A 55,482-nucleotide genomic window follows, 5' to 3' on the forward strand; every position below is an offset into this window, starting at 1 on the left:
CGGCCGCTGGTGTTCGGGGGAGTGGCGACCGTGCTGCTGCTGGTGCTCGCCTCGCCGTTCCTGGGCCTGCGCTTCGGCGTGGCCGATGACCGCATCCTGCCGCTGGAGGCACCCTCCCGGCAGACCCAGGAGGTCATCCGCCAGGAGTTCCCCGCCGAGGAGACCGACGCCATCCAGCTGGTCTCGCGCGAGGCCGCGGCGGGCGAGCTCACCGCGTACGCGGCGAGCCTGTCCAGGCTGCCCGGCGTGGCCCAGGTCGACTCCGCGGCCGGGTCGTTCGCGAACGGGCAGCGGGTGGGCGACGGGGACCCGTCCAGGTTCCAGGGGGAGGGCACGTGGCTGTCGGTGGTCCCGTCCGCCGCGGCGCTGGCCGACGACCCCGTACGGCTCGTCGAGGCCGTCCGCGCGGTGGAAGCGCCCTTCGGCGTGCTGGTCGGCGGCTACCCCGCCGAGCTGTCCGACTACCGGGCCTCAGTCGTGGACCGGCTGCCGCTGGTGCTGGCGCTCATGCTGGGCGTGACGTTCGTCGTCCTGCTCCTGATGACGCGCAGCCTGATCCTTCCGATCAAGGCGACCCTGCTGAACGTCCTCAGCCTCGGCGTCATGTTCGGCGCCATCGTCTGGATCTTCCAGGACGGCAACCTGTCAGGCCTGCTCGGCTTCACCCCGACGGGCACGCTCGACCCGAGCATCCCCATCCTCATGCTCTGCGTGGCCTACGGCCTGTCCATGGACTATGAGGTGTTCCTGCTGTCACGCATCAAGGAGGAGTACGACAGGACCGGCGACACCGAGGAGGCCGTGGCCACCGGCCTGCAGCGGGGCGCGCCCCTGATCACGGCGGCCGGCGGCATCCTGGCGCTCACCTTCGCCGCGTACGCCACCGCGCAGGTGACGTTCGTGCAGATGCTGGGCGTCGGCATGGCCGTGGCCGTGCTGGTGGACGCGACCGTGATCAGGGCGGTGCTCGTGCCGGCTCTCATGCGCCTGGCCGGGCCGCTCAACTGGTGGCCCGAGAGGTCCCGGCGAAGGGAAAGCAGGGTGGCCGGCTAGAGCGTGTATTCCTGGATCGAGTCGGCGAGCTGCACGCAGAGCTCCTCGGCGTCGAGTCGCTTCTCGATCTGCTTCAGGTCCTCGATCTTGGCCCGCGTCTCGGCACGCTTGGGAGCCAGCAACGAGCAGCAGTCCTCATCGGGCAGCTCGGAGATCTCCAGCGTGCCGATGCGCCGGGCCTCGGCCATGATCTCGGTCTTGTCCCAGCCCACCAGCGGCCGCAGGATCGGCAGGTCCACCGCGTTGTCCTGGGCGGTGATGTTGGTCAGGGTCTGCGAGGAGACCTGGCCGAGCGCGTCGCCGGTGATCAGCGCGGCGGCGTGGATGCGGTGGGCGACCTCCTCGGCCGTTTTGAGCATGAGCCGCCGCTGCGCGATCACGGCCAGCCGGTCCTGGCCGGAGGTGCGGATCGACTGTTGCGCCTTGCCGAACGGCACCACCCACAGCCGCGACTTGCCCTGGAACCTGTCGAGCTTCCTGACCAGCGCGTACGCCTTGTAGATCGACTCGGACGTGGTGAACGGGATGCCGGAGAAGTGCAGGAAGTCGACGTGCAGGCCGCGCCGCATCATCCGGTAGGCCGCCACCGGCGAGTCGATGCCGCCCGACATGAGCACCAGCGCCCTGCCGCTGCTGCCGACCGGCAGGCCGCCCTGGCCGGGGATGCCGCCGGTGAAGACGAACACCTCGTCCCTGTCGACCTCGATGAAGACGGTCAGCTCGGGGTTCTTCAGATCGACCGGCAGGCCGTATTCGTCGTTGATCGCGCCGCCGACGAGCCGGTCGAGCTCGTTGGAGCGCAGGGGGAAGCGCTTGTCGCGGCGGCGGGAGCGGACCGCGAAACGGGCGCCCCGCTTGACCTCCTCGCTCTCGCCCACCAGCTCCAGGCCGGCCTTGAGCACGGCGTCGGGGTCCTTGGCGACCCGCCAGGCGCGGTGGATCCAGACCAGCCCGGGCACGTCGGCGACCCGCTGGGCCACGGCCTCGGCCTGCTCGGCGGTGGCGCCCTGGGGCAGGAAGATCGCGAAGACGCCGTGCCGCTTGCGCACGTCGACCTTGATGTCGAGGCTCTGCAGCGCGTCGCGGATGTTGGCGATCAAGCGCCGCTCGAACACCTCGCGGTTCTTGCCCTTGAGGACGATCTCGCCCAGCTTGAGCAGAACGCACGGCTCGCCCAGGGCGGACATCGTCATGGTGGAACCTCCGGGAAGACGGGGAACGGGCACGTGTTGAAGGCAACGCCGAGCCCTCTTGAGTTTAGTCCGCGTCCAGTCCTTGCTCGATCGCATATCGCACCAGCTCCACACGGTTGTGGAGCTGGAGCTTGCGGAGGGTGTTCTGCACGTGGTTCTGCACGGTGCGGTGGGAGAGCACCAGGCGGTCGGCGATCTGCCTGTACGACAACCCCTTGGCGACCAGCCTCAGGACCTCGGTCTCCCGGTCCGTCAGGCGCGGCCCCTCGGCCGACCCGTCATCCGGCACGTCCTGCGCGGCCAGCCGCCGGTATTCGCCGAGCACGAGTCCGGCGAGGCCGGGGGTGAAGACGGCGTCGCCCTCGGCGGTACGGCGGACCGCGTCGAGGAACTCCTCCCTGCTGGCCGACTTCACCAGATATCCGGACGCACCCGCCTTGACCGCCTCCAGCACGTCGTCCTGCTCGGCGCTGGCCGACAACACCAGCACGCGAGGCGGCGGCTCCACCTCGGCCAGCCCGGCGGCCACCACCGCACCCGGCATGTCGGGCAGCCGCAGGTCGAGCACGACGACGTCGGGCCGCACCGCCGCGGCCGCGCGTATCGCCTGCCGGCCCTCCCCGACGGCGGCCACGACCTCGTAGCCCGCCTCGGCGAGGTCTCTGGCGACCCCGTCGCGCCACATGGGATGGTCGTCCACCACCATGACCCGCACCATGCCGCAACTCTAAACCGCCACCGCCCGCCGACCGACCCGTACCGGCCCTATGGCTGCGCCGCCCGATGGCGCCGCGCGGCGCCGGGGGATGGCTGCGCCGGGGGATGGCTGCGTCGCCCGTCCCGCACTGGCCCGATGGCGGGGCCGTCCGATGGCTGCGTCGGCCGGCCCGTACCGGCCCGATGGGGGCCGGCTGAGGGCAGCGCGTCTGGTGACAGCACACATCCCCGTGGCAGCGGGCCCTGCTGGCCGCTAGGCCGATCCGGCGGGCTGGTGGCGCGCTAGGTGGCAGCCACCTGACAGGCAAGCGCCCGGGCGGCCGCGATGCGGACGTGCAGACGTCGCAGGCTGACGCCGCCGAGCCCGGTCGCCGGGATGCTGTCCGGCTGCGTCGCGCGAGGGCTGCGTTGCGTCGCGTGATGGTTGCGTCGCGTGATGGTTGCGTCGCGTGATGGCTGCGTCGCGTGATGGCTGCGCCGCCCGATGGGAGCGCCGCACGACCCGCACGGGCCCGATGGCGGGGCCGGCTGATGCCAGCGCGTCTGGTGACGGCACACACTCCGTGACAGCGGGCCCTGGTGGCCGCCCGGCCGGTATGGCGGGCCGGTGGCGCGCTCGGTCGCCGTTCACTCGTTGGCCGGGCGGCTGGGGGCGCGGGCGGTGTCGGGTGCAGGCGGCGCCGGGGCGCGGGCGGGGCGCCGTGACGGCGGATGTCAGGACGGGAGGGTGATTTCGACCTCGGTGCCCTGCCCGGGGACGCTGACGATCGAGACCTGGCCTCCCAACTCCGCCACCCGCCCCCGGATGGATTCCGCCACCCCCAGGCGGCCGTCGGCGCGGGCCTGGTCGAGGCGGCCGTCCGGGATGCCGGGCCCGTCGTCTCGGATGCTGACCGTCACCGTCCCCTCGCCCGACTCGGCCAGCACCCAGGCGCGTGCCTGCGGCCCGCAGTGCGCGCGCACGTTGTCAAGGGCGGCCTTGACAGCCGCGGCCGCTCCTCTGGCCGTCTCGGCCGGCAGGATCAACGGGGTCGCGGGGGTGGAGACCGTCACCTCGGGCGAGCCGTACCGCAGCAGCAGGGAGCGTAGGTCGGTCGTGCCCCTGGGGGCTGCGGGCCGGGTGGCGATGAGCTCGCGCAGCGCGGCCTCCTGCTCGCCGGCCAGGCGCCCCAACTCGGCGGCCTCCCCGCCGATCTGCCGCCCGCGCCGCTGGACCAGCGCCAGGACCTGCAGGACCGAGTCGTGGATGTCGCGCGCCAGGCGGTCACGCTCGCGCTGGGCGGCCTCCATCTCGATGGCCCGCTGCATGCGCTCCTCGGCCTGCTTGGCCAGCCGGGCCACGTGGCCGACCACGACGCCCGCGAGGAACAGCAGGACCGCCCCGTTGATCACAACAGACTCGTCGGGCGTGCGGACGAACCACAGGTCGCCGGCCGCCACCACGGCGGCCGCCACCGCCCCCGCGCGCCGCCCGCCGTAGACGGCCCAGGCGAGTACGGGCCCGGCCACCCAGGTCGCGGGGACCGGCATCATCCCCGCCACCCAGGTCGCGGGGAGCGGCGTCGTGCCGGCGGCGCCCGGTAAGGAGCCCTGCACGTACGGCGAGGACAGCAGGCACGCCAACGTCACCAGCAGGTCCATGACCAGCAGCGGCCACCGCCGCAGCACCGGGACCGAATAGGCGTACGTCGCGCCCGCCGTCCACAGCGCCATCACGCCGATGACCAGCCAGCCCGCGACCGGCTGTCCGTAGCCGCGCTGCTGCGCCATGAGCACGGCCGCGTAGACCAGCGACGCCACGCGATAGACCGCGATCGCCCGCCAGAACGGGACCTCGATAGCCATGAGACCCTCTCATGTTTCCGACAGGGACCTTGACAGATAGTTCTGGTATCCATGCGAAAGGGACATCCCGGATGGCACAATCCGGGGACCCCTAACTCAAGGAACTCCGTCTATGACCTCCGCTGTAAATCATTTCACCCATGGCCTGCTCACGCCGGTGCTCGCCTACGTGATGTCCTGCATGGGGTCGATGCTTGGCCTGCGGCTCACCGCCCAGGCCCATGCCTCCCGGGGTGGCACCCGGGCGCGCTGGCTGCTCGGCGCGGCCGTGTCCATCGGCGGCACCGGCATTTGGGTCATGCACTTCATCGCCATGATGGGCTTCGATGTGGAGGGCACCCAGATCAAGTACGACGTGCCGCTCACCGTCGCCTCGGCGGTGGTGGCGATCGTGGTCGTGGGCACCGGCCTGTTCCTCGTCTCGTACGGCCGCGGCCGGATCCTGGCGCTCCTCGGCGGCGGCCTGCTCACCGGCCTCGGGGTGGCCTCCATGCACTACCTGGGCATGTACGCGATGAACATGTCCGCCCACGTCTCCTACGACCGCCTCGTCGTGGCGCTCTCGGTGGGCATCGCGGTGGTCGCCGCGACGGTGGCGCTCTGGTTCACGCTGCGCGTCAAGAAGCCCGTCTGGATCACCGCCGCCGCGCTCGTCATGGGCGTGGCCGTCGCGGGTATGCACTACACCGGCATGTACGCGATGCGCGTCACGGTCGACGCCGCGCCCGGTGTGGTCGCCGGAGCCGACGCGCTGGACTTCCTCGTCCCGCTCATGACCGTGATCAGCCTGATCACGCTGACCATGCTGCTCATGGTGATCCTGTCCCCGTCGGAAGAGGAACTGCACGAGGACGCCGAACTCGTCGCCAAACTCGAATTGCGCAGGCGCACCGCCCAGCAGCAACATCTGACTTATCCGGCGCCGCCCGTACCCCGTCAGCAGCCAATACAGCAAATGCCGCAAATGTCGCCGATGCGGGCACGCAGAAGGTAGTTGCGCGGACGGCGACACCCTGCTCATACTCCCTTATCGGTGCGTAAGGGGATGGGTGGGGGTATGTCGCCGATCGACCATTTCACTTTTGGGCTGTTAACGCCCGTGCTCGCGTACATCATGTCCAGCATCGGTTCGATGCTGGGCCTTCTGCTGACCTCGCGGGCCCGTCTCGTGGGCGGGCGCGAGGGCAAGTTCTGGCTGGTGGGCGCCGCGTTCGCGATCGGTGGCACGGGCATCTGGACCATGCACTTCATCGCGATGCTCGGCTTCTCGGTGAGCGGCTCTGTCATTCGCTACGACGTCCTGCTCACCGCCGCCTCCGCGTTTATCGCGGTCGTGGTCGTCGGCATGGGGCTGTTCCTCGCCTCGTACGGCGGCGAGCGTCTGGTGTTCCTGCTCGCCGGCGGCACCCTGACCGGGTGCGGCGTGGCCGGCATGCACTATCTCGGCATGGCCGCCATGAACATGTCCGGCCACGTCACCTATGACCCCGTCATCGTGTCGCTCTCGGTCCTGATCGCGATCGCGGCGGCGACGGTGGCGCTGTGGTTCACGCTGCGGGTCAGCGGCGCTCTCAAGATCGGCGCGGCGGCGCTGGTCATGGGCGTGGCGGTCTGCGGCATGCATTACACGGGCATGTACTCCATGGCAGTGCAGATGCACGGCGAGGCTGGGCCGTTGTCCGGCGCGAAAGCCCTCGACTTCCTGCTGCCGCTGATCGTCGGCATCAGTGTGATCACCGTGGGGCTGCTGCTCACCGTCATCCTGTCGCCATCGGAGAAGGAGCTGCGCAGCGAGGCTGAGTTCAGGGAGCGACTGCGCGACCGCGACGAGGGCGCGCCGGAAGTCGATCTCTTCGGCACGCCCCGGCGGTGACCGGCTAGGTGAGAGGGTACGGCTTGCGACGCGTGGTGGGCCGCCGACTCGCTGCGGCGCAAGCCGTACCCTTGAGCGGGTTGTAGCGGAAACCCCGCTGACTCAAAGGTACGGGCGCCGCTTGCAAATCGCTTTCAACTAACCGAAGAAGACCTCGGCCTCGGAATACCGCTCCACCGGCACGGTCTTCAGCTCGGCCGTGGCCTCGTCGAGGCCGACGCGGACGATGTCGGTGCCGCGCAGGGCGACCATCGTGCCGTAGTCGCCCTCGTGGGCCGCGTCGATGGCCTGCAGCCCGAACCTGGTGGCCAGCACCCGGTCGTAGGCCGACGGGGTGCCGCCGCGCTGGATGTGGCCGAGCACCGTGGTGCGCGCCTCCTTGCCGGTGCGCTTCTCGATCTCCTTGGCCAGCATCTCACCGATGCCGCCCAGCCGGACGTGGCCGAAGGCGTCGAGCTCGCCGGCCTGCAGCTCCATCTGGCCCTCGATCGGGTGCGCGCCCTCGGCGACCACGATGATCGGCGAGTAGCGGGTGCGGAAGCGGGACTCGACGTATTCGCAGACCTGGTCGATGTCGAACGGCTTCTCCGGGATGAGGATGACGTTGGCGCCGCCCGCCATGCCCGCGTGCAGCGCGATCCAGCCCGCGTGCCGGCCCATGACCTCGCAGATGAGGGCGCGGTGGTGGGACTCGGCGGTGGTGTGGAGGCGGTCGATGGCCTCCGTCGCGATGTTGACGGCGGTGTCGAAGCCGAAGGTGTAGTCGGTGCCCGACAGGTCGTTGTCGATGGTCTTGGGCACGCCCACGACGTGGACGCCGCGGTCGTAGAGCTGCTTGGCGACGCCGAGGGTGTCCTCGCCGCCGATGGCGATCAGCGCGTCCACGCCGGTGGCGGCCAGGTTGTCCTTGATCCGGTCGACTCCGCCCTCGATCTTGATGGGATTGGTCCGGGAGGAGCCCAGGATGGTCCCGCCGCGGGGCAGGATGCCGCGCACGGACTGGATGTCCAGCGGCATCGTGTCGCCTTCGAGGGGGCCGCGCCAGCCGTCGCGGAAGCCGACGAACTCGTGGCCGTAGACGCTCACCCCCTTACGCACCACTGCCCTGATCACGGCGTTGAGCCCGGGGCAGTCGCCGCCCCCTGTGAGCACTCCAATACGCATGGCGGGTTCCTCCCGATGGGGTTCACGAACCAAACCTCAGTATTCAGACTCGCATTCTGCCCGTCCGCGCGGGCAGTGGTCTAGACCAAACGCCAGGTCCGTAACGCAAACATCGCACAGAGGAAATTTCGCGAGTGTGTCGGCCACCGACGCCGGGGCAAAATGGGTCACTGCGCTCGTTGTCCCCGAAACGGGCATAGAGCGTCCAAGGGAATTCGCCCAGCATTTCCCCGAGCACGGCTGGGTTGTGTGGCGGCGGGGACGGTGGATTCGTACCTGATCGCCAGGTCGGCGTCCCCTACGCGATCAGCACGCAGGCCGGGCTCTCGACCTCGTACGCCTCGCCGGTCGGCTCCGGGACGCCGTCGCGCAGCGCGAAGACGGTCACGGCGTTCGAGCGCTGATTGGCCACGTACAGACGGTCGCCGTCGATGGCGAAGTGCCGGGGCCAGTCGCCTCCCGAGGGCACCTCGGCCACCAGGGACAGGTCGGCGGCGCGCAGCACCGAGATCGTGTTGGGCCCCCGGTTGCCCACATAGACCAGGTCGCCCTCGAGCTGCAGGTGGGACGGGTAGTTCTCGCCCTCGTGACGGGAGGCGGGCGCGACCGTGCGCCACTCGCCGTTGATGAGGGTGACGGCGCCGTCGAGCTCGCCTGCCACGTACAGGCGGGAGCCCGCGAAGGCGAAGTGCCGCGAGCCGGTGCCCGGGTACAGGACGATCGGCTCCACCGGCGTCCCGTCGTAGCGGTAGCGGCGGATCTCGTCCGTGCCGAGGTCGGAGACGTGCAGCAGGCCGTCGTGGAAGACGGCCTGGTGGGCGTGCGGACCTTCCTGGCGGCCGGCGACCGGGCCCGAGCCCTTGTGGCGCAGCACCATCGGGTCGCCGTCGAACGCGCCCCGCCCGTCCAGCCGCTGGATGATCGCCGTGCCGTCGCCGTAGTTGGCCGCCGCCAGCAGGCTCCCCGTGGGATCGACGGCCACGTGACAGGGCAGCGAGCCCTCGCTCGGCCGCTCGTCCAGCGGCGTCAGCCCGTCGCGGGCGTCGAAGGCGGTGAGCACGCCGCTGTCGAGCTCACTCGCCGCGTACAGCACCGGCAGCGAGGGGTGGGCGGCCAGGAACGACGGCGCCGCGACTTCGGTGAGACCCGGGCTGACACCCGCGGCGATGGTGACGATGCCTGGGCCGTATCCGCCAATGCGCAGCTGCTTCACAGCGGCGATCCTTCCATGGTTGACTATGACAGTGAGTTCGTTGACAGAAGCAAGGGTTTCTGAGATCAGAGCCTTCAATCGGTTCTATACGAAGGTGATCGGCGTTCTGCAGTCAGGGCTGCTCGACTCGCCGTACTCGTTGACCGAGGTGCGGGTGCTGTTCGAGCTCGCGCACGCCGAGCGACTGGAGACCGGTGAGCTGCGTGCCCTGCTCGACCTGGACGCGGGCTACCTCAGCAGGATCCTGACCCGGTTCGAGAGCGACGGGCTGGTCGAGCGCGAGCGGTCCGCCGCCGACGCGCGCAAGCAGCTCGTACGCCTCACGCCCGCGGGCGCGGCCACCTTCGCCGGGCTCGACAAGCGCTCGGCCGAGGAGATCGAGCGGCTGCTGTCCGGGCTGCCGGAGGAGGACCAGGAGCGGCTGGTGGCGAGCATGGCGACGATCAGGGGCCTGCTGGCGCCGGAGCCCGGCCGGGAGCCGTACGTGATCAGGCCGCCGCGAACCGGCGATCTGGGCTGGGTCGTCTACCGGCACGGCGAGCTCTACAGCCGCGAATACGGCTGGGGCACCGCGTTCGAGCAGACCGTCGCGAAGATCGTGGGCGATCTCGACTTCTCCAAGGACGCCGGATGGATCGCCGAGGCCGGCGGGGAACGCGCCGGGTGCGTGTTCTACGTGCGTCAGGACGACACGACGGCCAAGCTGCGGATGTTGCTGGTCGAGCCGTCCGCGCGCGGGATGGGCCTCGGCCGGCGGCTGGTGGAGGAGTGCCTGCGGCACGCCAAGGCGGAGGGCTGCCAGCGCATCACGCTGTGGACGCGCGACTGCCTGGTGAGCGCGCGGCGCATCTACCAGGCAGCCGGGTTCCAGCTGGAGAAGGAGGAGAAGGGGAGGGAGAACGGGATCGAGCTCACCGAGCAGTGGTGGACACGCGACCTCTGAGAGCCGTCCCTGCCCCGGATCCGCCCGCCGGCGATCGCCGTCGTCAGGTCAGGCGTCGACCTTGAACGGGTCGTGCTCGGTCAGCAGCTTGTCGAGCCTGGCCTGGTCGACGCGCTTGCTCACCTCGGCCAGCTCCTGCCGGTCGCGTACGACCTTGCAGAGCGTGACCGTGGAGGTGACCACGTACAGCAGCCCGAGCCCGAGGAACGCCCTGATCCACCCTTCGACGGGCAGGTAGACCAGGGCGATCACCACGGAGGTCAGCGAGACGGCGAACGACAGGATCGCCTGGACGTAGAACGCGGTGGTCTGCGTCGGTTGGATGGGCTTCGTCATGCGCCCATGGTGTGTTCCCGGGCCGGCGCGGCGCATCGGGCGAAATACTCAAGTTACCGCTGAGTACACCCAGCCGGCCCGGCCGTGCCGGCAGGTCAGACGGTGACCACGGTCGCGGCCGACTTGCCGAGCATAGCCGGGAAGTCGGTCATGACCTGGGCCAGCTCGCCCAGGTCGGAGTCGATCAGAGCCTGCGGGCCGTCGCAGAGCGCCTGCTCGGGCTGCGGGTGCACGTCGATGATCACACCGTCCGCGCCGACCGCGATGGCCGCCCGGGTCAGCGGCAGCACCAGGTCGCGCCGCCCGCCCGAGTGCGAAGGATCGACGATGACCGGCAGGTGGGACAGGCGCTGCGCCACCGGCACGGCCGACACGTCGAGCGTGTTGCGGGTCGCCTTCTCGAACGTCCTGATGCCCCGCTCGCACAGCACGATATCGAGGTTGCCGCGCTGGGCGATGTACTCGGCGGCCATGAGCCACTCCTCGATCGTGGAGCTCATGCCGCGCTTGAGCATCACCGGCTTCCCCGCGGCGCCGACGGCCTGCAGCAGCGCGAAGTTCTGCATGTTGCGGGTGCCGACCTGCAGCATGTCCGCGTAGGAGGCCACCAGCGCCACGTCCTGGGCGTCCACCACCTCGGTGACGATCGGCAGCCCGGTCTCCTCGCGCACGTCGGCCAGGATGCGCAGGCCCTTCTCGCCCAGTCCCTGGAAGGCGTACGGCGAGGTGCGCGGCTTGAACGCGCCGCCGCGCAGCAACGTCGCCCCGGCCGCCTGGGCCATCCTTGCCGCGTCGAGGGTCTGCTGATGCGTCTCCACGGCACACGGCCCCGCGATCAACGTCACAGTGTCGGGACCGATCGGCACGCCGCCCACGTGGATCGTGGAGCGTTCCGGATGATTCTCCCTGCTGACCAGCTTGTACGGCGTGGACACGCGCATGACCTCGCGCACGCCCCCCATGCCGCGCAGGCTCGCCTCGTCGAGCTGTGTCACGTCGCCGACCAGGCCGACGATCGTGCGCCGCACCCCCTTGCTGACGAACGCCTCCACCCCGGCCGCCTGGACGACCTCGACGATCGACGCCAGATCCGCGGGTGTGGCCTCGGGCCCCATCACGATCACCATCTGAAATCCTCCTGTGAAAACACAGAAGGCCCCGGGTCCTGTCGGACCCGGGGCCTTCGTTCGCCTGTCTGCTAGCGCAGCGTCAGGTGGCGAACGGACTCGGGTCCGTCGCCATACCAAAACACGTACGCGGTGCGCATAGCCCGTAATGGTAGCGCACGAGACCCGCGCGCGAGCCACAAGCGGTCCGATGGCAGGATGGCCCAAGACGCGAGACCGGTGAGGGGAGTGATCGTGGAGGAGTCGCGCCTGCCTCCAGGCCAGTACGTCCCGCGCGGCCGACCCGTGATCCACTACGGCAGAGTGCCGCTGTTCAAGCCGGAGAGCTGGGACTTCCGCGTCTTCGGGGCCACCGCCTCAGGAGCGGAGCACCGCTTCACCTGGGGCGAGTTCGAGGCGCTGCCCCGCACCACCCGCCTCGCCGACTTCCACTGCGTCACCAAGTTCTCGCTCATGGCCAACGAGTGGCGCGGGGTCGCCCCGGCCACGATCATGGCGGCCGCCCCGCCCGACCCCGGCGTCCGGCACGTGATGATCTGGGCCGAATACGGCTACAGCGCCAACCTGCGCATGTCCGATTTCTCCGCGCCCGACACGCTGTTCGCCATGGAGCTTGACGAAAAACCGCTCAGCCCCGACCGCGGCTATCCGCTGCGGATCGTGGTCCCTCACCTGTACGCGTGGAAGAGCGTCAAATGGGTGCGCGGCATCGAATACCTCCTCGAAGATCGCCGAGGCTTCTGGGAGGAGCGCGGCTACCACAACATCGCCGATCCCTGGCGCGAGCAGCGCTACTCCTACCAGGAAGAACCCGGCGAGGGACCACCCTGATTTCACTCTCCGTTTCGGCCCGGACACGATGCGTTCTTGGCTACGGTTACTCGCATGCTGACCACCGCGTGCGTGGCGCTGTCAAGCCTGGCCTTCGTCGCCGGCCACGTCCTCGCCCGGGCGCGCTCGCGCCGCGCCGCGCCACCACCGGCCGGCCGGTGTAAGGAAGAGGCGACGTTCGCCACGCTGCACATCGCCGCGATGGCCGCCCCGGCCCTGCGCACGGGGCTCAACCGCGACTCCGCTCGCAAGGCCGTACGCCATCTGCGCGCGTTGCTGGGCACCCGCGCCGTCGCGATCACCTCGACCGAGGCCGCGCTCGCCTGGGACGGGCCGTGCACGGACGACGTCGTCACCTACGCTCGCGCCGCGCTGGCCGCCGGGCGGCCAGAGGTGTTCGCGGGAGAGCCGCACGGGGCCGTCGTGGTGCCGCTGACCGTGGACGGCACGGTCGTCGGGGCGCTGGCGGCCTTCGACGACGAGATCAGCGCCGCGCTGGTCCGTACCGTGTCCGAGGTCGGCCGCTGGGTCTCCGGCCAGCTGGAGCTGGCCGAGCTCGACGCCTCGCGGCGGCACGCGCTCGAGGCGGAGATGCGCGCGCTGCGTGCGCAGATCTCGCCGCACTTCGTCTACAACGCGCTGACGACGATCGCCTCGTTCGTCCGCACGGACCCCAAGCGCGCCCGCGAGCTGCTGCTCGACTTCGCCGACTTCGCCCGGTACGCGTTGGGCCGGGCCCATGACTTCACCACCCTGGCCGACGAGCTGACCTGCGTCGACCGTTACCTGCTGCTGGAGCGTGCCCGGTTCGGCGACAGGCTGCGCTTCAGCATGCAGGTGGCGCCGGAGGTGCTGCCCGTGCCCGTGCCGTTCCTGTGCCTGCAACCGCTGGTCGAGAACGCCATCAAGCACGGCATGCGCGGCCGCCGCGGCGCCGGCGAGGTCCGCGTCGTGGTGCGCGACGCCGGCCCCGAGGCGCACATCACGGTCGAGGACGACGGCGCCGGGATGGACCCGGAGTGCGCCAGGCGCATCCTGGACGCCGACCCCGCCCGCGAGGGCAGCGGCATCGGGCTGGCCAACGTGCATCTGCGGATGCGCCAGATCTACGGCGACGGCTACGGACTTGTCGTCGAGACGGCGCTGGGCGCCGGCACCAAGGTGCGGCTGCGGGTGCCCAAGACGCAACTTAGCTCATTGTAGTCATTTCCTTACGTTATGTTGGCGTGTCGCTTGTGGCCTTTGCTCGCATGCGGCAGCGTGGGGGACATGCTGAGAGTTCTGGCCGTGGATGATGAGGTGCCCGCCCTGGAGGAGCTCGCCTATCTGCTGCGCCAGGACGACCGGATCGAGCACGTGATGACCGCGGCCGACGGCGTCACGGCACTGCAGGACATGGTCCAGATGATCGGCGGCGGCGAGCGGCTCGACGGGGTGTTCCTCGACATCCGGATGCCCGGGCTCGACGGGCTGGACCTGGCCAGGCTGGTCGGGGGCTTCCCGAGCCCGCCCCGGCTGGTGTTCGTCACGGCGCACGAGGAGTGCGCGGTGCAGGCGTTCGAGCTGGAGGCCGTGGACTATCTGCTGAAGCCGGTGCGGGCCGAGCGGCTGGCCGAGGCCGTGCGCCGGCTGGAGGCCGCCACCGCCCCCGCGCCCGAGCCCGGCCAGGACGACGTGATCCCGGTCGAGCTGGGCGGGCGGACCAGGTTCGTGCCGCAGCAGGCCGTCTGGTTCGCCGAGGCCAAGGGCGACTACGTGCGCCTGCACACCGTCGACGGCAGCTATCTGGTGCGCATGTCGCTGGCCGCGCTGGAGCGACGCTGGTCGGAGGATGGATTCCTGCGCATCCACCGCAGCACGCTGGTGTCGGCCAGGCACGTCAGCGAGCTGAGGTTCGAAGGCGGGCGGGTGACCCTCACCGTCGGCACGGAGACGCTCCAAGTCAGCAGGCGGCACAGCCGGCAGGTGCGCGAGCAGCTCGTGCGCCAGCACAGGGGTGTGATGTCGTGACGCTCCCGGCCGCCGCCCTGTAGCCGCCGTCGTCCGTCAGGAAGCTTCCTGGAGCCGTGGGATGGCGGCGGGGAACGTCTATGCGCCTGGGGCCTTGCGGCCCGTCATGGCCGCCTCTGGAGGCGTCCTGGTGGCGTCGCAGGCGCTTGGCTGTCGTGCCTGACGCGGGTGCCGCGGTCAGCCGGGGAGGTGCGTTCTGCGGCGCAAGGTGGGCGTGAAATGGGCGTGCACGGTTCGCGCCCCGCACCCGGTCGCCGTGCCGCTCGCCTTCGCCGCGATGGTCGTGATTCCCCTGGTCAAACCGGTCGGCTGCGGCGTGGGGCGAGTGGACGGGGGCCGGGTTGAATCCGCCGGAGCGCGTTGCGAGCCCCCGAATCGACCGTTCGTCGAACCGCGGTGACCGCTCATCGCAACAGTACTCTCCGTATATCGCTGGCTACGGACCGTTCAACGAGCTGCCTATAAACGGGGTTTCGCCCACAAGATCGCGACCGTAGTGTTTCGGCATCGGAAAGCCACCTCGGCGCATCGGGGGGGACGAGCCGAGAGGCTCACCGCAGTTTCTGATGCGCCGGACTCACCGGTGACCGCGCAGGTCGCCGCGGCTGTCGGGCCCTTGACCGGGGGGTAGGGCCCGCCAAGCCGGTTCGTGAAGGGGCGTCCGCCTGGGCCGTCACACCGGCCCGCGATCCGGCCTTCGGGGGCGGCCGGATCGCGAGAGCGGGCGTCCCTATCACGGTTTCCGGATCACCGTCCTCGGGGACGGCCCTCCGGGACGGCTCAGCCGTCACGCAGCTTCTTCAGCAGGGCGATGTCCTCGGCGTGCTTGGGAGCCTTGCCCGGCGTCTCGATGCAGATCGGGACGCCCGCCACCGCCGGATGCCGCATCAGGTCGGCGAACGGCTGGGCGCCGATGTGCCCGGCCCCGATGTTCTCGTGGCGGTCCCTCTTGGACCCGCACGGGTCCTTCGAGTCGTTGGCGTGGATCAGCTTGAGCCGCCCGGGCGCGATCTTGTGCAGCGCGTCGAACGTCTCCGCCACCCCGCCCTCGGCGCTGAGGTCGTGGCCGGCGGTGAAAGCGTGGCAGGTGTCGAGGCAGATGCCGGCCCGCGGATGCCAGTCCAGCGTCGCCAGGTAGGGCTCCAGATCCTGGACGGTGGCGCACAACATGGCGCCCTGCCCCGCCATCGGCTCCAGCAGCAGGTCCGGCCCGCCGTCGGGGATCTCCTCCAGCAGGGGAAGCAGGTTGTCGCGCAGCTGGCGCAGCGCGTCGTCGCGCGACTGTGTCACCGCCGAGCCGGTGTGCACCACGACGCCCTTGGCGCCGGTGTCCACGCCGCGCCGCAACGTGTGGCGGACGATCGCGATCGAGTTGGCCAGCGTCTCCGGGCTCGGCGAGCCGAAGTTGACCAGATAGGGCACGTGGATGAAGGTCTCGACACCCGACTCGGCCAGCTTGGCGTCCTCGTCGGGCCTGCCCTCGGTGAGCGCCCAGCCGCGGGGGTTGGTGACGAACACCTGGATCATCTCGGCGCCGATCTCGGTCATGTATTTCAGGCCGCCCGTCGCCAGGCCGCCCGCCACGGACACGTGTCCGCCGATCAGGGATGTTGGGCTCATGATGAGGCCAAGTTTAGGCTCACCCTCCGACATCCCGACCGGCCACGCCGCGCCGCGACTTGGAGCATGACACGAAAACCGGCGGTCAAGGTGCCCGCCGGTTCGGAGTTCTCGCGGATGGACCGGGCACGAAGCGCATGTGTGTACTTCTGACATGCCCGACACGCTGACCGCGCTCGACGCCTTCAACGCCCGCTCGCCCGCCGGGGCCGAGGAGGAGCTGCTCGCCTGCTGCGCCTCTCGCGCCTTCGCGGCCGAGGTGGCCTCCCGCAGGCCCTATGGCGACCTCGCGGCGCTGCTCACGGCCGCCGAGGAGACCGTCAGGGGGCTGGAGTGGCCGGACGTGCTGGAAGCCCTCGCCGCGCATCCGAGGATCGGGGAACGGGCGGGTGGCGCAGGACGGGAGGCGGCGTGGTCGCGGCAGGAGCAGTCCGGGGTCGAGGACGAGCTGCGTGCGGCACTCGCCGCGGGGAACCGGGACTACGAGGCCCGGTTCGGGCACGTCTACCTGGTCTGCGCCACCGGGCTGAGCGGGGCGCAGCTGCTCGCCAGGCTGCGCGAACGGCTGGGCAACGACGAGCAGAGGGAGCGGGCGGTCGTACGGGAGGAACTGGCGAAGATCACCAGGCTGCGGCTGGTCAAGCTCATGGAGGGGGAGCGATGAGTTTCTCCACGCACGTGCTCGACGCGGTCACCGGCCGCCCGGCCGCCGGCGTCCGCGTGCGGCTGGAGCGCGAGGGCGGGCTCGTCGCCGAAGGACACACCGACGACGACGGCCGGATCAGGGGGTGGAACCCGGGAGAAGGCGTGCACCGTGTCGTCTTCGACACCGGGGCGTACCTGCCGGAGACGTTCTATCCCGAGGTGGTCATCACCTTCACCGTGACCGACCCCGCGCAGCACTATCACGTGCCGCTGCTGCTCAGCCCGTACGCCTACTCCACCTACCGAGGGAGCTAGATGTCCGTCAAGCTCGGCCCCAACCGCTACGGCAAGGCGGAGACCAGGCTCGTCCGCGTCGTCAGGGACGGTCCCGTCCACCACATCAAGGACCTCAACGTCAGCACCGCGCTTTCCGGCGACATGGAGGCCGTGCACCTGACCGGCGACAACGCCGCCGTCCTGCCGACCGACTCGCAGAAGAACACCGTGTACGCGTTCGCCGCCGAGCATGGCGTCGGCCAGATCGAGGAGTTCGCGCTCCTGCTGGCCAGGCACTTCGTCGAAACGCAGCCCACGATCCACCACGCCAGGGTGGAGATCGACGAGTACGCGTGGAACCGGGGCGGCCCGCACTCGTTCGTCCGCGCCGGCGGTGAGGTGCGCACGTGCGTCGTCCACCACGACAGGGACGGCCGCACCACCGTCGTGTCCGGGCTGAAGGACCTGGTGCTGCTCAACACCACCGGGTCGGAGTTCCACGGCTACATCGTCGACCCGTACACGACGCTGCGGCCCACCACCGACCGCGTCCTGGCCACCGCCGTGGCCGCCCGGTGGCGGCACACCGGGGACACCGATGCGTACGGCAAGTCGTACGAGCAAGTGCGCGGCTGCCTGCTGGAGGCGTTCGCGGACACCCACAGCCTGTCGCTGCAGCAGACCCTGTACGCCATGGGCGAGCGCGCCCTGACCACCTGCGGCGAGATCTGCGAGGTCAGGCTCGCGATGCCGAACAAACACCACTTCCTCGTGGACCTGTCCCCGTTCGGCCTGGACAACGACAACGAGGTCTACTACGCGGCCGACCGCCCGTACGGCCTGATCGAGGGCAGTGTGCTGCGCGAGGACGCGCCCGACGCCGGATTCGCGTGGGAGTAGGCAGAGATGGACTTCTTGCGGCCCACGACGTGGGCGGAGGCGCTGGCCGCCAAGGCGGACCAGCCGGAGGCCGTGCCCATCCAGGGCGGCACCGACGTGATGGTCGAGATCAACTTCGACGTGCGAAGGCCGGTGGCGCTGCTCGACCTCAACCGGGTGGCCGAGTTGCGGGAATGGGACGTGGTGGACGGCGTGTGCCGGGTCGGGGCCGGCGTGCCGTACACGGCCGTCATCGAGGAGCTCGGCGGCACGCTGCCCGGGCTGGCGCAGGCCTCGCGCACGGTCGGCTCGCCGCAGATCCGCAACCGCGGCACCGTCGGCGGGAACCTCGGCGCGGCCTCGCCCGCCGGTGACAGCCATCCGCCGCTGCTGGCCGCGGACGCGGTGATCGAGGTGGAGTCGCGCGAGCGGGGCGTCAGGATGATCCCCGCGGCCGCCTTCTACCTCGGGGTCAAGCGCAGCGCGCTGGAGCCGGACGAGCTGATCAAGGCCGTGCACGTCAAGCCCGCGTCCGGTCCCCAATACTTCTCCAAGGTCGGCACCCGGAACGCCATGGTGATCGCGGTGTGCTCGTTCGCCGTCGCGCTGCACCCGGAGGAGCGGCGGGTCGGCACCGGGATCGGCTCCGCGGCGCCCACCCCGCGCCGGGCCCTGGAGGCCGAGGACCTGCTGGCCAGGGAGCTCGACTGGGACGCGCCGGCACTCGACCCGGCGCTGCTCAAGCGGTTCGGGCGGCTGTGCGCGAGCGCCGCCGCGCCGATCGACGATGTGCGCGGCACCGCCGAGTACCGCGTGCACGCCATCGACGTGATGGCCCGCCGCACGCTCACCTGGGCCTGGAACGACTACCTCGGAAGGAGGGCCGCCTGATGCGCGTCACCTTCACCGTCAACGGCCGCGAGGAGAGCGCCGACGGCGTGTGGGAGGGCGAGAGCCTCCTGTACGTGCTGCGCGAGCGCCTCGGCCTGCCCGGCTCCAAGAACGCCTGCGAGCAGGGCGAATGCGGCTCCTGCACCGTTTACCTCGACGGCGTCCCGGTCTGCTCCTGCCTGGTCGCCGCCGGGCAGGCGGAGGGACGTCACGTGCGCACCGTCGAGGGCCTGGCCGAGGGGGACAGGCTCGACCCGGTGCAGGAGGCGTTCGTGGAGTGCGGGGCCGTGCAATGCGGCTTCTGCACTCCCGGACTCATCGTGCAGGCCCACGACCTGCTGGAACGCGTCGAACGACCCGCCGACGCCGAGATCAGGGAAGCCCTGGCGGGCAACCTGTGCCGGTGCACGGGGTACGAGAAGATCCTCGACGCGGTACGGCTGGCGGCGGCGCGGAAGGCGGGGGCCGCGTGAGTCCACGCCTGCTGATCGAGAACGTGGCCGTCGCGCCGGTTGCCGGGCCCGAGATCGAGTCCGGATATATCTGGATCGAGGGAGATCGGATCGTCGCCCTGGGCTCCGGCCCGGCCCCAGACGCGACCGGCGGGTCCGGGGAGCCGGAGGTCGTCCGCGTCGACGGCACCGGGTGCCTGGCCACCCCAGGACTCGTCAACACCCACCACCACCTCTACCAGTGGGCCTCGCAGGGGCTCGCGCAGGACGCGACGCTGTTCGAGTGGCTGGTGGCGCTCTACCAGGTGTGGGCCGCCATGGACGCCGAAGTGGTCCAAGGCGCCGCTACGGCGGGGCTCGGCTGGCTGGCGTTGTCCGGCTGCACCACCTCCAGCGACCACCACTACATCTTTCCCAAGGGCAGGGGAGACCTGTTCGCGGCCGGCATCGAGGCGGCCCGCGAGATCGGCATCCGGTTCCATCCCGCGCGCGGCTCCATGGATAGGGGCGAGTCGCACGGCGGGCTGCCGCCGGACGCCGTGGTCGAGGAGCTCGACGACATCCTGGCCGCCACGGCCGAGGCCGTCGAGGCCTATCACGACCCGTCGTTCTCCTCGATGCTGCGGGTCGTGGTCGCGCCGTGCTCGCCGTTCTCGGCCAGCGCCGACCTCATGATCGAGTCCGCCGCCCTGGCCAGGGCCAAGGGTGTGCGCCTGCACACGCACCTGGCCGAGACCCTCGACGAGGACGAGCACTGCCTGGCGCAGTTCGGGCTGCGGCCGATCGACTACATGGAGAAGCTCGGCTGGCTGGGTCCTGACGTGTGGTTCGCGCACGCCGTGCACCTGAGCGACGCCGACATCGGCAAGCTCGCCGCCACCGGCACCGGCTCCGCGCACTGCCCCTCCTCGAACGGGCGGCTCGGCGCGGGCATCGCCCGCGTGTCCGAGATGCTGCGCCGCGGCGCGAACGTCGGGCTCGGCGTGGACGGCAGCGCCTCCTCCGAGCTGACGCCGCTGGCCGGGGAGATGCGGCAGACCCTGCTGTTCCAGCGGGCCCGGTACGGGCCGGACGCGCTCAGCGCCAGGCAGGCACTGGAGCTCGCCACCCTCGGTGGGGCACGCAACCTCGGCAGGGAGAACGAGATCGGGTCGCTGGAGCCGGGCAAGCTCGCCGACATCGCCCTGTGGCGGGTCGACGGGCCGTTCACGGCCGCGGTCGCCGACCCCGTCTGCGCGCTGGTCTTCGGGCCGCCGCCGCCACTGGCCAGGGTGCTGGTCGGTGGGCGGACCGTGGTCGCGGACGGCGAGCTGAAGACCGTCTCCCAGGACGCCGCCGGGCGCGCGGGCGCCGAGGCCCGCCGGAGGCTGCTGCGGCTGGCGGAGGAGCGGGGCTTCCGCGCCGTCAGGGAGGTCCATCGCGGATAAGGTGAGATGTCCGAAAACGAGCATCCGAAAGGCGGTCCCGTGGCGGCGGAACTCTCCGACGAGCGGCTGGTGCAGCTCAAGAGCACCTTCGCGTCGATCGACACCGACGGCGACGGCTACATCAGCGAGACCGAGCTGAAGCGGCACTTCCCCGACCTCCCGGCCGAGGCGCTGGGGGCGATGAGCGAGTCCGCCGACTCGGACCAGGACGGCCGCTACTCGCTGGAGGAGTTCATCCGCGCGGTGTCCTAGCGCGGTCCTGGCGCGGTCTTCGCGCGGTCCTAGAGCGGTCCTCGCGTGGTCCTAGAGCGGTCCTCGCGTGGTCCTAGAGCGGTCCTCGCGCGGTCCTAGAGCGCGGACAGCTCGCGCTCCAGCGGGGTGCGGAAGCGCGGGGTCACCTTGACGCCGCCGAGCCAGGCGGCCAGCCCGGCCGCCTGCTCATGAACGGCGGCCTCGACGGCGGCCGCGGCCTCGGCGCCCACGTCGGCCAGCAGGCGCCACACCACCTCGCCGTCCGCCCGCTGCGCCCAGCCGCCCACCACCCGGCCGTCCCACCACACGGTCGGCCCGACGTTGCCGCTGCGGTCGAACAATTCGGCGCGGTGCGCGGGCGGCAGGTACCAGTCGCGGGCCTGCCAGCCCATCGGCGTCGGGTCGAGCGCGGGCAGCAGCGCCGCCCACGGCTCGGGCTCGGGGACCTCATCGAGGTCGCCCGGCAGCACGTAGCCGACGCCCTCATCCAGCTCGACCTCGGCCGCTCCCACCGCGGCCAGGGCCCGGCGCACCTCCGTCAGCGTCCAGCCGGTCCACCACTTCAGATCCGTCTCGGTGCCCGGCCCGAACCCCGCCAGCCATCGGCGTACCAGCTCCGCCTGCGCTTCTGCCGCCGCCAGCTCGCGCATCTCCGGCGCCAGTCCCCAGCGGTGGATGGAACTGATCCACGTGGCCGACGCGCGGCCGCACCGGACCAGCAGGCCCTCCATCGCCATGAGCCCCAGCAGCCGCGACCCGACGCTGATCACTCCTTCGTAGGGCTTGCCCACCGACACCCTGACCTGCTCGCGCAGCCGCGGCTCCAGCGCGCTCAGCTCCTGCGTCGTCGCCTCGCCCACCTCCGCCAGGATCCGCAGCACGGACTCCTCGACGTCCTTGAGCCATGCCTCGTCCCAGCCGCCCGCGCCGAACGCCTTCAGCGTCGAGGCGCGCTCCCTGCGGGCGATGACCAGGTTGGAGGAGTAGTGGACGACCGGCACGAGCTCGGCCGGCACCACGAACACGGTCCGCCGCATGCCGTGCATCCGCACCAGGGTGCGGTCGGCGTACAGGGCCCGCTCGACCGGCTCCGGACCAGGCGCGGCCAGCCGCGCGCCCGCGGACAGGAACACCGTGGCCGGGTCGGTGCCGTGCAGCGCCACCACGGATGCCGCGGCCTCCTCCGGAGTGGCCGCCTTGACCGCGAGCCGATGCCTCGTAGCGAGCCTCGCCTGCCTCTGCCGCGCCGAAATCCGCACAATCGCCCCTCTCTCCGGTGTGAGCGTAGTTGGAGGATCACACACCTGGCGACGGGTGGAGCGGTCGGCGGTTGATGAGCATGTGCATAGGCTCGCGGGTCTGCGCATTGTTTCACTGGAGACCACCCCCCGAACCCCCTGGAGTGGCCGATGGTGACGAACGAGGTGCATCCGGTCGACGCGCGGCTGCCGGCGGCGCAGCTGGGCACGCTGGGACTGCAGCACGTGCTGGCGATGTACGCGGGAGCGGTGGCGGTGCCGCTCATCGTGGGCGGCGCGCTGAAGCTGCCTCCCGACCAGCTCGCGTACCTGATCAACGCCGACCTCCTCATCAGCGGCATCGCCACGCTCATCCAGTGCGTGGGCGTGTGGCGCTTCGGCGTGCGGCTGCCGATCATGCAAGGGTGCACGTTCGCGGCCGTCACGCCGATGGTGCTGATCGGCACCACGCAGGGCGGGCTGCCCGCCGTCTACGGCGCCGTCATCGTCTCGGGGCTGCTGGTGGTGGCGGTCGCGCCCTACTTCGCGAGGATCGTGCGGTTCTTCCCGCCGCTCGTCACCGGCACCATCATCACGATCATCGGGATGTCGCTGCTGCCCGTCGCCGCGAACTGGGCCGCCGGAGGCGTCGGCAGCCCGGCGTACGGGGAGCCGCGCAACATCGCCATGGCCGCGGCCGTGCTGCTGCTCATCCTGGCCGTCTACCGGCTGTCGAAGGGCTTCCTCGGCCGGGTGGCGGTGCTGGTGGGCATCGTGGCCGGCACGGTGGCCGCGATCCCGCTGGGCTTCACCGACTTCTCGCACGTCGGGTCGGCCGGGCTGTTCGGCATCAGCACGCCGTTCGCGTTCGGGCTGCCGACCTTCCACGTCACCGCGATCATCTCGATGTGCGTGGTCATGCTCGTGTCCATGACCGAGACCACCGGCGACTTCGTGGCCGTGGCGGAGATGACGGGGTCGGACCTCACGCCGCGCCGGCTGGCCGACGGGCTGCGGGCCGACGGATTCTCCACGGCGCTCGGCGGCGTGTTCAACACCTTTCCCTACACCGCCTACGCCCAGAACGTCGGCCTCGTCGGGCTGACCGGCGTACGCAGCCGCTGGGTCGTGGCGGCGGCCGGCGGCATCCTCGTGGTGCTCGGCCTCATCCCCGTGCTCGGCGCGGTGGTCGCGGCCATCCCGCAGCCGGTGCTCGGCGGGGCCGGGATCGCCATGTTCGGCACCGTGGCCGCCTCCGGCATCCGCACGCTGACCAAAGTGAGCTTCGAGGGCAACCACAACCTCGTCATCGTGGCCGTGTCCATCGGCGTGGCCGCCATCCCGGTGGGTGCCCCCGAGTTCTACGCCGAGTTCCCCGACTGGGCCCAGACCGTGCTCAACAGCGGCATCAGCACCGGCAGTCTCCTGGTGATCGTGCTGAACCTCGTCTTCAACCACCTGCGCACCGGCCAGCGCACAGGCTGAGCGCGGCCACTGCGATGCTGGATGTGATGATGAGTCGTCACGCCTTCCTGCCCGCTCGCACCGGGCAGGAAGGCGTGTCCGGCCATTGTTCATCATCGTGTGGGAGTTCGTAGTGGTTCAGCATGTTCTGGTGGCCCCCGACAAGTTCAAGGGGTCGCTGACGGCGGCGGAGGTGGCCCGGAGGGTGTCGGCGGGGCTCGGCGTTCCCACGGTGGAGCTGCCGGTGGCCGACGGCGGCGACGGGACCGTCGACGCCGCCGTGGCCTGCGGCTTCGACCGGATCACGATCGAGGTGACCGGGCCGACGGGCGAGCGCGTCCCCGCCTCATACGCCTGGCACACCGCTGACGACACGGCCGTGGTCGAGCTGGCCGAGGCGTCCGGGCTGCGCCGCCTGCCGGGGGAGCGCGAGCCGCTGACCGCCACCAGCTACGGCACGGGCGAGCTCGTCGCGGACGCCGTGCGGCGCGGGGCCAAGCGGGTGGTGCTGGGGCTGGGCGGCAGCGCGTGCACGGATGGGGGAGCGGGGATGGCGCAGGCGCTCGGCGCTCGGCTGCTGGACGCCGGCGGCAACGAGCTGCCGCGGGGCGGGGCGGCGCTGAAGAGCCTGGACCGCATCGACATGTCCGGATTTATGGATATTTCTGGGGTCGAGTTCGTGGTGGCGAGCGACGTGGACAACCCGCTGCTCGGCCCGCACGGGGCGGCCGCCGTGTACGGGCCCCAGAAGGGCGCCACCCCCGAAGACGTCAAGTCGCTGGAGGCGGCGCTGTCCCGGCTGGCGGCCGTGGCCACACAGACGCATGGGCTGCTGGGCGCGGTCGAGCACGACGATATGCCCCGGCCCATGGGCGTCGCCGGGGCGCCGGGGGCGGGGGCGGCCGGCGGGGTCGGGTTCGCTGCCCTGGCGTTCCTGCACGCCGACATCCGGCCCGGCATCGACTACCTGCTGGGGCTGCTCGGGTTCGGCACCCACGTCGAGGGCGCACGGCTGGTCGTCACCGGCGAGGGGTCGCTGGACGAGCAGTCGCTGCGCGGCAAGGCGCCGATCGGCGTGGCGCAGGCGGCGGCCAAGGCAGGTGTGCCGGTGGTGGCCGTCTGCGGGCGGCGTACGCTCGGCGACGAGGAGCTGAAGGCCGCGGGCATCCAGGCCGCGTACGCCCTCACGGACCTGGAGCCCGACCTCGACCGCTGCATGGCCGAGGCGGGGCCGCTGCTGGAGCGCCTCGCCGCCAGGATCGCCGCCGACCACCTCGAAGGGGAGTAGATGACGCAGCTGGACCTCGTGGTCCGGTCCCGCCGGACCGTCACGCCGGAAGGGGAGCGGGCGGCCGCGGTGGCCGTACGGGGAGAGAAGATCACGGCCCTGTACGACTACGCCGCGCCGCTCGACGCCGCCGAGGACATCGACCTGTGCGACCTGGCGCTGCTTCCCGGGCTGGTCGACACGCACGTCCACGTCAACGAGCCCGGGCGTACGCACTGGGAGGGGTTCGACTCGGCGACCAGGGCGGCGGCCGCGGGCGGCGTCACCACGATCGTCGACATGCCGCTCAACTCCCTCCCGCCCACGATCAGCGTGGCGGCTCTGGAGGCCAAGCTGGCGGCCGCGCGCGGGCAGTGCCACGTGGACGTCGGCTTCTGGGGCGGGGCCGTGCCGGGCAACGTCAAGGAGCTCGCGCCGCTGCACGAGCGCGGCGTGTACGGGTTCAAGTGCTTCATGTCGCCGTCGGGCGTCGACGAGTTCCCGCCCCTGGAGCACGCCGACCTGCGACGGGCGCTGGAGGAGATCGCCGGCTTCGCGGGCTCCGGCGGGCTGATGGTGGTGCACGCAGAGGACCCGGCCCTGCTACGCGATCCCGCAGGCCCCACATACCCGGAATTCCTGGAATCGCGGCCGGGAACGTCGGAGCGCAGCGCCGTTCAGCGAGTCGTCGAGCTGGCCAGGGAGACCGGCGCCCGCGTCCACATCCTCCACGTCTCCAGCGCCGACTGCCTCGACGTGCTGGAGGCCGCCCAGGCCGACGGCGTGGCGGTGACGGCCGAGACGTGCCCCCACTACCTGACGCTGACGGCCGAGCAGGTTCCGGAGGGGGCCACGGCGTACAAGTGCTGCCCGCCCATCCGCTCCGAGGCCAACCGGGACCGGCTGTGGGAGGGGCTGGCGAGGGGCGTGCTGAGCTGCGTCGTGTCCGACCACTCGCCGTCGCCCGCCGATCTGAAGGTCCCCGACTTCGCCGCGGCCTGGGGCGGGATCGCCTCGCTGCAGCTCGGGCTGCCCGCCGTATGGACGGAGGCGTCCCGCCGGGGGCACGGCCTGGGGGATGTGGTGCGCTGGATGTCCGCCAACCCGGCAGGACTGGCCGATATTTCTGGAAAGGGTGGCATAAAACCGGGCAATGATGCCGACCTGGTCGCCTTCGACCCCGCCGCCGACAACCCCGTGGACGCCGCCCGCCTCCACCACAAGAACGCGGTCACGCCCTACCACGGCCGCGTACTGAAGGGCGCCGTCCTGACCACCTGGCTGCGAGGTCGTCCGGTGGACGGCGAGCCGCACGGACGATTCCTGGCGGCCGGGCAGCGCACGATGGCGGGAGAGCCGGCCGAGCAGCACCTGATCTTGGGAGAAAAGTAGATGCCCCGCTTCACCACTCTGCCGGACCTCGCCCTGCGCACGCTGGGCGGCTCGGTCGTGGCCGCCAGCGACGAGTCGTTCGCCGAGAAGGAGAGCCTGGTCAGGCCGGGCCGGCCCGGCTTCCAAGCGGAGACGTTCGGTAACAAGGGCCAGGTCTACGACGGCTGGGAGACCCGGCGCCGCCGCGAACCCGGCCACGACTGGGCGCTGGTGCGTCTCGGGATCCCCGGCGTGATCCGCGGCGTGGTGATCGACACGGCCTGGTTCAAGGGCAACTACCCGCCGCACGCCTCCGTCGAGGCCGCCGCCGTCGACGGTTACCCCTCACCCGCCGAGCTGGCGGCCGCCGACTGGGTGGAGATCGTCCCGAGAGTCGACCTCAAGGGTGACGCTGAGCACCACTTCGACGTCGCCGACGAGGCCCGTTACACCCACGTACGGCTGAACATCTTCCCCGACGGGGGAGTCGCCCGCCTTCGCGTCCACGGCGAGCCCCGCCCCGACCTGTCCGTGTACGAGGGCCTCAGCCTCGACCTGGCCGCCCTCCAAAACGGCGCGCTGGTCACCTCCTGCTCCAACGAGTTCTACTCGGCGCCCAACAACGTCATCTTCCCCGGGCTGGCCCGCCACCAGGCGGAGGGCTGGGAGACCGCGCGGCGCAGGGGCGAGGGCAACGACTGGCTGGTGATCCGCCTGGCCGGCCGCGGCCTGATCCGGCTCGCCGAGATCGACACCACGAACCTGCTCTTCAACGCCCCCGGCTGGGTCTCCCTGACGGGCCTCGACGGCGAAGGCCCGGCCGCGCGCCAGGTGGACCTCCTGCCCCGGACCCGCCTCCAGCCCGACACCGCCCACCGCTTCAGACTCGACCACACGGACCCGATCACCCATGTACGCGTCGACATCTACCCCGACGGCGGCCTGGCCCGCGTCCGCCTCCACGGCCACCTGACCTGACGCCGCGCCGGCTCGGGGCCGCCGTGCGTCCAGCGCGCATCCGGCTGACAGAGGCGTCAGTGCCAGAGGAGCACCGTGGTGCCGGGCGGACGCTCACTGTTGGGGAGGGGGCGCTGGAACTGCACCACGCCCCTGTTCCCGAGCCGCTGCACCCGGACCTTGAACCCGAGCGTCTCCAACTCCGACTTCGCGTCCTTGACGTCCTTGCCGATCACGCCGGGCACCAGGCGGAACTCCTGATCGTCACGCGCCTCGTCGTCGCCTCCGCGCCCGAACCAGCTGAAGAAGTCCTGGCAGCGCGCCACCGTGACCGTGACCTGCGCGCCAGGATCGACCTCGGACTTGGCCTTGGGCGTCTGGGCGATCACCGTGCACGGCTCGGCGTCGTCGTCCACCTCCTGGACCTGCACCTGGAAGCCCTGCTGGCCGAGGTAGGCGGCGGCTTCGTCCTTCGGCATGCCCGAGACGTCCGGCATGACCAGCCCGGCGCTCACGAAGATGGCGATCTTCGCGCCTTCCTTCACCTTCTCGCCGTTCTGCGGAGAGCTGCGGATGACCTTGTCGCGCTCGACCTCAGTGTTGGCCACTCGCGTGACCGAGCCCACGGTCAGCCCGGCACTGGCGATCGCGGCGCGGGCTTCGTTGTCGGTCATGCCCTCGACGTCGGGCACGATCACGCGCTTGGGCCCGAGCGAGGGCACCAAGGTGATCGTGGCGCCCTGCTGCACCTCGGTCCCGGCCACCGGGTCGGTCCTGAGGACGAGCCCTTCGGCCACGTTCTCGTCGTATATGCCGTCCGCCGTCTTGATCTTGAAGTCGTCTCTGGCGGCGGTCTTCTCGGCCACGTCCAGGCTCTTGCCCACCAGATCGGGTACGGGGACGTAGTCGGGCTGGGCGAAGAACCACCCGGTCAGCGCGACGGCGACGACCATCACGCCCGCCAGCGTCACCAGGAACCAGTTGGGTCGGAAACCGCGCCGCTGCGGTATCTCGGCCCGCGGCTGGATCAGCGTGTGCGCGGGCGCCGCCTGCGGCGCCGACGGGGCGCCGTGCACACTCGTCCTGGCGTGCGGCTGGGACGGCGCGGGCTGGCGGAACGACCCATGAGGCTGGGAATGCGACAGCGGCGGAGTGGTCGTCCTGGGCAACATCCGGTGCGCGTCCACGGCCGCGACGAGCATGGCCGTCGCATCGGCGGGGCGGTCCCCCGGCTCGCGTGCCGTCGCGTGCGCCACGAGCGTGTCGAGCAGCGGCGGCACCTCGGGGACCAGCGACGACGGCGCCGGCACGGTGTCGTGGACATGCCGGTAGGCCACGGACATCGGCGTCTCGCCGTCGTACGGCTGCTGCCCCGTCACCAGCTCGAACAGCATGATGCCCGCGGCGTAGACGTCGCTGCGCACGTCGGCGGCGCCGGTCGTGACCTGCTCGGGCGCCATGTAGCCGATCGTGCCGATCATCACGCCGGTACGGGTCTGGTTCGTCGCCTCGATGGCCCTGGCCAGGCCGAAGTCGACGACCTTGACCCGGCCGTCGTCGGTCAGCAGGACGTTTTCCGGCTTCACGTCACGGTGCACCAACCCGGCCTGGTGGGCCGCGCCGAGGGCGGCGAGCACCGGGATCATGATCTCCAGCGCCTCGCGGGCCGGCAGCCGGCCGCGCTCGCGCAGGATGTCACGCAGCGTCCGGCCGGGCACGTATTCCATCGACAGATAGACGACGTCGTTGTCGGTGCCCTGGTCGAAGACGTGCACCACGTTGGGGTGAGAAAGACTCGCCACAGACTTCGCCTCACCGATGAACCTCCTGACGAACGCAGGGTCCTCGGCGAGCGAGCTGTGCATGACCTTCAACGCCACCGTCCGGTCGAGCCGGACGTCCAGCGCGAGGTAGACGGTCGCCATACCGCCCCGGGCGATCCGGCTTTCGATGCGATAACGCCCATCGAGGAGCCGCCCGACCAGGGGGTCCGCAGTCGTCGTGTCCACCCCGCTGAGTTTACGGGCGTTTTGCCACTCGCAGGGCCCGACCGCCCGAAACCGATGCGGAGCCGTGCCCGATGGAACGTGCCCAAGCTTCCCGAACCGGACACAGGCTCACCCGCGCCACCTCCCCGCCGCCGTTCACGCCTCGGCGGGGAGGACGGCGGAAGCGGGCCGTCGGCCGAGCCCGGTGTGGGCGGTGTCGCCTGGCTTGGGCGTTGGGCGTGTCAGGGGGTCATCGGGGAGGACGCCTCGGCATAGCGGCGGCGCGGGATGCGGCCCGCCTGCCGCGCCAGCCGCCCCGCCACCACCGCCGCCTTCATGGCCGCGGCCATGAGATCGGGCCGCTGCGCCCGGGTGACCGCCGTGGCGAGCAGGACGGCGTCGCAGCCCAGCTCCATCGCCAGCGCGGAGTCGCTGGCGGTGCCGATGCCGGCGTCGAGGATCACCGGCACCGAGGCGGCCTCCACGATCAGCTCGATGTTGTGCGGGTTGCGGATGCCCAGTCCTGAGCCGATCGGCGCTCCCAGGGGCATCACGGCCGCGCAGCCGGCCTGCTCAAGCCGCCGCGCCAGCGCCGGGTCGTCGCCGATGTACGGCAGGACCACGAATCCGTCCGCCACCAGCCGCTCGGCGGCGTCGAACGTCTCGATCGGGTCAGGCAGCAGCGTCCGCTCGTCGGCGATGACCTCGAGCTTGACCCAGTTCGTGCCGAGCGCCTCTCTGGCCAGCCGCGCCGTCAGCACGGCCTCGCCCGCCGTGAAGCAGCCGGCCGTGTTCGGGAGCACCTTGATGTCCCGTTTGCGCAGCACGTCCAGCACAGAGCCGCGGGCGGCCGGGTCGAGGCGCCGCATGGCGACCGTGGTCAGCTCGGTGCCGGACGCGGCCAGCGCCTGATCCAGCACCTCGAGGGAGGGCGCGCCGCCGGTCCCCATGATGAGCCGGGAGGAGAACTTCTCCCCGGCGATGATCAGATCATCCACCTTGCACCGCCGTCAGAACCTCCATGCGGTCCCGGTCGCTGAGCGCCGTGGTCTCCCAAGCGCTCCGCGTGACCACCTCGTCGTTCACGGCCACGGCCACCCCGGTGGTGGCCGTGGTCAACGTTCGTACGGCCTGCGCCACGGTCATGCCGTCGGCGACCTCGTGCGCGGCCCCGTTGATCATCACAATCATGAGATTTCCCGAAACCTCCCCGGCGAGCACAACGCCGCCAGCTCACCCTCATCGCCGCCCAAGCCACCAAAGCCTGCCGAGCCGCCCAAGCCTGCCGAGCCTGCCGAGGCGCTCGTGTCGCCCAAGCTTGCCGAGCCGCCCACGTCTCCCGAGTCGCCCGAGCCGCCTGAGCTGCTCGAGTCGGCCAGCACGAGCGCTGCCGTGAGCGGCGCGAGCAGCACGCCGCCCCGGTAATGCCCGGTGGCCAGGGTGAGCCCCGGCGTCCCGCTCGGGCCGATGATCGGCAGGTTGTCCGGTGTGCCCGGCCGTAGCCCGGCCACCACGTCGGCGACCTCCAGCTCGCTCACGCCCGGCACCAGCTCCCTGGCGTCCCGCAGCAGCTCGTAGAGCCCGCCCGCGGTCACTCTGGTGTCGAACCCCAGCTCCTCCTGGGTGGCGCCGACCACCAGCTCGCCATCGCCACGGGGGACCAGGTAGACGTAGGAGCCGTGCACGGTGCCGCGTACGCACCGGCTGAGCAGTGGCTGCGGGGAACGCAACCGCATGATCTGCCCCTTGATCGGCCGCACCGGCACGTCCGCCAGCTCGGCGCTCCAGGCCCCGGCCGCCAGGACGACCCGCTCCGCCCTGATCTCGGACGGCTCTCGTGACGGCTCCAGGTGTACCCCGACGACCTTGCCGTCCGCGTCCCGCAGGAGACCCGCGGCGCGTGCCCGCACCAGCGGCACCTGCAGCCGGTCCAGAGCCACGAGGAGGGCCGCCGTCACCCGCCGCGGGTCCACCCAGGCGTCCTCGGGAGCGAGCAGCCCGCCACGCACCGACGGGGCCAGCATGGGCTCCAGGCGCCGGCATTCGCGACCGGTCAGCCGCTCGACCGGCAGCCCGAGTTTGTCCATGTAGGCCGCCAGCTCGTCCAGCGCCGCCAGATCGTCGGCCCCGAACGCCACATCGAGCGTCCCGTCCGCCCGCAGGTCCAGCCCGCGCCGCGGCCCTTCGCCGATCTCCAGCCCGCCGAACGGCCCGACCCCGAGCCCGCCGGACGGCCCGACCCCGCCGGACGGCCCGGCCCCGGGCCCGCCGGAAGCGCCTGCGCGGGCACCCCGGCCTCCCGCATCCGCAGCCGGCGTTTCGCCGTCAGATGCCGCCGTGCGCTCGGCCCAGCCCGCGTCCTCGGCCAGTTCGGCGGCGAAGGAGGGCCAGCGGCGCAGCGACGCCATCCCCAGTCGCAGCAGCGGCGTCTCCGTGTAGGTCACCTCGCTGACCGGGGCCAGCATCCCCGCCGCCGCGTGGGAGGCCCCCGAGGCCGGGGCCGGATCCACCACCGTGACCGGCCGCCCCGACCGGGCCAGCCGCCACGCGATGGACAGTCCGACGATGCCGCCGCCTACGATCACATCCACATGCGCTCCCTTCGCCGGCATGATCCGGATCAGGTGTCTTGCGGTCGAAGGCCCGCTGCAGCCTTCCTCTCAGCCCGGTAACGGCCGGACTCCCGCGCGTCTTACGTCCCCAGCCTACGGCCTCGGTGCGACGCCGAAGCACGCCCCCCGTTAGGGTCTTGACCGTGGACCATGTCGTGGTGGTAGGAGCGGGCCTGGCAGGCGTGCGCACGGTGGAGACGCTGCGCGGTCGCGGGTTCGGCGGCAGGATCACCCTGATCGGGCAGGAGCGGCATCGCCCTTACGACCGCCCGCCGCTGTCCAAGAGCGTGCTGCTCGGCGAGGCCGAGTCCAGCTTCGTCGACACCGACCTGGCCGCACTCGACGTCGCCTTCCGCCCGGGTGTGGGCGCCAAGGCGCTGCGCGCGGGCGTCGTGGAGACGACCGAGGGCGAGATCGGCTACGACGGCCTGGTCATCGCCACCGGATCCGAGCCGATCATGCTGCCCGGCGACGGCCCTCAGCACGTGCTGCGCACTCTCGACGACGCCCACGAGCTCAGGGCCATGCTCGTGCCCGGCGCCCGCGTCGCGATCATCGGCGCCGGCTGGATCGGCGCCGAGGTGGCCACCGCCGCCCGCCGCGCCGGCTGCGCGGTCACGGTGATCGAGGCGGCGGCCACCCCGCTCGCCACCGCCGTCGGCACGGAGATCGGGGCCCGCACCCAGCGCTGGTACGAGGGCATCGACCTGCGCCTGAACACCATGGTCCGGTCCGTGGACGAGGGCGGCGTGCGGCTGGTGGACGGCGAGTTCGTCGAGGCCCACGTGGTCGTGACCGGCATCGGCGTGCGGCCCGCCGTCGAATGGCTGGCCGACGCCGACATCGACCTGCACAACGGCGTCGTCGTCGACGAGCACCTGCGGGCCTCCCTGCCGAACACGGTCGCCGTCGGGGACTGCGCCGCCTGGTGGTCGCGCCGCTTCCAGACCAGGCTCAGGATCGAGCACTGGGACACCGCGCTCAACGCCCCCGAGGTCGCCGCCGCCACGCTGCTGGGCGAGGACGAGGTGTACGACCCGGTGCCGTACTTCTGGTCGGAGCAGTTCGGGCACATGGTCCAATACGCCGGGCATCACCCGGCGGGGGAGCGGCTCATCTACCGCGGTGACCCGGAGGGCAAGTGGTCGGCCGTCTGGCTCGACGGCGACGGCGTTCTGGCCGCGGTGCTCGCCGTGGATCGGCCGCGAGATCTCGTCCAGGGACGCAGAATCATCGGCGCGGGACACCGTCTCGACGCGGAACGCCTGGTAGATCCAGAAGTGCCTCTACGAGATTGTGTTGTTTGAGCAAGCACGGCATGTGGTAGTTGTGGTTTCGTGACGCTTTCTGTTGCACAGATCGACCGGGAGACCGACCAGCTCGTGAACGAGTGGCTGACACTCCCTGAAGTGGCCCAGCGCCTTGAGCTTCCCATCGGGCGGGCCAAGCAACTCCTCAAGGACCACAAGCTCCTAGGCGTGCGCCGAGGGAGCGGCGGGCCGCAGGTGCCCGCGGTGTTCCTCGACGGCAAGGACGTGATGAAGGGCCTGCCCGGCACACTGACCGTGTTGCAGGACGCCGGCTACGACGATGTCGAGTCGCTGCGCTGGCTTTTCACCCCAGACGAGTCGCTGCCGGGGTCGCCCATCGAGGCGATCAAGGCCGGCCGTCACACCGAGGTCAAGCGGCGTGCCCAAGCCCTCGCTTTCTGAGGCCCGCCTCTATCTCTGCACCGATGGCCGCCGCGACCGCGGCGACCTCGCGGAGTTCCTCGACTCGGTGCTGGCCGGCGGCGTGGACATCATCCAGCTGCGGGAGAAGGGCCTGGAGGCACGCGACGAACTCGCCCTCCTCGAAGTCTTCCGCGACGCCTGCGACCGGCACGGCAAACTGCTGGCCGTCAACGACCGGGCGGACATCGCCTACGCCGCCCGGTCCGACGTGCTCCACCTGGGGCAGGACGATCTTCCCGTGACGGTCGCGCGAGAGATACTCGGCGACGACATCGTCATCGGACGGTCCACCCACTCCGCCGCCGAGGCTTCCGCCGCGGCGGTGGAGGAGGGCGTCGACTACTTCTGCTGCGGGCCCATCTGGCCGACGCCGACCAAGCCCGGCCGCCCGGCTCCGGGGCCGCCGCTGCTGCGGCACGCGGCGTCGCTGGGGACGGCGCGGCCGTGGTTCGGGATCGGCGGCATCGACCTCGCCAACCTGGACGAGGTCCTGTCGTTCGGGGTTCGCCGGGTGGTGGTGGTACGGGCGATCACCGACGCGGACGATCCGGGCGCGGCGGCGGCGGAATTCGCCAAGCGCCTGTCGGCGGCAGCCGCCACCTGACGGCTAGCGCCTATCGGCGGCACCCGCCGCCTGACGGCTGCGCACCGGCCCGTCGTGCGGCGGCTCAGCACGGTGGAGGAACGCCGCTGTCGGTGGCTCCGCGGTGTGCGGTTGCGGAGCGGTGTGCGGTTGCGGACGGTCAGGTTTTGCGGGAGGTGGCGGCGATGGCGAGCCCGGTCAGCGCTGCGCGGGCCTCGGCGGTGACCGGGGCCTGGTCGAGCGCGGCCAGAGCCTGGCCCAGGTAGTCGCCGATCAGGTCCTCGCACTCCTGCAGTGCCCCGGTGTCCTCGATGATCCGGCGCAGCGTGGCCACCCCGCCCGCATCCAGCCCCGGATCCCCGAGCAGGCGCCGGACCGTGGCCGCGTCGCCAGGGGAGGCGGCCGCCAGCGTGCGGGCCACGAGCATCGTCCGCTTGCCCTCACGCAAGTCGTCCCCCGCCGGCTTGCCGGTCTGCGCCGGGTCGCCGAACACCCCCAGGATGTCGTCGCGCAGCTGGAACGCGATCCCCACCCGCGTGCCGTACCCGGTGCACAGGTCGTCCATCCACGGCTCGAGCTTCTGCGTGGCGAGCACCAGGCCGAGCCTGAGCGGCTGCTCCACCGAATACTTGCCGCTCTTGAACAGCGCCACGCGCAGGGCCGAGTCGAACGTGTTCTCCCCGTGCGCCTGCTCCAGCAGGTCCAGGTATTGCCCGCACATCAGCTCGGTGCGCATGTGGTCGTGCACGGGCTGGGCCGCCTCCAGCGACGCGCGCGGCAGGCCGCTGGTGCGCCACATCTCGCCCGACCAGAGCAGCAGCAGGTTGCCCAGCAGGATCGCCGCGCCCTCGCCGAACTGCTCCGCCGAGCCGTGCCAGCCGGCCTTCTCGTGCAGCGCCTGGAACCGGCGATGCGCGGCCGGCATGCCCCTGCGCAGGTCGCTCTTGTCCATCACGTCGTCGTGCACCAGCGCGCTGGCCTGCAGCAACTCCAGCGAGGCGGCCGCGGTGAAGATCTCGGGCACGTCCGTGCCGCCCGCGCCGCGCCAGCCCCAGTAGCAGAACGCGGGACGCAGCCGCTTGCCCCCGGCCAGCAGCTCGTCGGCGGCCGTGCGCAGCGGCTCCAGATCGGGATCGCCGGGAGCGGGCAGCTGCCGTTCGACGAACTCGCCCAGGGCGCGTTCCACGTGCGTGCGCAGGATGGGCATGCGCGCGGCGTCAGTGGTCATGCCTTGAGACTAATGGCCGGGCGTACGCGCGCCGATCCCGGATCAGGTTCAGCGCTCGGCGATCGGTGCTTCCGGGCGGCTACCTGTAACCTTGGGCCATGGCGCTTGGTCGACCCTCTATCCGGCCCGATCGTGTCCCCACCGTCCGCGACATGCTCGCTTCCGGTGGCCGCACGTTCTCCTTCGAGTTCTTCCCTCCGAAGACCGACGAGGGCGAGCGGCAGTTGTGGCGGGCGATCAGGGAGCTGGAGTCGCTGCGGCCGACGTTCGTGTCGGTGACCTACGGCGCCGGCGGCTCCACCCGCGACCGCACGGTCGACATCGTCGAGCGGATCGCCCACGGCACCACGCTCACGCCCGTGGCGCACTTCACCGCGGTCAACCACTCGATCCGCGAGCTGCGCCACCTGGTCGGGCGCTTCGCCGACGCCGGCGTGCGCAACATCCTGGCGGTCCGCGGCGACCCCCCTGGCGACCCCACCGCCGAGTGGGTGCGGCACCCGGAGGGCGTGCTCTACGCCGAGGAGCTGGTGCGGCTGATCAGGCAGGCGGGCGATTTCTGCGTCGGCGTGGCGGCCTTCCCCTACAAGCACCCGCGTTCGCCGTCCATTGAGGCCGACACCGAATACTTCGTGCGCAAGTGCCGCGCCGGGGCCGACTACGCGATCACGCAGATGTTCTTCCAGGCGGAGGACTACCTGCGGCTGCGGGACCGGGTGGTGGCCAAGGGCTGCGACACGCCGATCATCCCGTGCATCATGCCGGTGACGCAGATGAGCACGATCGCGCGCTCCGAGCAGCTGTCCGGGGCGCCGTTCCCGCCGGACGTGGCGGCGCGCTTCGAGAAGGTCGCGGACGATCCGGCGGCGGTGCGGCGGCTGGGCATCGATCACGGTGCCGAGCTGTGCCAGCGGCTGCTGGACGAGGGCGCGCCGGGGATTCACTTCATCACGTTCAACCGCTCCAGCGCCACGCGCGAAGTCTTCCAGCGCATCGCGCCGATCTCCCTGTCCGCTTGATCCAACCCGTTCCTTGTTACGGTCGCCCAGCGTCACCCACCCGCCGACCAGGGCTGGGGGCCTCCAGGGAGACGCTGTCTGACCCCGCACGGGGCCGGCCGCCGATACGGCGTGATGTGGCCCTTGAAAGGGGTTCGACCAGTCGTCCGTTGCCCGCACGCGCTGCCGGGTGCCTTGAAAGTGGTGAGCCCGTCACCCGCCCGCAGGGGAACCGGGCGGGTGACGGGCGTGGGGCGATGGTCGACGAAATGTAAATGCCCCGTCACTTTCTGTCATGGATCGTGCCCTTGGGCATGCCGTGGTAAACCCATGAGTCACGGCTTCATCAGGGGCACCGTCAGGAGAGGGGCAGAGGGCGGCCGGCGATCGCGTACTCCTCGTAGCCGCCCGGGAAGACGAATCTCGTCAGCAGGTCCGTGAAGCCGAGGCTGGCGTAGAGGTGGCGGGCGGCGGTGGGCTGGTCGTGGGTGGACAGGACGGCCGTGCGCTCGTGGCGGCCCGCGCACAGCGTCCTGATCATGGCCCGGCCGATGCCTTTGCCCTGGTAGTCCGGGTGGACATGGATTTCGGCCAGCTCGAACGCGTGCCCCAGCCAGGCGTTGGCCACCTCCCTGCCCGCCTGTTCCGTGAGCGCTCTGAGCACCACGTCGTGCCACCACTGCCCGGGTGCGCCGCGGAAGCCGTACGCGAAGCCGAGGATCCGGGTTTCGGGCACATCCCCCGAAGGGGATGAATCACGCAATTCGGCGAAATAACACTGAAAATCGGGATATGTCGCATGATTTCGCATGATGGTCTTGCGGCCGGTGATCTGGTCCTGCGGCGGGTTCATCGCGGCCGTGTAAATGCCGATCACCGTCTCCAGCCGCTCGGTGAATCCGGCCGGGCCCGCCCCGCGAAACTCGATCACCTGTCGCACACTACTCGACGTCCACCGGAGTGCCCCCGGTGATGCGGACCAGCTCGTCGAAGGTGGTCGGGAACACCGTCAGCGGGTGCCCCCCGGCCGCCCACACCACCTCGTGCTTGCTCAGCCAGTTGTCCACCAGGGTCCGCACCGGCGCCGGGTGCCCGACCGGGGCGACGCCGCCGATGGGCTGGCCGGTGGCGGCGCGGACGAACTCAGGGGTCGCGCGGCGTACGCGCTGGACCCCTGCCGTGCGGGCGATGAGCTCCACGTTCACGCGGTGCGCCCCGCTGGTCAGCACAAGCAGTGGCGCGCCGTCGGCGTCGAAGATCAGGCTGTTGGCGATCGCCCCGACCTCGCACCCCACCTGGGCGGCGGCCGTGGCCGCCGTCGGCGCCTTCTCGGGCAGGACGATGATCTCGCCGCCCGCCCCCAGCTCACGCAAGGCGGACTGCACGACCACGGCATTCGCCGGCAACTTCTCAGGCATGGAGACACTCTAAACAGAATGAGCGCTTGATTACCTGTTCGTGGTGATTGGTGTAGGGTCCATTGATCTCTTCTTGACTGACGCGAGAGGTGGTACGCGTGGGGGCTCGACGGCTGCCCGGGATGGCTGCGCTGCTGACGGCTGGAGCCGTCGTACTCTCGGGTTGCGGGACGCAGACGACGCCCCAGACGGTCGCGTCGCGCCCGCTCGCGTCGTCCGCCGTCACGCCTGCGGTCCCTGTCGCGGCCGGCGCTCAGTCCGTCCCCGCCGCCGCCCCGGCCACCTCCGCGGTCACCGCGCCGCGCAAGACGCTCAAGCTGGGAGCCAAGGGCAAAGACGTCACCTGGCTGCAGAACCGCCTGGTCGAGCTGGGCTACCGGCCGGGCAAGGCCGACGGCCGGTACGGTGGCACGACGCTGGCGGCCGTGTGGGCGTTCCAGAAGGTCAACGGCATCAAGCCGACCAGCACGATCGCCAAGCGGACGTGGGAGGCGCTGGAGACCCCGAAGGCCCCCAAGGTGCTGGTGAAGAACGGCGAGCCGACCCGCGCCGAGGTCAACCTCACCAAGCAGATCATGGTCCTGTACATCGGCGGCGAGGCCAAGCTGATCACCCACATCTCGTCGGGCAGCGGCGTCCCGTACTGCGAGAGCGCCACGTGGCAGGGCAGGAAGCAGCGTTTCTGCGGCTCCGCGACGACCCCGACCGGCAACTACAGGACGACGTGGCGCAAGAGCGGCTGGCACAGGTCGTACCTGGGCCAGCTCTACAACCCGATCTTCTTCAACGGCGGGATCGCCTTCCACGGCGCGCTGTCGGTGCCGCTCTACCCGGCCTCGCACGGGTGCGTGCGCATGCCGATGAACGTGGCCGGGGTGGTGCCAGGGATGCTCGGCAAGGGCGTGCCCGTCCACGTGCGGGGCTCATTCAAGCGCCCGTGACCTAACCCGCTGACGGCCGGTGGCTTCACAGGTCGTCGGGGTGGGCGGTGTCCCAGCGGCCGCGGGCCTCGGTGATGGCGTCCTTGTGATCCCTGGACCAGTCGGCCAGCCGCTCGACCGCCTCGGCCAGGCTCCGGCCCATCGGCGTCAGCCGGTATTCGACCTGCGGCGGGATCGTCGGGTACGCCGTGCGCTCGACCAGCCCGTCCCGGCACAACCGCCGCGTCGTCAACGTCAGCATCCGCTGGGAGATGCCGGGGATCGCCCGCTGCAGCTCCCTGAACCGCCGCACCCCCTTGGCCAGCTCCACCATCACCAGCACCGTCCACTTGTCGCCGATCCGGTCGAGCACGTCGCGGATGCCGCAGTCGTCGTCCCCGCACGGCCCGCTGACCTGGAGGGTTACGTCCGTGTGCGCGACTGACATGAGAGTGCCTCCTTACGGCGGGCGCCCGAGCCCGCCCATGCTGGTGCCGGAAACACACACTAGGGGGTTCGATGATTCTCGTAACGGGCGTGTCCGGGGCTTTGGGCGGTTCGATTCTCGAAGGGCTGCGGGCCGACGGGCTTGCGGTGGCCGGGGCGAGCAGCTCCGGCGACGGCGCCGGGGTGCGGCACGCCGACTTCGACCGGCCGCAGACGCTGGAGGCCGCGCTGGCCGGCGTGGACGTGCTGGTGTTCGTGTCGGCTGGGTACGCCGAGGACGACGTCGTCCTGGCCCGCCACGGCGCTGTGGTGCGGGCGGCCGCCGCCGCGGGCGTCAAGCACGTGATCTACACCAGCCTGGCCGGATCCGGTGATCTGCTCACCATCGCGCTCGCGCACCGGTGGACGGAGGGGCGGCTGGCCGAGGCCCCGTTCGACGTGACCGTCCTGCGGAACGGCCTGTACGCCGAGCTGGCAGCCGGGATGGCGCTGACCGGCGCCGCGTCCGCGGCGGAGACCGGGGTGTTCGCGGCGCCGTTCGGCGACGGGCGGCTGCCGGTTGTGGCGCGCGAGGACCTGGCCGCCGTTGCCGTGCGCGTGGCCGCCGAGACCTGGGCCGACCTGGCGGCGGGCGCGCGGGGACGGCACGCGGGCAGGACGTATGAGCTGGAAGGGGTGAGCGCGGTCGGCGGACATGATCTCGCCGAGGTGCTGAGTGAGGCGCTCGGCCGGCCCGTCGAGTATCGGACCGTGCCCCTGGGCGAGGTGCGGCCGCTGCTGGCCGGGCTGGAGGCGTATCAGGCGGGGCACACGATCTCGATGTTCTCCACCATCAACGCCGGCCTGCTGGAGGCTCGGCACAGCGACCTGCCTGCGTTTCTGGAGCCTCGGCCGGCGCTGGACGTGATCGCGGCGACGGTGAAATCGTCGCTCCGGCCGCGCGCCTGCCCTCCCGGGCCGCCAGCACCAGCCCGGCCGCCTGTGCCACCCCGGCAGCCGCGATGAGGAACGCCGTGGCGGGCTGCCAGGACGGCACGCCCGCCGCGAAATCGGCCGCGTGGTAGAGACCGGCGAGGAGCCGTACGGGATTGAGGAACGCCACCGCGAACCCCAGCACGTACGGCACGATGAACAAGCCCGACAACACGAGCAGCAGCGCCCGTCCTCGCCGGGGCCGCCGCAGGAGCACCCCGATGACCGCGTAGGCGACCGCGACCACGCCTACTAGGAGGGCGGTCCACCAGACCACCCGCCAGGCTTCCACGCCGAGCGACGTCAGCCCATCGGCGCCGACCCGGCCGCCCTCCCACTCCGGCCCGTTGACCTGGACCTTCGCGGCCGTGCGGAGGGCGGCATGATTGACGGCCGCGTACGCCGCCGCCAGGACCGGACCCAGCGCCAGCAGGACGAGCCCGGTTCGCGCCATGCGTGCTCCTCTCCGCTCCGGGGCTTCAGCTTGCCATCCCGTGCCGATCGGCGCGCACGCGGGAAGCCGCCCTCTCGTCCAGGGCACGCAGCCCGTCCAGCGCGAGCTCGGCCGCGCGGCGGGCGGTCCGCATGATCTGGTCGATCGAACGGTCGTTGCCCAGGTTCGCCATCACGGCCAGCTTCACCGCGCCGATCAGCGCGCCCACCGCAGCCGCCGCCTCGACGAGGTCCACCTCGCCAGGGAAGGCGTCGCGCAGCGCCTCGGCCAGCTTGAGCTGGCTGTCGAACAACAGCAGCAGCCCCCGGGCCTGCAACGCCGGCTCGGTCATGACCAGCCGCGTGCGCAGCTCCGCCTCCTCGAACGTGAGCTCCCCGCTCTGCGCCGCCCAGACGAGGCTCTGGTCGATGAGCCGGAGCAGCAACGTGGTGGGCGCCTCCTCCGGCCTCCTGCTCGCCACCAGCGCCAGCATCAGCTCGAGCCGCTCAGCGCTGTCGTGGAAGATCAGATCCTCTTTGCCGGAGAAGTAGCTGAAGAACGTCCGCGTAGACACCTCGGCCTCCGTGGCGATCTCCGCGAGCGTGGTCTCGGCATAGCCCTTCTCCTCGAACAGCCGGAGCGCCGCATCGATCAGCGCCCGGCGCGTGCGCTGTTTCTTGCGCTCCCGCAGTCCTGCCATGGGCGAACTTTACTGCATGACGTTATCTTCTTCATCCATTGAAAATTTGCACTGATTGAGGTTTTCTTGAGAGACGAAGCTGGAAAGGAGCTACGGCATGTCCGATCTGACCCTTCCCATCGACCGCCAGCGTCCGCTGGACCCGCCCGACGAGATCGCCGAGCTGAGCCGGCACGCGCCCATGCATCGCCTCAGATACGCCGACGGCCACCTCGGCTGGCTGGTCACCGGCTACGCGGCAGCCCGTGCGGTGCTGGCGGACCCGCGCTTCTCCAACCGGCCTGAGAAGATGCACCCGGCCATCCCCGCCAGGGCGGAGCTCGCCCAGAAAGGCGGGTTCCGGCTGCCGCCCGGTATGTTCCTGCGTACCGACCCGCCCGAGCACACCCGCTATCGCAAGCTGCTCACCGGGCAGTTCACGGTGCGCAGGATGAAGATGCTCGAACCCAGGATCGAGGAGATCACCAACGCCTGCCTGGACGACATGGAGGCCGCCGGCGGGCCCGTGGACCTGGTGCAGGCGTTCGCGCTGCCGATCCCGTCGCTGGTGATCTGCGAGCTGCTCGGAGTCCCGTACGAGGACCGCGCGCGCTTCCACGAGGACGCCAAAGTGCTGGTCAACCTCGAGACCAAGGCCGAGGACGCGCTCGCGGCGCTCGCCAGCACGATGGGCTACCTGCACGGGCTGATCCAGAGGAAGCGCAAGGAGCCCGGCGACGACCTGCTCAGCGGGCTCATCGAGGGCGGGGACCTCAACGACGAGGAGCTCACCGGGGTCGCCTTCCTGCTGCTCGTGGCGGGGCACGAGACGACCGCCAACATGCTGGGGCTCGGGACGTACGCGCTGCTCACCAACCCCGGCCAGCTGGCCGCCATGCGGGACGATCCGGCGGTGGTGGACAACGGCGTCGAAGAGCTGCTGCGCTATCTCACGATCATCCACCTCGGCCCGTTCCGGCTCGCGCTCGAGGACCTGGAGATCGAGGGCAATCTCATCAAGGCGGGCGAGATGGTCGCCGTCAGCCTGCCCGCCGCCAACCGCGACCCGTCCCGCTTCCCCGGAGGCGAGACGCTCGACGTCACCCGGCCCGCCGGCGGGCACATGACCTTCGGCCACGGCATTCACCAGTGCCTGGGCCAGCAGCTCGCCCGCGCCGAGATGCGCATCGCCTACCCTGCGCTGCTGCGGCGCTTTCCTGGCCTACGCTTGGCCGTAACACCTGAGGAGGTGCCGATGCGTTCGCATATGAGCATCTATGGAGTGCACCGCCTCCCTGTCACTTGGTAGGTCACCATGGAAGTCAAGGCAGATACGACGGTGTGCATCGGCGCGGGCATGTGTGCGCTGACGGTGCCGGACGTGTTCGACCAGAGTGAGGACGACGGCACGGTGGTGGTGTTGCGGAGTCCGGTGCCGCCGGAGCTTGAGGACGCCGTCCGGCGTGCCGTCACCTTGTGCCCGTCGGGCGCCATCTCCGCCTCCTGACCCCGGACGCCCGCACCCTGACCACCCCCTGAACCGCTCGCCGTCGCCGCAACCCGACCTTGCGGCGACGGCTTGCTCGCGCTCGGACGGCGTGTCGATGGTTCACCTCATGCTCATCGAACCTATGTTCGTGGGATAGTTGACACCGAAGGTGATCGAAATTATGTTCGACCTAGTGACGGTGAGGCTCGCGGCTCAGCGTCACCCGGACCTGGTCGCGGGCCGTTCGCTTCCCCAAGCGAGCCCCGCGGCCAGGCTCCACGGGCGAAGGGCACGTCCTCGTCGTCGGCGGAGACGAGCGGGCGTGTCCTGGCCGGACGGGGAGAGGGGAAGCTCCTCGTCCGGCCAGCCTGGCGGAAATGTCGGTGGCGTCTGCAAGTGTTGGCTCCACCGGCGGAGACGCCGGCCGCCGCCCACGACTCCAAAGGAGGCGCGCAAGATGGCACCAAGGCCTAGAGACACACCCGGGCCCCGGCTGTCGCCTGCGGTTCGGGCACACCTGACCGACGCACGTTCCTGCCTGGCGGAGGCGACCAGCGCTCGCACCCCGGCATCCCGATATGTGGCCGCCCACCTGGCGGCCCTACGAGCGGCGGCGGCGATCCTGGCCGCCCGCCCCCGTCCCATGGAAGGCCGCAGGCGCAGGCTGCGCAGCGCATGGGAGCTGTTGCCCGAGGCCGAGCCGCACCTGTCCGAGTGGGCCGCCTACTTCTCGGTGAGCGCCGCCAAACGTGCGGCCGCGGAGGCGGGCATGGTCAGCAGGATCAGTGCGGCCGACGCCGAGGAGATCATGGCCGAGGCGGACACCTTCGTCTCCACGGTCGAAGACCTGCTCGGCGTCCCCGTCCAGCCCCAACTCCCGATCGACGTCCCCCTCGCCGGTTGACTGACTGACTCGCCTGACTTCGGCGACGAGGCATGGCCAACCGGCACGGGTTGAGCCCGTTGGCGTGCCGGACATGACGAAGGAGCCCGCCGGCGCGCGGCGAGCTCCTTCGTGCTGACTGACCGGCCTCGGGTCAGGCGGTGACCCGAGGCCGAAGAGCCGGCCTGGTCAGACGGCGGCCTCAGAACGACTCGACGGCCCGGCGGGCCTCGGCGTCCAGGACGCCCCAGCTGATGAGCTCCTCGGTCAGCTCGCTCGGCGACTTGTCATAGATCACGGCCAGGGAGCGCAGGTCCTCCTGGCGGATCGACAGGACCTTGCCGTTGTAGTCGCCACGCTGGCTCTGGATCGTGGCGGCATACCTGGCCAAGGCCCCGGCCTTCTCCTTCGGCAGCGCCGCGAGCCGCTCCAGGTCGATCACAAGCTTGGGGGTCGGCCCGAGCGGACTCGGGGCGGCGCCGCCCGGTAGCAGCTCGGATACGGGCACCCCGTAGAAGTCGGCAAGCTCGGCAAGCTTCTGCACCGTGACCGCTCGGTCGCCACGCTCATAGGAGCCCACGACCACGGCTTTCCACCTGCCGCGCGACTTCTCCTCGACTCCATGCAGGGACAGGCCCTGCTGGGTGCGGATGGCGCGCAGTCGTGCACCCAGCGACTTTGCGTACTCAGACGGCATCGTGTGGCCCCCCGGCTCTCGTATGTGTTGCTCTCAGTAGATTGTGCTACCTCGCGGCGTATGCCCCGGCCACCGGGGGTACGGTGCGAGGCTCGGCACCATCGGTAGCCATGGTTCGGGGTTTACCCCGGATCGCCGCGAAGTGTGGTTACGCACAGTGACGGTAAAGGGGTGGACGCCTAAGGTCAAGCTGATTGGAAAAAAGATGCCGAATCCGGTCCGGTAGAGAACGCCACATAAGCCCCTCATGTCCCGGTGGTAACAGTACTTCGTCATAGTTTGCCGAGCGGGACCGCCGAGTCAGGGCCGGCGGGGGAGCATCATGACAGGGCAGGTCGAGGCCCGTACGATCTTGAGCGAGGTATCCCCGAGGAACACCCGCCTGAGGGGCCCGGTGTCACTGGAAGCGCATATGATCATCTCGCCGGGGAGCCACGAGGTTGCGCCGAGCGCCTGGGTGACGTTGCGGCCCTCGAGCAGCTCGGCCTCCACGCTCAGCTGCTCCGGCTGGCCCTGTGCCGCCGCGCGCAGGTCCGCCGTGGCCTGCTCGCGCAGGCCGGCGAGCATCTCTTCTTCGATCCTGGCACGCCTGGTCTTCCTGACGACCAGCGTGACCAGTCGCAGCGGGACGCCGAGCCGCACGGCGACGACGGCGGCGTCCCTGAGCGCCGCGTCGCAGCCGGGACTGCGCCGGTAGGCGACGGTGATGCGGTCGACGGCGGCGGGCGGCTGGTCGCCGTAACCGCGCGGGGCGAGCAGGACGGGGACGGAGGAGGAGTGCAGGAGCTGGTCGGCGGTGCTGCCGACGGAGATGTGGCTGCGGCCGCGGCCGGCTGCGGAGCCGATCACCACGACGTCGGCCTCGCGCTTGCGCGCCAGCTCCACCAGTCCGCGCCCGCTGCCCGGGTGGGTGTGGATCCAGTAGTCGGCTTCCGGGCCCGCCAGCTCCCGAGCCTGCGTGAGCGTCGCCTCGGCCTGCTCCTTGAGGTACGCCCGCCAGGCGCTCTGCTCGGCGCGGGCGGGTCCTGGCGTGGCCCGGGCGGGCGGCTGAATGATCGCCACCGTGAGGTGCGCGTGGGCCTGGCCCGTGAGCAGCATGGCAAGCGTGAGCCCGTCCTTGCCCCGCAGCCCGGGGGTGTAGCCGGCCAGCACGTTGTCGAGCTTCATCCGGGCACCTCGGCACCCAGTCGCGAGTGGCCGTAGCCGTACAGGAAGTAGCAGATCAGGCCCCCGAGCATCCACAAGCCGAACGCCAGCCACGTGACCCCCGCCAGCCCCGCCATCACGAGCACGCAGAAGATCACGCCCAGCACCGGCGTGACCGGGAAGAACGGGACGTGGAAGCCGCGGGGCAGCTCGGGGCGGCGGTATCGCAGGACGAGCACGCCGATGTTCACGATGGCGAAGGCGAACAAGGTGCCGATGCTCGTCGCCTCGGCCAGTTGTCCCAGGGGGACCAGCCCGGCCAGCACCGAGATGAACGCCGCGACGATGAGCGTGTTGGCCACCGGGACCTGGTGGCGCGGGTTGACCCGCTGGAACACGCGCGGGATGAGCCCGTCGCGGGACATCGCGAACAGGATGCGCGTCTGCCCGAAGATGACGGTGAGCACGACGCTGGCGATGGCGATGACCGCGCCGAACGAGACGATCAGGCCCGGCCAGGTGGCGCCGGTGGCCAGGTCCGCGATGTGGGACAGGCTCGCCTCGGTGGTCGCCGGGTCGAAGTCCGTCCACGGCATGGCGCCGAGGGCGGCCACGGCGACGAGCACGTAGATGGCGGTCACGATGGCCAGCGAGAAGATGATCGCCAGGGGGAGGTCCCGCCTGGGGTTCTTCGCCTCCTCGCCGGCTGTGGAGGCCGCGTCGAAGCCGATGTAGGAGAAGAACACCTGGGAGGCCGCCGCCGTGATCCCGGCCACCCCCATGGGCGCGAACGGCGCGAAGTTGCCCGCGCGGAAGGCCGTGAACGCCACCATGCAGAAGAACAGCAGCACCACGACCTTGATCAACACGAAGATGGCGTTGGCCGTGGCGCTCTCGGAGGCGCCGTACAGCAGCAGCCAGGTGGCCAGCAGCACGATGAGGATCGCGGTGACGTTGACCACGCCGCCGTCCTGGCCGGGGGAGCGGGTGATCGCCGCCGGCAGCGTGAAGCCGAACAGCGACCGCAGGAACGAGTTGAGGTATTCGCCCCAGCCCACGGACACGGCCGCCACCGACACGGCGTACTCCAGCATGAGGCACCAGCCGCAGATCCACGCCACCAGCTCGCCCAGCGTCGCGTACGCGTAGGAGTAGGACGAACCGGACACCGGGATCGTCCCGGCCAGCTCGGCGTACGACAGGGCGGAGAACAGCGCCGTGATCGCCGCCAGCACGAACGACAGCACCACCGCGGGCCCCGCCTTGGGCACCGCCTGCCCGAGGATGACGAAGATCCCGGTGCCGAGCGTGGCGCCGACGCTGAACAGCGTGAGCTGCCACAGCGACATCGTGCGCCGCAGCTCGCCGCCCTCGCCGTGGCCGCCCTCGGCCACGAGGCGCTCGGTGGGTTTCGTGCGCAGGAGCCGCTGGGCCAGGGTCACCCCGACACCCCCTACAACGTGCTCGTCAGCGGCCACCTGCCGTTCGGTGTGACGATCGTTCCCGCTGAGCCGCCGAGTATGCGCTCGGCCTCGTCCAGCCGCCCGATGGCGGCCATGTCGCCGGTCGTCTCCACGAACCGGCACGCCGCCTCCACCTTCGGCCCCATCGACCCGGCCGGGAACTCCAGCGCCCGCAGCTCGTGCGGCGTGGTGTGGGCGATCTCGCTCTCGTGCGGTGTCCCGAAGCCCCGCAGCACCCGCGGCACGTCGGTCAGGCTGAGGAACGCGTCGCACTCCAGCGCCTCGGCCAGCACCGACGCGGTCAGATCCTTGTCCACGACCGCCTCGACGCCGCTCAACCGGCCGCGCTCGTCCCGGACGACGGGGATGCCGCCGCCGCCCGCGCAGATCACGATCACGCCCTCACGGATGAGTTTGTGGATCAGCCGGGTCTCGACGATCCGGCGCGGCGCGGGGGAGGGCACCACCCGCCGCCAGTGCCGGCCGTCCTGCTTGACCGTCCAGCCGCGCTCGGCGGCCAGCTTCTCCGCCTCCTCCCGGTCGTAGACGGGGCCGACGAACTTGGCCGGGTCCTCGAAAGCCGGGTCCACGGCCGTCACCAGCGTCTGCGTGACCACGGCGAGGACCTGCCGGCCCGGCAGCGCGTTCTGCAGCGCCTGCTGCATCCAGTAGCCGATCATGCCCTGCGTCTGCGCGCCGAGCGTGTCGAACGGGTAGGGCCTGGTCAGGTTCGGGTCGGCGGCGCTCTGCAGCGCCAGCAGGCCCACCTGAGGGCCGTTCCCGTGGGTGATGACCAGCTCGTGCTCGCCCGCCAGCCGGGCGAGCGTCTTGACGGCCGTGCGCACGTTGGCGATCTGCACGTCGGCGTCCGGCTGCTGGCCGCGCTTGAGCACCGCGTTGCCGCCCAGCGCGACGATGACCCGCATCGTCAGATCCCGTCCCGTTCGAGCGGGCAGCTCATGCAGCGCGGCCCGCCGCGCCCCCGGCCGAGCTCGCTGCCCCTGATCGTGATGACCTCGATGCCGTTGTCGCGCAGGTAGTTGTTCGTGGTGGTGTTGCGCTCGTAGGCGACGACCACGCCGGGCTCCAGCGCCAGCCCGTTGCACCCGTCGTCCCACTGCTCGCGCGCCGCGGCCCGTACGTCCTGCGTCGCGGTGAGCACCGTGATGTCGGCCATGTCCAGGGCGTGGGCGATGGCTTTGTGCATGTCGCGCGGCGGATGGTCGGTGAACTTGAGCTCCTTGTGGGTGCCGCCGGGCTCGATGGTGTACGCCGGCAGCATGCCCAGGCCGGCGTACTTGGTGAACACGCCCACGTCGAGCATCGTCATCACGGTGTCGAGATGCATGAACGCCCGCGCCTTCGGCATGTCCAGCGCCACGATCTTGCGTGCCGAGCCGGCACTGAACAGCTGCTGCGCGAACATCTCGACCGCCTGCGGCTGGGTGCGCTCGCTGATCCCGATCAGCACCGCGCCGCGCCCGATGACGAGCACGTCGCCGCCCTCCATGGTCGCCGGCGCGACCGCGTGCCCGGGCATCCAGCAGTGGAAGCCGCCGTGCTCCGGCCGGTTGAACCCGGCGGCGAACGTCGGGTGATACATGTAGACGGCCTCCATGTTGACCGTCTCCCGCATGCGGGCCTTCTTCCGCATCGCGTTGATCGACACGCCGTCGTACACCCAGCAGGAGGTGTCGCGGGTGAACAGGTGGTTGGGTAGCGGTGGCAGGATGAAGTCGTCGTCCCCCATGGTGTGGAATGTCACAGACTGGGGGTCGCAGCCCCGCTCGGCCAGCTCCCTCTTGGTGATGCCGCCGGTCAGGTAGAGCTGCAGCGTCGCCGCGTCCATGGCGTCGAGCGTGTTGCGGACGTCGTCGATCCCCACCGGGCCCAGCCATCGCTCGTCGACGACCGCGTCGAGGATGTGCTTGCGGGCCTCGGGAATGTCGACCGTCTCCCGCAGCAGGACGTCCAGCAAGTGGACCGTGATGCCCCGCTCACGCAGCACCTGCTGGAACTCCTCGTGCTCCTCCATGGCGCGCTGCACCCACAGCACGTCGTCGAACAGGAACGCGTCCTTGTTCGCCGGCGTCAGCCGCTTGAGCGCCAGATCGGGCTTGTGGAGGAGGACCTGCCGCAGCCGCCCGACCTCCGAATCGACGTGGAATGTCATCCTTGCGGTATCCCCTCCGGAAGGCCTCATCTACCCGGGCGACCGCAGGGCGCCACGGGAGGGCTCTCGCATTGTGGCTGGTAGCCCCTGGTACTGTGTGTCCCGACCAACACCCTTTTAAGACCCGTCCCGTGAGGCGGGAAAGGTGGTGAGCTTCGCCGTGTCCACTCCCATGTCCGATTCCAGGGCCGTCCTGGAAGCCCCGGACGTCCACCGGGCGCTGACCCGCATCGCGCACGAGATCCTCGAGCGCACCAAGGGCGCAGGCGACGTCGTCCTCCTCGGCATCCCGACCCGCGGCGCCACGCTGGCCCGCCGGCTCGGCGACCGCATCGAGCAGTTCGAAGGCGTCAAGATCCCCGTCGGCTCGATCGACATCACGATGTACCGCGACGACCTGCGGCTCAAGCCGGCCCGGCCGCTCGGCCGCACCGAGCTGCCGCCGGACGGCATCGACGACAAGGTCGTCGTCCTCGTCGACGACGTCCTCTACTCCGGCCGCACCGTGCGGGCCGCCCTGGACGCGCTCAACGACCTCGGCCGCCCCACCGCCGTCCAGCTCGCCACCCTGGTCGACCGCGGCCATCGCGAGCTGCCCATCCGCGCCGACTACGTCGGTAAAAACCTCCCCACGGCCAAGAGCGAGAAGGTCAAGGTCTACCTGCAGGAGATCGACGGGCGCGACGCCGTGCTGCTCATGAAGGGGGACGCCAGGTGAAACGCCATCTGATCTCCGCGGGCGACCTCACCAAGGACGACGCGCTGCTCATCCTCGACACCGCCGAGGAGCTGGCGAGGGTGACGGAACGGTCCATCAAGAAACTGCCGACGCTGCGCGGCCGCACCGTGGTCAACCTGTTCTTCGAGGACTCCACGCGGACGCGCATCTCGTTCGAGGCGGCGGCCAAGAGGCTGTCCGCCGATGTGATCAACTTCTCGGCCAAGGGGTCGAGCGTGTCCAAGGGCGAGTCGCTCAAGGACACCGCGCTCACCCTCGAGGCCATGGGCGCCGACGCGGTCGTCATCCGCCACAGCGCCTCCGGCGCGCCGCACCGCCTGGCCACCTGGGTGCGCGGCAGCGTCGTCAACGCCGGCGACGGCACCCACGAGCACCCCACGCAGGCGCTGCTCGACGCCTTCTCGATGCGCCGCCGCCTGGGCGGGCTCGAAGGGCGCAAGGTCACGATCGTCGGCGACGTCCTGCACAGCCGGGTCGCGCGCTCCAACGTGCTGCTGCTCAACACGCTCGGCGCCGAGGTCACGCTGGTGGCCCCGCCGACGCTGCTGCCCGTCTCCGTGGGGAGCTGGCCGTGCGAGGTGTCCTACGACCTCGACGCGGTGCTGCCCAAGTCGGACGCGGTGATGATGCTGCGGGTACAGAAGGAGCGGATGAACGCCGCGTACTTCCCTTCTGAGCGTGAATACTCGCGGCGCTACGGGCTGGATCGGGAGCGGTTCGCCAAGATGCCGGACGAGGCGATCGTCATGCACCCCGGGCCGATGAACCGGGGGATGGAGATCGCCGCCGAGGTGGCCGACTCGGCGCGGTCGACGATCGTGGAGCAGGTCGCCAACGGCGTGACCATCCGCATGGCCGTCCTGTACCTGCTGCTCGGGGGAGAGAGCGCATGATCATCAAGAATGTCCGGATTCTGGGCGGGGAGCTCGTTGACATCCGGGTCGCTCATGGGGTGATCGCCGCGATCATCCCTGCCGGGGCCCAGGCGGACGCGATCAGTGGTGACCGTCCTAGGGACGGTGGCGGGGGCGCCGTGGATGGTGCCGGAGACGATCTCGTGGTCGACGGCCGGGGTGCCATCGCGCTGCCCGGGCTGGTCGACCTGCACACGCACCTGCGCGAGCCGGGGCGGGAGGACGCCGAGACCGTGCAGACCGGCACGCAGTCGGCGGCCCGCGGCGGCTACACCGCCGTGCACGCCATGGCCAACACCTCGCCCGTCGCCGACACCGCCGGCGTTGTGGAGCAGGTGTGGCGGCTCGGGCGCGAGTTCGGGCACTGCGACGTGCATCCGGTCGGCGCCGTCACCGTCGGCCTGCAGGGCAGGAACCTGGCCGAGCTGGGCGCGATGGCCGACTCGGCCGCCCGCGTGCGGGTCTTCTCCGACGACGGCAAGTGCGTGGACGACGCGGTGCTGATGCGCCGCGCCTTGGAGTACGTCAAGGCGTTCGACGGCGTCGTCGCCCAGCACGCCCAGGAGCCCCGGCTGACCGAGGGCGCCCAGATGAACGAGGGCGACGTCTCCGGCAGGCTCGGCCTGACCGGCTGGCCCGCGGTCGCCGAGGAGGCGATCATCGCCCGCGACTGCCTGCTGGCCGCCCACGTCGGCTCCCGGCTGCACGTCTGCCACCTGTCCACCGCTGGCTCGGTCGAGATCATCCGCTGGGCCAAGTCCAAGGGCTGGAACGTCACGGCCGAGGTCACCCCGCACCACCTGCTGCTCACCGACGACCTCGTCGAGGAGTCGCCGGTGGGCGCGTACAACCCGATCTACAAGGTCAACCCGCCGCTGCGCACCCGCGCCGACGTCGAGGCGCTGCGCGCCGCGCTGGCCGACGGCACGATCGACATCGTCGCCACCGACCACGCGCCCCACCCGGTCGAGGACAAGGAGACCGAGTGGTCGGCCGCGGCCATGGGCATGGTAGGCCTGGAGACCGCGCTGAGCGTGGTCCAGGAGGCCATGGTCGAGACCGGGCTGCTGGACTGGGCGGGCCTCGCCCAGCGCATGTCCGTCACGCCCGCGCGCATCGGCCGCCTGGCCGGGCAGGGGCAGCCGCTGGAGGCCGGGGCCCCGGCCAACATCACGCTCTACGACCCGTCCGTGCGCACCGAGGTGGACCCGTCCGCCTTCGCGTCGAAGAGCAGGAACACCCCGTACGAGGGGATGACGTTGCCCGGTCGGGTGGTGGCCACGTTCCTGCGCGGCAGGCCGACCGTACTCGAAGGGAAGCTGGTTTGAACACAGCGGTGCTCGTCCTGGAAGACGGCCGCGTCTTCCACGGATCTCCATACGGCGCCGACGGCGAGACGTTCGGCGAGATGGTCTTCAACACCGGCATGACCGGCTATCAGGAGACCCTCACCGACCCCTCCTACCACCGGCAGATCGTCGCCATGACGGCGCCGCACATCGGCAACACGGGCGTCAACGACGAGGACCCCGAGTCCCGGCAGGTCTGGGTGGCCGGTTACGTCGTGCGCGAGCCGTCCAGGATCGTCTCCAACTGGCGGGCCAACCGCTCGCTGGACGACTACCTCAAGGAGCAGGGCGTCGTCGGCATCGCCATCTCCGGCACCCGCGCGCTCACCCGCCACCTGCGCGAGCGCGGCGCCATGCGCGCCGGCATCTTCACCGCGCCCAGCGAGCCGGTCGAGGAGCTCGTGGAGCGGGTGCGGCAGTCGCCCCGGATGGAGGGAGCCGCGCTGGCCCCTGAGGTGTCCACCACCGAGCCCTACGTCGTCCCGGCGATCGGGGAGAAGAAGTTCACCGTCGCCGCCGTGGACCTCGGCATCAAGGGCATGACGCCGCACCGGATGGCCGAGCGCGGCTGCGAGGTGCACGTGCTGCCGGCGGACGCCACGTTCGAGCAGATCATGGCGGTCGAGCCGGACGGGGTGTTCCTGTCCAACGGGCCCGGCGACCCGGCCACCGTGGACGTCTCCGCCCTGCGGAAGGTGCTGGAGGCCAGGGTGCCGTTCTTCGGGATCTGCTTCGGCAACCAGATCTTCGGCAGGGCCCTGGGACTGTCGACCTACAAGCTGCGCTACGGGCACCGCGGCGTCAACCAGCCGGTGCAGGACGTGCGGACCGGGAAGGTGGAGATCTCGGCGCACAACCACGGGTTCGCGGTGGACGCGCCGCTCGGCGGGCCGTTCGACACCCCGTACGGGCCGGCCGAGGTCAGCCACGTCAACCTCAACGACCGCTGCGTGGAAGGGCTGCGCCTGCTCGACGGGCGGGCCTTCAGCGTCCAATACCACCCGGAGGCCGCGGCAGGCCCACACGACGCCGCCTACCTTTTCGATGAGTTCTGTGAGGTCATGAGCCGTGCCCAAGCGTGAGGACATCAGGTCGGTCCTGGTGATCGGGTCGGGGCCGATCGTGATCGGCCAGGCGTGCGAGTTCGACTACTCGGGCACCCAGGCGTGCCGGGTGCTGCGGGACGAGGGCTTCCGCGTCATCCTGGTCAACAGCAACCCGGCGACGATCATGACGGACCCCGAGTTCGCCGACGCCACCTACGTCGAGCCGATCACCCCCGAGTTCGTCGAGAAGATCATCGCCAAGGAGCGGCCCGACGCGCTGCTGCCGACGCTGGGCGGCCAGACCGCGCTCAACACGGCGGTCGCGCTGCACGAGTCGGGCGTGCTGGAGAAGTACGAGGTCGAGCTGATCGGCGCCGACTTCGACGCGATCCAGGCGGGCGAGAACCGCGAGCGGTTCAAGGAGATCGTCGCCAAGGTCGCCCGCGAGCACGGGCTCAACGCCGAGTCGGCCAGGTCGCTGATCTGCCACTCGATGGACGAGGTCCTGGCCGCCGCGGGCGAGCTGGGCTACCCGCTGGTCGTCCGGCCGTCGTTCACGATGGGCGGCGCCGGCTCGGGATTCGCCTACAACGAGACGGACCTGCGGCGCATCGCCGGGTCCGGGCTCGACGCCTCGCCGACCACCGAGGTGCTCCTGGAGGAGTCGATCCTCGGGTGGAAGGAGTACGAGCTCGAGGTCATGCGCGACAAGCACGACAACGTGGTCATCGTGTGCTCCATCGAGAACATCGACCCGATGGGCGTGCACACCGGCGACAGCGTCACCGTCGCGCCCGCGCTGACCCTGACCGACCGCGAATACCAGAACATGCGCGACGTCGCCATCGCGGTGATCCGCGAGGTCGGCGTGGACACCGGCGGCTGCAACATCCAGTTCGCGGTGGACCCGAGCACCGGCCGCATGATCGTCATCGAGATGAACCCGCGCGTGTCCCGGTCTTCGGCGCTGGCCTCCAAGGCCACCGGCTTCCCGATCGCGAAGATCGCGGCCAAGCTGGCCATCGGCTACACACTCGACGAGATCCCCAACGACATCACCAAGGAGACCCCGGCCTCCTTCGAGCCGACGCTCGACTACATCGTGGTCAAGGTGCCGCGCTTCGCGTTCGAGAAGTTCCGCGGGGCCGACCAGACGCTCACCACGCACATGAAGTCGGTCGGCGAGGCCATGGCCATCGGCCGGTCCTTCCCCGAGGCGCTGCAGAAGGCGCTGCGGTCGCTGGAGAAGAAGGACTCGTCCTTCACCTGGGTGGGTGACCCCGGCGCCAAGGACGAGCTGCTGGAGGCGTGCCGCACCCCGCACGACGGGCGGCTGCGCACCATGCAGCAGGCCATCCGCGCCGGCGCCACGCCCGAGGAGCTCTTCGAGGCGACCAACGTCGACCCGTGGTTCATCGACCAGCTCTTCCTGCTCGACGAGGAGGCGCGAGAGGTCGCGGAGGCGGCCGAGCTCACCGCCGAGGTGCTCCAGCGGGCCAAGCACCACGGCTTCAGCGACGCCCAGATCGGTGAGATCCGCGGCATCGACGAGGCGCGGGTGCGCGACCTGCGGCACGCGCTGGGCCTGCGGCCGGTCTACAACACCGTGGACACCTGCGCCGCCGAGTTCGCCGCCAAAACCCCCTACCTCTACTCGACCTACGACGAGGAGAGCGAGGTCCCCTACGGGGAGCGGCAGAAGGTCATCATCCTCGGCTCCGGGCCCAACCGCATCGGGCAGGGCATCGAGTTCGACTACGCGTGCGTGCACGCCTCGTTCGAGCTGGCCAGGGCCGGGTTCGAGACCGTCATGGTCAACTGCAACCCCGAGACGGTCTCCACCGACTACGACACCTCCGACCGGCTCTACTTCGAGCCGCTCACCCTGGAGGACGTCCTGGAGGTGGTGCACGCCGAGCAGCAGACCGGACCGATCGCGGGCGTGATCGTGCAGCTCGGCGGCCAGACGCCGCTGGGCCTGGCGCAGGCGCTCAAGGACGCCGGCGTGCCCGTGGTGGGCACCTCGCCGGAGTCCATCCACCTGGCCGAGGAACGCGGCGCGTTCGGGCGGGTGCTGGCCGAGGCGGGCCTGCCCGCGCCCAAGCACGGCACCGCGCTGACCGTGGCCGAGGCGCTCGAGATCGCCGACGAGATCGGCTACCCCGTGCTCGTACGCCCGTCCTACGTGCTGGGCGGGGCCGGTATGGCCATCGTGTACGACGACGAGACGCTCACCACCTACATGGCGGCCCAGGAGGGCGGCCACCCGGTGCTGGTCGACAAGTTCCTCGACGAGGCCATCGAGATCGACGTCGACGCTCTCTACGACGGCTCCGAGCTCTATCTCGGCGGCGTCATGGAGCACATCGAGGAGGCCGGGATCCACTCCGGCGACTCCGCGTGCGCGCTGCCGCCCATCACGCTCGGCAGCCACGACATCAAGCGCATCCGCGCCGCCACCGAGGCCATCGCCCGCGGGGTGGGCGTACGCGGGCTGCTCAACGTCCAGTACGCCATGTCCGCCGGCG

General features: G+C 70.8%; 55 protein-coding genes and 1 riboswitch (2 of these 56 only partly in view). Of the genes, 32 read left to right on the forward strand and 23 right to left on the reverse strand.

Features of this window, described 5'->3' with window-relative positions; genetic code table 11:
* A protein-coding gene (locus Q9G87_RS30390; RefSeq protein ID WP_305919930.1) for an MMPL family transporter crosses the window boundary here: on the forward strand, window positions 1-1,053 show its 3' end. 1,131 nt of this gene lie to the left of the window's left edge; only the last 1,053 of its 2,184 coding nucleotides appear in the window; its start codon lies beyond the left edge, outside the window; its stop codon occupies window positions 1,051-1,053.
* Here the strand turns inward: Q9G87_RS30390 and thiI are convergent.
* The 3 genes from thiI to macS all read right to left on the reverse strand — a co-directional run bounded on the left by thiI (window position 1,050) and on the right by macS (window position 4,808).
* Window positions 1,050-2,246: a tRNA uracil 4-sulfurtransferase ThiI gene (gene thiI / locus Q9G87_RS30395; protein ID WP_305919931.1), complete on the reverse strand. Its 1,197-nt coding sequence runs from the start codon at window positions 2,244-2,246 to the stop codon at window positions 1,050-1,052. The genes Q9G87_RS30390 and thiI overlap by 4 nt on opposite strands.
* A 64-nt stretch (window positions 2,247-2,310) precedes the next feature.
* Window positions 2,311-2,964: a response regulator gene (locus Q9G87_RS30400; protein ID WP_305919932.1), complete on the reverse strand. Its 654-nt coding sequence runs from the start codon at window positions 2,962-2,964 to the stop codon at window positions 2,311-2,313.
* Between the two features lie 713 nt (window positions 2,965-3,677).
* On the reverse strand, window positions 3,678-4,808 hold the full coding sequence (gene macS, locus Q9G87_RS30405; protein WP_305919933.1) for a MacS family sensor histidine kinase: 1,131 nt from the start codon (window positions 4,806-4,808) through the stop codon (window positions 3,678-3,680).
* Window positions 4,809-4,920: 112 nt separating this feature from the next.
* Between macS and Q9G87_RS30410 the strand changes: the two genes are divergently transcribed.
* Together Q9G87_RS30410 and Q9G87_RS30415 are read left to right on the forward strand one after the other, a co-directional pair.
* The gene (locus tag Q9G87_RS30410; RefSeq protein ID WP_305919934.1) at window positions 4,921-5,802 is read left to right on the forward strand and encodes an MHYT domain-containing protein; all 882 of its coding nucleotides are present in this window, start codon (window positions 4,921-4,923) and stop codon (window positions 5,800-5,802) included.
* A 138-nt stretch (window positions 5,803-5,940) separates the two neighbouring features.
* On the forward strand, window positions 5,941-6,681 hold the full coding sequence (locus tag Q9G87_RS30415) for an MHYT domain-containing protein (RefSeq protein ID WP_305919935.1): 741 nt from the start codon (window positions 5,941-5,943) through the stop codon (window positions 6,679-6,681).
* A 138-nt stretch (window positions 6,682-6,819) separates the two neighbouring features.
* On the opposite strand, the gene Q9G87_RS30420 is transcribed toward Q9G87_RS30415, so the two are convergent.
* Entirely contained in the window at window positions 6,820-7,845 is a 1,026-nt protein-coding gene (locus Q9G87_RS30420) for a 6-phosphofructokinase (protein ID WP_305919936.1), read from the reverse strand.
* Window positions 7,846-8,143: 298 nt separating this feature from the next.
* Entirely contained in the window at window positions 8,144-9,058 is a 915-nt protein-coding gene (locus tag Q9G87_RS30425) for a lactonase family protein (protein WP_305919937.1), read from the reverse strand.
* A 94-nt stretch (window positions 9,059-9,152) separates the two neighbouring features.
* Here Q9G87_RS30425 and Q9G87_RS30430 point away from each other — a divergent pair, with 94 nt between their 5' ends.
* Window positions 9,153-10,001, forward strand: coding sequence for a bifunctional helix-turn-helix transcriptional regulator/GNAT family N-acetyltransferase (locus tag Q9G87_RS30430; protein ID WP_305919938.1), 849 nt, complete (start codon window positions 9,153-9,155; stop codon window positions 9,999-10,001).
* Window positions 10,002-10,049: 48 nt separating this feature from the next.
* Here Q9G87_RS30430 and Q9G87_RS30435 read toward each other — a convergent pair whose 3' ends face one another.
* The gene (locus Q9G87_RS30435) at window positions 10,050-10,337 is read right to left on the reverse strand and encodes a YiaA/YiaB family inner membrane protein (protein WP_305919939.1); all 288 of its coding nucleotides are present in this window, start codon (window positions 10,335-10,337) and stop codon (window positions 10,050-10,052) included.
* 95 nt (window positions 10,338-10,432) lie between these two features.
* Window positions 10,433-11,464: a 3-deoxy-7-phosphoheptulonate synthase gene (gene aroF / locus Q9G87_RS30440; RefSeq protein ID WP_305919940.1), complete on the reverse strand. Its 1,032-nt coding sequence runs from the start codon at window positions 11,462-11,464 to the stop codon at window positions 10,433-10,435.
* 234 nt (window positions 11,465-11,698) lie between these two features.
* Here aroF and Q9G87_RS30445 point away from each other — a divergent pair, with 234 nt between their 5' ends.
* The 3 genes from Q9G87_RS30445 to Q9G87_RS30455 all read left to right on the forward strand — a co-directional run bounded on the left by Q9G87_RS30445 (window position 11,699) and on the right by Q9G87_RS30455 (window position 14,305).
* Entirely contained in the window at window positions 11,699-12,295 is a 597-nt protein-coding gene (locus Q9G87_RS30445) for a molybdopterin-dependent oxidoreductase (protein ID WP_305919941.1), read from the forward strand.
* 54 nt (window positions 12,296-12,349) lie between these two features.
* Window positions 12,350-13,498 (forward strand): sensor histidine kinase, encoded by a 1,149-nt coding sequence (locus tag Q9G87_RS30450; RefSeq protein ID WP_305919942.1) that lies wholly within the window; start codon window positions 12,350-12,352, stop codon window positions 13,496-13,498.
* A gap of 66 nt (window positions 13,499-13,564) precedes the next feature.
* Entirely contained in the window at window positions 13,565-14,305 is a 741-nt protein-coding gene (locus tag Q9G87_RS30455; RefSeq protein WP_305919943.1) for a LytR/AlgR family response regulator transcription factor, read from the forward strand.
* 780 nt (window positions 14,306-15,085) lie between these two features.
* Here the strand turns inward: Q9G87_RS30455 and Q9G87_RS30460 are convergent.
* The gene (locus Q9G87_RS30460) at window positions 15,086-15,925 is read right to left on the reverse strand and encodes a deoxyribonuclease IV (protein ID WP_305919944.1); all 840 of its coding nucleotides are present in this window, start codon (window positions 15,923-15,925) and stop codon (window positions 15,086-15,088) included.
* A gap of 154 nt (window positions 15,926-16,079) precedes the next feature.
* Here Q9G87_RS30460 and uraD point away from each other — a divergent pair, with 154 nt between their 5' ends.
* From uraD to Q9G87_RS30495, 7 genes are read left to right on the forward strand one after another with little or no spacing between them, the layout of a single operon-like run.
* Window positions 16,080-16,589, forward strand: a complete 510-nt coding sequence (gene uraD, locus Q9G87_RS30465; protein ID WP_305919945.1) for a 2-oxo-4-hydroxy-4-carboxy-5-ureidoimidazoline decarboxylase — start codon at window positions 16,080-16,082, stop codon at window positions 16,587-16,589.
* On the forward strand, window positions 16,586-16,885 hold the full coding sequence (gene uraH, locus Q9G87_RS30470) for a hydroxyisourate hydrolase (protein ID WP_305919946.1): 300 nt from the start codon (window positions 16,586-16,588) through the stop codon (window positions 16,883-16,885). Before uraD ends, uraH begins: the two co-directional genes overlap by 4 nt.
* On the forward strand, window positions 16,886-17,746 hold the full coding sequence (gene pucL, locus Q9G87_RS30475) for a factor-independent urate hydroxylase (RefSeq protein WP_305919947.1): 861 nt from the start codon (window positions 16,886-16,888) through the stop codon (window positions 17,744-17,746).
* Between the two features lie 6 nt (window positions 17,747-17,752).
* Complete coding sequence (locus tag Q9G87_RS30480) at window positions 17,753-18,616, forward strand: FAD binding domain-containing protein (RefSeq protein ID WP_305919948.1); 864 nt, start codon at window positions 17,753-17,755, stop codon at window positions 18,614-18,616.
* Window positions 18,616-19,089: a (2Fe-2S)-binding protein gene (locus Q9G87_RS30485; protein ID WP_305919949.1), complete on the forward strand. Its 474-nt coding sequence runs from the start codon at window positions 18,616-18,618 to the stop codon at window positions 19,087-19,089. The genes Q9G87_RS30480 and Q9G87_RS30485 overlap by 1 nt, the downstream gene beginning before the upstream one ends.
* Window positions 19,086-20,495 (forward strand): 8-oxoguanine deaminase, encoded by a 1,410-nt coding sequence (locus Q9G87_RS30490; RefSeq protein WP_305919950.1) that lies wholly within the window; start codon window positions 19,086-19,088, stop codon window positions 20,493-20,495. Before Q9G87_RS30485 ends, Q9G87_RS30490 begins: the two co-directional genes overlap by 4 nt.
* Window positions 20,496-20,501: 6 nt before the next feature.
* Entirely contained in the window at window positions 20,502-20,747 is a 246-nt protein-coding gene (locus Q9G87_RS30495; protein ID WP_305919951.1) for an EF-hand domain-containing protein, read from the forward strand.
* A 95-nt stretch (window positions 20,748-20,842) separates the two neighbouring features.
* Here the strand turns inward: Q9G87_RS30495 and Q9G87_RS30500 are convergent, their stop codons facing one another.
* The gene (locus Q9G87_RS30500) at window positions 20,843-22,006 is read right to left on the reverse strand and encodes a winged helix DNA-binding domain-containing protein (RefSeq protein ID WP_305919952.1); all 1,164 of its coding nucleotides are present in this window, start codon (window positions 22,004-22,006) and stop codon (window positions 20,843-20,845) included.
* 150 nt (window positions 22,007-22,156) lie between these two features.
* On the opposite strand from Q9G87_RS30500, the gene Q9G87_RS30505 reads away from it, so the two are divergent.
* The 4 genes from Q9G87_RS30505 to alc all read left to right on the forward strand — a co-directional run bounded on the left by Q9G87_RS30505 (window position 22,157) and on the right by alc (window position 27,065).
* On the forward strand, window positions 22,157-23,470 hold the full coding sequence (locus tag Q9G87_RS30505; protein WP_305919953.1) for a nucleobase:cation symporter-2 family protein: 1,314 nt from the start codon (window positions 22,157-22,159) through the stop codon (window positions 23,468-23,470).
* A gap of 130 nt (window positions 23,471-23,600) precedes the next feature.
* Complete coding sequence (locus tag Q9G87_RS30510; RefSeq protein WP_305919954.1) at window positions 23,601-24,737, forward strand: glycerate kinase; 1,137 nt, start codon at window positions 23,601-23,603, stop codon at window positions 24,735-24,737.
* Window positions 24,738-26,108 (forward strand): allantoinase AllB, encoded by a 1,371-nt coding sequence (gene allB / locus Q9G87_RS30515; RefSeq protein ID WP_305919955.1) that lies wholly within the window; start codon window positions 24,738-24,740, stop codon window positions 26,106-26,108.
* Window positions 26,109-27,065, forward strand: coding sequence for an allantoicase (gene alc / locus Q9G87_RS30520; protein WP_305919956.1), 957 nt, complete (start codon window positions 26,109-26,111; stop codon window positions 27,063-27,065).
* A 56-nt stretch (window positions 27,066-27,121) separates the two neighbouring features.
* Here the strand turns inward: alc and pknB are convergent, their stop codons facing one another.
* The 4 genes from pknB to Q9G87_RS30540 all read right to left on the reverse strand — a co-directional run bounded on the left by pknB (window position 27,122) and on the right by Q9G87_RS30540 (window position 31,644).
* Window positions 27,122-29,053: a Stk1 family PASTA domain-containing Ser/Thr kinase gene (gene pknB, locus Q9G87_RS30525; RefSeq protein ID WP_305919957.1), complete on the reverse strand. Its 1,932-nt coding sequence runs from the start codon at window positions 29,051-29,053 to the stop codon at window positions 27,122-27,124.
* Window positions 29,054-29,274: 221 nt separating this feature from the next.
* The gene (locus tag Q9G87_RS30530; protein ID WP_305919958.1) at window positions 29,275-30,030 is read right to left on the reverse strand and encodes a thiazole synthase; all 756 of its coding nucleotides are present in this window, start codon (window positions 30,028-30,030) and stop codon (window positions 29,275-29,277) included.
* Window positions 30,023-30,214: a sulfur carrier protein ThiS gene (gene thiS, locus Q9G87_RS30535; RefSeq protein ID WP_371825851.1), complete on the reverse strand. Its 192-nt coding sequence runs from the start codon at window positions 30,212-30,214 to the stop codon at window positions 30,023-30,025. The genes Q9G87_RS30530 and thiS overlap by 8 nt, the downstream gene beginning before the upstream one ends.
* A gap of 5 nt (window positions 30,215-30,219) precedes the next feature.
* The gene (locus Q9G87_RS30540; RefSeq protein WP_305919960.1) at window positions 30,220-31,644 is read right to left on the reverse strand and encodes an FAD-dependent oxidoreductase; all 1,425 of its coding nucleotides are present in this window, start codon (window positions 31,642-31,644) and stop codon (window positions 30,220-30,222) included.
* A riboswitch (TPP riboswitch) is annotated at window positions 31,613-31,729 on the reverse strand. Its footprint overlaps the gene before it by 32 nt.
* Window positions 31,730-31,787: 58 nt before the next feature.
* Between Q9G87_RS30540 and Q9G87_RS30545 the strand changes: the two genes are divergently transcribed.
* The 3 genes from Q9G87_RS30545 to thiE are packed head-to-tail and all read left to right on the forward strand — an operon-like array spanning window position 31,788 to window position 33,981.
* Window positions 31,788-32,951: an NAD(P)/FAD-dependent oxidoreductase gene (locus tag Q9G87_RS30545; protein ID WP_305919961.1), complete on the forward strand. Its 1,164-nt coding sequence runs from the start codon at window positions 31,788-31,790 to the stop codon at window positions 32,949-32,951.
* A 30-nt stretch (window positions 32,952-32,981) separates the two neighbouring features.
* Window positions 32,982-33,356 carry an Rv2175c family DNA-binding protein gene (locus tag Q9G87_RS30550; protein WP_305919962.1) on the forward strand — a complete coding sequence of 125 codons (375 nt, stop codon included), beginning with the start codon at window positions 32,982-32,984 and terminating at the stop codon, window positions 33,354-33,356.
* Window positions 33,334-33,981, forward strand: coding sequence for a thiamine phosphate synthase (thiE, locus tag Q9G87_RS30555; RefSeq protein ID WP_305919963.1), 648 nt, complete (start codon window positions 33,334-33,336; stop codon window positions 33,979-33,981). The genes Q9G87_RS30550 and thiE overlap by 23 nt, the downstream gene beginning before the upstream one ends.
* Before the next feature lie 139 nt (window positions 33,982-34,120).
* Here the strand turns inward: thiE and Q9G87_RS30560 are convergent, their stop codons facing one another.
* Window positions 34,121-35,188 carry a polyprenyl synthetase family protein gene (locus Q9G87_RS30560; protein WP_305919964.1) on the reverse strand — a complete coding sequence of 356 codons (1,068 nt, stop codon included), beginning with the start codon at window positions 35,186-35,188 and terminating at the stop codon, window positions 34,121-34,123.
* Between the two features lie 152 nt (window positions 35,189-35,340).
* Here Q9G87_RS30560 and metF point away from each other — a divergent pair, with 152 nt between their 5' ends.
* Window positions 35,341-36,207 carry a methylenetetrahydrofolate reductase [NAD(P)H] gene (gene metF / locus Q9G87_RS30565; protein WP_305919965.1) on the forward strand — a complete coding sequence of 289 codons (867 nt, stop codon included), beginning with the start codon at window positions 35,341-35,343 and terminating at the stop codon, window positions 36,205-36,207.
* 337 nt (window positions 36,208-36,544) lie between these two features.
* On the opposite strand, the gene Q9G87_RS30570 is transcribed toward metF, so the two are convergent.
* Window positions 36,545-37,117 (reverse strand): GNAT family N-acetyltransferase, encoded by a 573-nt coding sequence (locus Q9G87_RS30570; RefSeq protein WP_305919966.1) that lies wholly within the window; start codon window positions 37,115-37,117, stop codon window positions 36,545-36,547.
* Between the two features lie 10 nt (window positions 37,118-37,127).
* A complete protein-coding gene (locus Q9G87_RS30575; protein ID WP_305919967.1) occupies window positions 37,128-37,604 on the reverse strand; it encodes a YbaK/EbsC family protein in 477 nt (158 codons plus the stop codon).
* Between the two features lie 98 nt (window positions 37,605-37,702).
* Between Q9G87_RS30575 and Q9G87_RS30580 the strand changes: the two genes are divergently transcribed.
* Window positions 37,703-38,545, forward strand: a complete 843-nt coding sequence (locus Q9G87_RS30580) for a L,D-transpeptidase family protein (RefSeq protein WP_305919968.1) — start codon at window positions 37,703-37,705, stop codon at window positions 38,543-38,545.
* A gap of 25 nt (window positions 38,546-38,570) precedes the next feature.
* Here Q9G87_RS30580 and Q9G87_RS30585 read toward each other — a convergent pair whose 3' ends face one another.
* Window positions 38,571-38,972: a winged helix-turn-helix transcriptional regulator gene (locus tag Q9G87_RS30585; RefSeq protein ID WP_305919969.1), complete on the reverse strand. Its 402-nt coding sequence runs from the start codon at window positions 38,970-38,972 to the stop codon at window positions 38,571-38,573.
* A gap of 71 nt (window positions 38,973-39,043) precedes the next feature.
* Here Q9G87_RS30585 and Q9G87_RS30590 point away from each other — a divergent pair, with 71 nt between their 5' ends.
* Entirely contained in the window at window positions 39,044-39,976 is a 933-nt protein-coding gene (locus Q9G87_RS30590; protein WP_305919970.1) for an NmrA family NAD(P)-binding protein, read from the forward strand.
* Window positions 39,977-40,422: 446 nt separating this feature from the next.
* Here Q9G87_RS30590 and Q9G87_RS30595 read toward each other — a convergent pair whose 3' ends face one another.
* Window positions 40,423-41,076 (reverse strand): TetR/AcrR family transcriptional regulator, encoded by a 654-nt coding sequence (locus tag Q9G87_RS30595; RefSeq protein WP_305919971.1) that lies wholly within the window; start codon window positions 41,074-41,076, stop codon window positions 40,423-40,425.
* A gap of 97 nt (window positions 41,077-41,173) precedes the next feature.
* Here Q9G87_RS30595 and Q9G87_RS30600 point away from each other — a divergent pair, with 97 nt between their 5' ends.
* The 3 genes from Q9G87_RS30600 (at window position 41,174) to Q9G87_RS30610 (ending at window position 43,448) form a co-directional block, all read left to right on the forward strand.
* Complete coding sequence (locus Q9G87_RS30600) at window positions 41,174-42,364, forward strand: cytochrome P450 (protein ID WP_305919972.1); 1,191 nt, start codon at window positions 41,174-41,176, stop codon at window positions 42,362-42,364.
* A gap of 6 nt (window positions 42,365-42,370) precedes the next feature.
* On the forward strand, window positions 42,371-42,562 hold the full coding sequence (locus Q9G87_RS30605; RefSeq protein WP_305919973.1) for a ferredoxin: 192 nt from the start codon (window positions 42,371-42,373) through the stop codon (window positions 42,560-42,562).
* Between the two features lie 439 nt (window positions 42,563-43,001).
* Window positions 43,002-43,448, forward strand: a complete 447-nt coding sequence (locus tag Q9G87_RS30610; RefSeq protein WP_305919974.1) for an SAV_6107 family HEPN domain-containing protein — start codon at window positions 43,002-43,004, stop codon at window positions 43,446-43,448.
* A gap of 181 nt (window positions 43,449-43,629) precedes the next feature.
* Here the strand turns inward: Q9G87_RS30610 and bldD are convergent, their stop codons facing one another.
* The 5 genes from bldD to Q9G87_RS30635 form a co-directional block, all read right to left on the reverse strand.
* Window positions 43,630-44,124: a transcriptional regulator BldD gene (gene bldD, locus Q9G87_RS30615; RefSeq protein ID WP_055503136.1), complete on the reverse strand. Its 495-nt coding sequence runs from the start codon at window positions 44,122-44,124 to the stop codon at window positions 43,630-43,632.
* Window positions 44,125-44,424: 300 nt separating this feature from the next.
* Complete coding sequence (locus Q9G87_RS30620) at window positions 44,425-45,291, reverse strand: universal stress protein (RefSeq protein WP_305919975.1); 867 nt, start codon at window positions 45,289-45,291, stop codon at window positions 44,425-44,427.
* Window positions 45,288-46,712 carry an amino acid permease gene (locus tag Q9G87_RS30625; RefSeq protein WP_305919976.1) on the reverse strand — a complete coding sequence of 475 codons (1,425 nt, stop codon included), beginning with the start codon at window positions 46,710-46,712 and terminating at the stop codon, window positions 45,288-45,290. Before Q9G87_RS30625 ends, Q9G87_RS30620 begins: the two co-directional genes overlap by 4 nt.
* An 11-nt stretch (window positions 46,713-46,723) precedes the next feature.
* Window positions 46,724-47,659 (reverse strand): carbamate kinase, encoded by a 936-nt coding sequence (gene arcC, locus Q9G87_RS30630; RefSeq protein WP_305919977.1) that lies wholly within the window; start codon window positions 47,657-47,659, stop codon window positions 46,724-46,726.
* Window positions 47,660-47,661: 2 nt separating this feature from the next.
* Window positions 47,662-48,906, reverse strand: coding sequence for an arginine deiminase (locus Q9G87_RS30635; RefSeq protein ID WP_305919978.1), 1,245 nt, complete (start codon window positions 48,904-48,906; stop codon window positions 47,662-47,664).
* A 172-nt stretch (window positions 48,907-49,078) separates the two neighbouring features.
* Between Q9G87_RS30635 and pyrR the strand changes: the two genes are divergently transcribed.
* The 5 genes in view from pyrR to carB are tightly spaced (each overlapping or abutting the next) and all read left to right on the forward strand, a layout consistent with a single transcriptional unit that may run on beyond the window.
* Entirely contained in the window at window positions 49,079-49,624 is a 546-nt protein-coding gene (gene pyrR, locus Q9G87_RS30640) for a bifunctional pyr operon transcriptional regulator/uracil phosphoribosyltransferase PyrR (protein WP_305920063.1), read from the forward strand.
* Window positions 49,621-50,538, forward strand: coding sequence for an aspartate carbamoyltransferase catalytic subunit (locus Q9G87_RS30645; protein WP_305919979.1), 918 nt, complete (start codon window positions 49,621-49,623; stop codon window positions 50,536-50,538). The genes pyrR and Q9G87_RS30645 overlap by 4 nt, the downstream gene beginning before the upstream one ends.
* Window positions 50,535-51,887 (forward strand): dihydroorotase, encoded by a 1,353-nt coding sequence (locus tag Q9G87_RS30650; RefSeq protein WP_305919980.1) that lies wholly within the window; start codon window positions 50,535-50,537, stop codon window positions 51,885-51,887. Before Q9G87_RS30645 ends, Q9G87_RS30650 begins: the two co-directional genes overlap by 4 nt.
* A complete protein-coding gene (carA, locus tag Q9G87_RS30655; protein ID WP_305919981.1) occupies window positions 51,884-52,990 on the forward strand; it encodes a glutamine-hydrolyzing carbamoyl-phosphate synthase small subunit in 1,107 nt (368 codons plus the stop codon). Before Q9G87_RS30650 ends, carA begins: the two co-directional genes overlap by 4 nt.
* A protein-coding gene (gene carB, locus Q9G87_RS30660; RefSeq protein ID WP_305919982.1) for a carbamoyl-phosphate synthase large subunit crosses the window boundary here: on the forward strand, window positions 52,977-55,482 show its 5' portion. It continues 782 nt past the right edge of the window; only the first 2,506 of its 3,288 coding nucleotides appear in the window; its start codon is at window positions 52,977-52,979; the stop codon falls past the right edge of the window. The genes carA and carB overlap by 14 nt, the downstream gene beginning before the upstream one ends.

Origin of the sequence: Nonomuraea turcica (assembly GCF_030718205.1) — a bacterium.
Classification (GTDB): domain Bacteria; phylum Actinomycetota; class Actinomycetes; order Streptosporangiales; family Streptosporangiaceae; genus Nonomuraea.

Bases quoted from the DNA above. Each gene is read 5' to 3' on its own strand.
- Q9G87_RS30605 (WP_305919973.1), top strand. From the start codon at position 42,371: ATGGAAGTCAAGGCAGATACGACGGTGTGCATCGGCGCGGGCATGTGT.
- Q9G87_RS30595 (WP_305919971.1), bottom strand. From the start codon at position 41,076: ATGGCAGGACTGCGGGAGCGCAAGAAACAGCGCACGCGCCGGGCGCTG.
- Q9G87_RS30610 (WP_305919974.1), top strand. From the start codon at position 43,002: ATGGCACCAAGGCCTAGAGACACACCCGGGCCCCGGCTGTCGCCTGCG.
- arcC (WP_305919977.1), bottom strand. From the start codon at position 47,659: ATGCGGGTCATCGTCGCGCTGGGCGGCAACGCGGTGCTCAAGCGCGGC.
- metF (WP_305919965.1), top strand. From the start codon at position 35,341: ATGCTCGCTTCCGGTGGCCGCACGTTCTCCTTCGAGTTCTTCCCTCCG.
- bldD (WP_055503136.1), bottom strand. From the start codon at position 44,124: ATGCCGTCTGAGTACGCAAAGTCGCTGGGTGCACGACTGCGCGCCATC.
- Q9G87_RS30635 (WP_305919978.1), bottom strand. From the start codon at position 48,906: ATGACATTCCACGTCGATTCGGAGGTCGGGCGGCTGCGGCAGGTCCTC.
- Q9G87_RS30420 (WP_305919936.1), bottom strand. From the start codon at position 7,845: ATGCGTATTGGAGTGCTCACAGGGGGCGGCGACTGCCCCGGGCTCAAC.
- Q9G87_RS30495 (WP_305919951.1), top strand. From the start codon at position 20,502: ATGTCCGAAAACGAGCATCCGAAAGGCGGTCCCGTGGCGGCGGAACTC.
- pucL (WP_305919947.1), top strand. From the start codon at position 16,886: ATGTCCGTCAAGCTCGGCCCCAACCGCTACGGCAAGGCGGAGACCAGG.
- Q9G87_RS30435 (WP_305919939.1), bottom strand. From the start codon at position 10,337: ATGACGAAGCCCATCCAACCGACGCAGACCACCGCGTTCTACGTCCAG.
- Q9G87_RS30590 (WP_305919970.1), top strand. From the start codon at position 39,044: ATGATTCTCGTAACGGGCGTGTCCGGGGCTTTGGGCGGTTCGATTCTC.
- allB (WP_305919955.1), top strand. From the start codon at position 24,738: ATGACGCAGCTGGACCTCGTGGTCCGGTCCCGCCGGACCGTCACGCCG.
- Q9G87_RS30540 (WP_305919960.1), bottom strand. From the start codon at position 31,644: ATGCCGGCGAAGGGAGCGCATGTGGATGTGATCGTAGGCGGCGGCATC.
- pyrR (WP_305920063.1), top strand. From the start codon at position 49,079: ATGTCCGATTCCAGGGCCGTCCTGGAAGCCCCGGACGTCCACCGGGCG.
- Q9G87_RS30415 (WP_305919935.1), top strand. From the start codon at position 5,941: ATGCTGGGCCTTCTGCTGACCTCGCGGGCCCGTCTCGTGGGCGGGCGC.
- Q9G87_RS30600 (WP_305919972.1), top strand. From the start codon at position 41,174: ATGTCCGATCTGACCCTTCCCATCGACCGCCAGCGTCCGCTGGACCCG.
- thiS (WP_371825851.1), bottom strand. From the start codon at position 30,214: ATGATCAACGGGGCCGCGCACGAGGTCGCCGACGGCATGACCGTGGCG.
- Q9G87_RS30480 (WP_305919948.1), top strand. From the start codon at position 17,753: ATGGACTTCTTGCGGCCCACGACGTGGGCGGAGGCGCTGGCCGCCAAG.
- Q9G87_RS30455 (WP_305919943.1), top strand. From the start codon at position 13,565: ATGCTGAGAGTTCTGGCCGTGGATGATGAGGTGCCCGCCCTGGAGGAG.
- Q9G87_RS30620 (WP_305919975.1), bottom strand. From the start codon at position 45,291: ATGAAGCTCGACAACGTGCTGGCCGGCTACACCCCCGGGCTGCGGGGC.
- Q9G87_RS30460 (WP_305919944.1), bottom strand. From the start codon at position 15,925: ATGAGCCCAACATCCCTGATCGGCGGACACGTGTCCGTGGCGGGCGGC.
- Q9G87_RS30505 (WP_305919953.1), top strand. From the start codon at position 22,157: ATGGTGACGAACGAGGTGCATCCGGTCGACGCGCGGCTGCCGGCGGCG.
- Q9G87_RS30485 (WP_305919949.1), top strand. From the start codon at position 18,616: ATGCGCGTCACCTTCACCGTCAACGGCCGCGAGGAGAGCGCCGACGGC.
- Q9G87_RS30585 (WP_305919969.1), bottom strand. From the start codon at position 38,972: ATGTCAGTCGCGCACACGGACGTAACCCTCCAGGTCAGCGGGCCGTGC.
- thiI (WP_305919931.1), bottom strand. From the start codon at position 2,246: ATGACGATGTCCGCCCTGGGCGAGCCGTGCGTTCTGCTCAAGCTGGGC.
- uraD (WP_305919945.1), top strand. From the start codon at position 16,080: ATGCCCGACACGCTGACCGCGCTCGACGCCTTCAACGCCCGCTCGCCC.
- Q9G87_RS30410 (WP_305919934.1), top strand. From the start codon at position 4,921: ATGACCTCCGCTGTAAATCATTTCACCCATGGCCTGCTCACGCCGGTG.
- uraH (WP_305919946.1), top strand. From the start codon at position 16,586: ATGAGTTTCTCCACGCACGTGCTCGACGCGGTCACCGGCCGCCCGGCC.
- macS (WP_305919933.1), bottom strand. From the start codon at position 4,808: ATGGCTATCGAGGTCCCGTTCTGGCGGGCGATCGCGGTCTATCGCGTG.
- Q9G87_RS30450 (WP_305919942.1), top strand. From the start codon at position 12,350: ATGCTGACCACCGCGTGCGTGGCGCTGTCAAGCCTGGCCTTCGTCGCC.
- aroF (WP_305919940.1), bottom strand. From the start codon at position 11,464: ATGGTGATCGTGATGGGGCCCGAGGCCACACCCGCGGATCTGGCGTCG.
- Q9G87_RS30575 (WP_305919967.1), bottom strand. From the start codon at position 37,604: ATGCCTGAGAAGTTGCCGGCGAATGCCGTGGTCGTGCAGTCCGCCTTG.
- alc (WP_305919956.1), top strand. From the start codon at position 26,109: ATGCCCCGCTTCACCACTCTGCCGGACCTCGCCCTGCGCACGCTGGGC.
- Q9G87_RS30400 (WP_305919932.1), bottom strand. From the start codon at position 2,964: ATGGTGCGGGTCATGGTGGTGGACGACCATCCCATGTGGCGCGACGGG.
- Q9G87_RS30560 (WP_305919964.1), bottom strand. From the start codon at position 35,188: ATGACCACTGACGCCGCGCGCATGCCCATCCTGCGCACGCACGTGGAA.
- Q9G87_RS30650 (WP_305919980.1), top strand. From the start codon at position 50,535: ATGATCATCAAGAATGTCCGGATTCTGGGCGGGGAGCTCGTTGACATC.